The organism is Eisenbergiella sp. OF01-20, from assembly GCF_003478085.1.
GTDB lineage: Bacteria > Bacillota > Clostridia > Lachnospirales > Lachnospiraceae > Eisenbergiella.
Genome location: NZ_QUES01000025.1, coordinates 39,401 through 93,143 on the forward strand (window position 1 = coordinate 39,401; position 53,743 = coordinate 93,143).

Sequence of the window (53,743 nt, forward strand, 5' to 3'; positions counted from 1 at the left end):
TTTTTCTTGTAATTCTCAATGGACTCTAGTAAAATAGGAAAGTGACAGTGATTGTAAACCAATATTTAAAATAGGGTAACATATGGAAAAAGAGATGAAACAGGATATTATAAAAGCGCAGGATCTTACCTTTGACTATATCAGGCATGATGAAGAAGGGAACGAGGAAGGCGCTATACGGGCCGTGGATGGTGTGGACCTGGAGGTGAAGCAGGGGGATTTCATTGCGATCCTGGGCCATAACGGTTCCGGGAAGTCCACGCTTGCCAAGCACATCAACGCACTTTTGGTTCCCACCTCCGGCACGATATGGGTGGACGGGAAAATCACCTCGGAAGAAAGCAACGTATGGGATATCAGACAGGCTGCGGGGATGGTGTTCCAGAATCCGGACAACCAGATTATCGGGCAGGTGGTGGAAGAGGATGTGGGCTTTGGGCCGGAGAATATGGGGGTGCCCTCCGCGGAAATCTGGGAACGTGTGGAGGAAAGCCTGAAAGCGGTGGGTATGTATGAATACCGGAAATATTCGCCCAATAAGCTTTCGGGAGGCCAGAAGCAGCGGGTCTCCATAGCCGGCGTGCTGGCGATGCATCCCAAATGCATCGTGCTGGACGAGCCTACGGCGATGCTGGATCCCAGCGGACGCAAGGAAGTTATCCGGGCTGCCAGGGCGCTTAATGATGTGGAGAATGTTACGGTTATCCTTATAACCCATTACATGGAAGAGGTGATCCATGCGGATCAGGTGGTGGTGATGGATGAAGGCAGAGTGGTTATGAAAGGAACGCCCAGAGAGGTATTTTCCTGTGTGGATGAGCTGAAGGCCCTCCGGCTGGACGTACCCCAGGTGACTCTTCTTAGCTATGAGCTGAAGAAAGCCGGACTTCCTCTGCCTGACGGGATACTTACCACGGAAGAGCTGAAAGAGGAGCTGCTGAAAGTCAGATACCCTGCAGCAATCAGGGATTCTGCGGATATAACAGGGAGTAAGGAAAATGGCAATTAAACTGGAGCATGTGAATTATATTTACGGTGCGGACACGGAACTGTCCGTGGCTGCTTTGAAGGATGTGAGCCTTTCTATTGATGACGGGCAGTTTATCGGCCTTATCGGCCATACCGGTTCCGGGAAGTCCACCCTGGTACAGCATTTAAACGGCCTGCTGAAGGCTACGAGCGGTGCTATATATTATAATGGAAAGAATATTTATGAAAAAGATTATAATATGAAGGAACTGCGAAGCCGGGTCGGGCTTGTCTTCCAGTATCCGGAGCATCAGCTGTTTGAAATTGACGTTTTTTCCGACGTATGCTTCGGACCGAAGAACCTGGGGCTGTCCGGGGATGAGGTGGAAGCCCGCGCGGTGGAAGCCCTGGAGCTGGTGGGGATTGGGGAGGACTATTACAGACAGTCTCCTTTTGATCTGTCCGGGGGACAGAAAAGGAGGGTTGCCATCGCCGGCGTCCTTGCCATGAAGCCGGATATGCTGGTGCTGGACGAGCCTACGGCCGGCCTGGATCCCAGGGGAAGGGATGAAATATTGGGGGAAATTTCCCTGCTGCGTGAGAAAACCGGAATGACCATTGTACTGGTTTCCCACAGTATGGAGGATGTGGCGAACTATGTGAACCGCATCATTGTGATGAATAAGGGAAGCGTGATGTTTGACGAGGAACCGAAGAAGGTATTCGCGCACGTGAAGGAGTTGGAGGAAGTGGGGCTGGCCGCTCCCCAGGTTACCTATATTATGCATACGCTGAAGGAAGCGGGATTTGCAGTGGAGACGGACGCCACGACTTTGACGGAAGCCAGGGACGCTATTCTGGCAGCCTGCGGGCGCGGGAAGGAAAGAAAGCAATGTTAAGAGACATTACATTAGGACAATATTACCAGACGGAATCGGTAATCCACCGCCTGGATCCGAGAGTCAAGCTGATTGCAACGGTGGTATTTATCATTTCCCTGTTTGTTGTGACTGATTTCTGGGGATATCTGCTGGCGGCGTTGTTTCTGGCAGGAATGATCCGGCTATCCCATGTGCCTTTTAAATTTATGGTAAAAGGGATGAAGGCTATTTTGCTGCTTTTGATCCTCACGGTGGTATTCAACCTGTTTCTCACTCCCGGCGAACCTCTGCTTTCCCTGTGGAAGCTTACCATTACCAAAGAGGGCCTGCGTACGGCGGTGTTCATGGCGGTGCGCCTGAGCTTTCTGATTATCGGTTCTTCCGTAATGACGCTCACCACCACTCCCAATAATCTGACGGACGGCATGGAGAGCCTGCTGCGCCCTTTGAAAAAAATACATGTGCCGGTGCATGAAATATCCATGATGATGTCAATCGCCCTGCGTTTTATCCCTATCCTTCTGGAGGAGACGGATAAAATCATGAAAGCACAGATAGCCAGGGGAGCGGATTTTGAAAGCGGGAATCTCATCAATAAGGCGAAAAGTATGGTTCCTCTGCTGGTGCCGCTGTTTATTTCCGCATTCCGGCGGGCCAATGATCTGGCTATGGCAATGGAAGCCCGCTGTTACCGGGGCGGGGAAGGCAGAACGAAGATGAAGCCCCTTGTGTATAAAAAAAGGGATTATGCCGGCTTTGTAGTGCTGGGGCTGTATCTGGCTGCCGCTGTGCTGACCGTGCTGCTCCCATAGGGGAACGGTTCGGGCAGTTCGGAATGGTTATCCCATAGGGACAGGAAGGGAAGTTGTATGAAAAGAGTGATGCTGACAGTGGCCTATGACGGCACAAATTATCATGGCTGGCAGCTGCAGCCGAATGGAATCAGCATAGAGGAGGTCCTGAACGGATGCCTCACGGAGCTTTTGAAGGAACCGGTGCAGGTAATCGGAGCCAGCCGGACGGATTCCGGGGTGCATGCATACGGGAATATAGCTGTATTTGATACGCAGGCCCGTATGCCGGGGGATAAATTTTCCTATGCCCTGAACCAGCGTCTGCCGGAGGATATCCGGATCCGGGCTTCCAGGGAGGTGCCGCTCTCCTTTCATCCCAGAAAGACGGACAGTATAAAGACCTATGAATACCGGATATTAAATGAGGAGTTCCCCAATCCGGTGAAACGGCTGTACAGTCATTTCACCTATCTTCCTCTGGATGAAAAGAAGATGAATGAAGGGGCAAAGTTTCTTATAGGAGAACATGACTTCAAAAGCTTCTGCAGTGTAAATGCTCAGGTGGAATCCACCGTGCGCACCATTTACAGATGTGAGGTGCAAAGAGTAGGGACAGAGCTGGTCATCCGGATCAGCGGAGGAGGCTTTCTTTATAATATGGTACGTATTATCGCGGGGACTTTGATGGAGGTGGGAAACGGAAAATATCCGCCCGAAGCAATGGCTGATATCCTGAAGGCGAAGGAACGCACGGCAGCAGGGCCTACCGCTCCGGCCAGTGGACTTACCTTGATTTCTTATGAATTCCCTGAACTGAAGGAATCACCTGAACAGCAGGAAATATTGTAAATGGAAACGTACGTATCTGTACTTCTGGCTATGAAAAGGAGTGGACTATGAGGATAATGGTGGTAAACGATGATGGAATTGAGTCAGACGGGATCCGCAGGCTTGCCGGAATGGCGGCAGAGCTGGGTGAGGTATGGGTGGTGGCTCCCAGACATCAGTGCAGCGCCATGTCCCATTGTATAACCGTTTGGGGAAGCCTGCATGTGAAAGAAGAAAGCTTCCCTGTCCCCGGAGTGAAGGCATACAGTGTGGACGGAACTCCCGCCGATTGTGTGAAGGTGGGGATAAAGTATCTTCTGCCACAAAAGCCGGATATTGTATTTTCCGGGATAAACTGCGGCTATAATGTGGGAGCGGATATATTGTATTCCGGTACGGTGGGAGCCGCGATGGAAGCTTTGCTTAATGAAATTCCGGCAATTGCTTTTTCTGAGGAAAGAGGAGGAAGCGGCGCGGCTGCGGATACCCATCTGCTGCCGGTTGTCAGAAAGCTTTTGGCAAAGGAAATAGGAAAAGATGAAATATGGAATGTAAACTTCCCCGGCTGCCCTCCGGAAGAACTGCGGGGAATCTGCGAAAACCGTATTCCGGACAGGATCCCTTTTTTCCTGGATGATTACCGGGTGGAAGAGTGGGAAGATAAAAGCTTCTGCCTTTTTGTTTCCGGCAAAGCAGCACAGACGGCAGGAAAAGGAACGGATATGGAAGCGGTTCTGGAACGGTACATTTCCATTGGAAAAATCCGAAATGAGGTCCTCGGAAGCCGCAGGTTTCATGCAGCTTATCCGTGATTTCATCCCTCCAATATAAAGGCATATACCCCTGCTCCTCTGCGGATGCAAAATTGACTCCCCTGAGGGTCTTTAGAATTTTTTCACAAGGATACTTTCCTCCGGATTCCCGCTCCAATAGACGGTAGGAAAGAAGGGATAAAAACATATGAGAAAGTGGGCTTTAGTTTTTCTGTATCCGGATAATAGTGGATGACTGCCTCTTCCCCGGAAAACTTTCTGCCTGCCATAATCCAGCGGCCTGTCTGCATGAAAAGGGATCTGGACAGGCTTACTTTCTTTTTCCTCTTTAAAAGTCAGGTTTTCTTTTTTTACTTCTTCTTTTGCCCAGGCGATGACATCCCCACAGGAGCGGCCATGTTCGGTTAATCAATCGGACAGAGTACCCGGCTTGCGTACAATAACGGAGGTACTGCCCCCTTGTCATTGATAACGGATTTGGAGATGTAAAAGGATTCTGCATTTTTTGATTTGGGGATGGTCAGCTCCTTGGGCATTACTGCCTGATCCTCATTACACCAAATATTGCATTAAATACTGTATAATAAAACAAAATATTTGACAAAAAAGACCGGCGTTATGCGGTCTGCCAGTGTTTCTTGAAATTTTAACGGTCAAACTCCCGGGGCGGCACAGACGTTGTAATAAGGCGAAACTGTTACAATTATCTAATTCTACAAATTTAGAGTAGAAACAAGTCAAAAAATAATGTATAATTAAAAAAATGTCTATATGAGGAAGGAAGAGAGTTATGCCATTACTTAAATGCCCTAAATGTGGAAAAGAATTATCGGAAAAAGATGATTTATGTCCGGCCTGCGGTTATCCGATTAATAAGGAACCGCTTACAACCGATTCTCAGGAAACAAAGGTTACTGAAAGGAATGAACCACAAACGAAAACAATCAATAAAAAAAATAAGGCTAAGCTGATTATTCCGGTGGCTTTAGTTGTGGTGGTCATAGGTGTATTGGCGGGAGTTATTTATAACATTAAAGTATTGCAGCCACGAAAAATAGAAGCGGAAAACAGAGCTATTTATGAAGAAGCAATGGAACTTCTTGAAAGCGGGAAATATAGTAAAAGTGCAGAATTATTTCAATATATAGCAGGGTATGAAGATGTTGATGAAATGCTTGAGAATATAGAGAAAATATTGCATGTTGTTGGAAAGTGGACGGGTGTGGCAATCTATATGAATGATCAAGTTGCTAAGATTGAAAATGGCTCTACAGAGGCCATCATTAATGAGGATAATACGTTTACGTTTACAGTTAATGAAGACACTGTTACGGGTGTATGGGTTGAAGCGGATTCCAGTAAGCTTGAGAACGGAGATACGGCATATAATTTTATTACCGATGAGGCTGAAAAATTAGGTACGGGTATACTGCAAAATACCGAAGGCAATACCTTCCAATTATTAATAGCCTATGATGATGCAAACATATGGATAATATATGAAAAGTAGAAAATAAAATAATGAAAAGGCTTCTCAACCGGGAAGCTTTTTTATTATGAAAATTGTATATGGGTCTCCGTTCTGTCTTCTGTTGTTGCCCGGCTGTCCTTAGATACCTATGAGGTTCCGTACCTGCAGACGGGCAGCGGCAGAAGGCAGAACCGTTACGAATATCGGACTTAATACGATTGTACAAAAAAGGGCGTCTGGTTTATAATCCTGTCTTTGACAGCCGCTGAGACAATAAACCGCCGTAATCCCTGAATCTTCAAGGCTTACAGCGGTTTTTTTTGTTTTACAAAGTATAGTAATTTATTCCCTTCCTTTGCTTTTTTCTGGATCGTATTCATTAGACTTCTGGTCAGATATTGGAATTGAGTCCTCTGAGGATCGTTAGATTCTCTTCACAAGAATAAATCCCCCTAATTTTCGCTCCAACAGACGGTAGGAAAGAAGGCCCGGTAGTCATCATGAAGTTCTTAGGAAGGCGGTTCGAGGAATTTCTGGGCGGCCAGAAAAGAAAAGTGTTTACTGGTAGCTTTCAGGATTGTTTTAAAATTTAACTGTCAAACTCCCAGGGTCCTCGGAAGCCGTTCGGGGGGACAAATAATCTGATAGGCTGGGTTTCGGTGTGAAAAGGCCGATTTTATGCGAATTTTCTTAAGAAAAGATATTGACACGCGCGGATGCGTATAATATAATAACTCAATGTGACGATGTTGAAAAATGTCTTACCAAAGCCCCGGAAAGACATTTTGATATAAATAATATGTGGAAAACCCCAATTCCCAGGGTGAGTACATGTGAGCCAGTCATGCGGATCAGAGGATCCAAATCCGTACAAATCGATGGAGGTACACTATGAAGACATTTATGGCTAATCCGGCTAAGATTGATAGAAAATGGTATGTTGTTGATGCAGAAGGCCAGACACTGGGCCGCCTGGCATCCGAGATTGCCAAGGTTTTAAGAGGAAAGAACAAACCGGAGTTCACTCCTCATATTGACACAGGCGATTACGTAATCGTAATCAATGCAGAGAAAATTCAGGTAACCGGAAAGAAAATGGATCAGAAGATCTATTATCATCACTCCGATTACGTTGGAGGTATGAAAGAAGTTACCCTGAAAGAAAAAATGGCTAAGAAACCGGAACAGGTTATTGAACTGGCTGTTAAGGGTATGCTCCCCAAGGGACCTTTAGGAAGACAGATGTACACCAAGCTTCACGTGTATGCAGGACCGGAGCACAAGCATGAAGCTCAGAAACCTGAAGTACTGACATTTTAATCCAAAGGAATCTATTAAGGAGGAAATAGAAAATGGCTAACGCAGCAAAATATTACGGAACTGGCAGAAGAAAAAAATCTATCGCAAGAGTATATCTGGTACCTGGAAAAGGTGACATTACTATTAATAAAAGACCCATCGATGAGTACTTCGGACTGGAAACTCTGAAGGTTATCGTTCGTCAGCCTATGGCAGCAACCGACACAGACGGCAAGTTTGATGTTCTGGTTAATGTAAAGGGCGGCGGATATACAGGACAGGCAGGCGCTATCAGACATGGTATCGCAAGAGCCCTTCTGGAAGCAGACGCTGAGTTCAGACCCACCCTCAAAAAGGCTGGTTATCTGACACGTGACCCTCGTATGAAAGAAAGAAAGAAATACGGCCTCAAAGCAGCACGTCGTGCGCCTCAGTTCTCAAAGAGATAATCAAACGCATATTTACAATGCATGGAAACCCACAAACTCAATGTTTGTGGGTTTTTTTCAAATATAAATTATAGTATACTTACAATGATAAGTTACATGGGTAGGGATGATATTGTACAAGATAGAAAACATCAAGGAAATGAATGCATTTAAGAAAATAGCGGTTACCAAGCTGCTTGTTGGGAGAGTTGTCTGGTGATTGTCATAAATGTTTTCTGTTATAAATGCACGGAATGCAGTAATAAAAGGGGCTTTATCATCAAGAGAATTGGGAATTATCGAGAGACCGAAAGGCGGAAGACCAATAAATAGAATTAACCCATTAATTTAGTAAGATGCAGTAAGCTGTTTCCCAAATGGGTACCCATTCGAATGTGCAGTCAAGTTTGCAAGTATGTGGTAAAATAAATTTGTTCAGATACGATTGTTGTTAGTTATGACAGGAACCTAATTTATAAAATCGGAGGATCATTCACATGACCGAAAAACAACAAAATGCATTAAATACCATTCTAACGGCTTTGCCGGAAGATTGCCGAGAAAGTTATCAGGAGATTGCTGAGTATGCTATTTCATTAGGTTATATGCCTGTTCTTAAAGGTAGCCGCAGGGATTACGCGGATTTTATTAACTCTAAGTTAAAAAGAACAATATTAAAAATAAACACAAACCCGGATTACCGTTGGATAGCAATAAAGTTTTATGCTCTTTCGGAATATAAGGGCATTTTTCAAGATGCCATTGATGAAAGACTTAGCTATTGGAACAAGTTGGGATATGAGGCTAAATGCTTTGGGTGCGGCAAATGTGATGGTACGCATGGCTATAAATGTATCACGCAAAGTGGTGCACAAGGCTTTCTGTGCGGTTTTGGAGTAGTTCCAATTCCTACATTTAAAGCCGAAAACATAGAAGAAGTAAAAGAAGCCATTAAAATACAGGACGAGTTTTTTAATAGGTAAACAACCTCGCATCATGGACAAATAGCGTAAGCAGGAGCAGCAGAGCCGGCCAGTTCTGTCAACGATAAAATAAACGGCTGCGGCTATGCGGCATTCAGCGTGCGTTTGATGGGGCTTGGGATTTATTTATGTATACTGATAATATGCGTTTTGACAGCGTAACAAAGCATTTTGTTGTTTTTGAATTCAGATAAGGCGGAAACAAAAGGACAGAAAGGAATCAGGGTATGGATGTGAATCATATCAAACAGGTAAAGCTGGAAATATATACACCTGCAGAATATATAGGAGAGCTGAGGGATTCCCTTACGGCACTGGGTGCTTGTAAAATCGGCAGCTATGATCACGTGATATCCTGGCAGGAAACAAAGGGCTGCTGGAGGCCGTTAGAGGACAGCAATCCGTTTCAGGGAGAAAAAGGCCGTATCTGTACCGGGGAAGAAGTGAAACTGGAAGCACTCTGCCCGATTGCACTCGTCCCCGGGGCGTTGAAAATTATCCGATCCATCCATCCTTATGAGGAACCTGTTATACATATAATCCCTCTTATAAATGACTGGTTTGAGTGAAAGAGCGGGTAACGGTTCAGACTCGTCAGAACGGTTACAGGAACGGAATTTATTCTTCAAGAAAGGATACCCAGCGTGTATCGATGCGTTTGGACACCCGGAGATTGGTATTGAACTTTGTCCGGGAACAGGCGTTGCGGTATTCGCTTGGTGTTATCCCCTCATTTTGTTTAAACAGCCTCATCAGGTACTTTTCGTCATCAAAGGAAACGTACCGGGCAATTTCTTTAATTGATTTATCTGACGATACAAGAACTTCTTTTACAATTTCCAATTTAACCTGAATAATATAGTGCTTCAGGGAGATACCCAGCTTTTCGTGGAAGAGATGGGAAAGATAATCCGGATTATAGTTAAAACGGTCTGCAATTTCTGATACTGTTATTTTCATGCAGGCATTTACCCGGATCCACTGGAGGATTTCCTGAAGGCGCTGGTGGTTTTTCCCCGCAGAATAGGAGGAAAAATTATCTGCGGCCTGGGTGGACAGTTCAAGCAAAAGGCAGCCCATCAGGTTATGCAGGATCGCTTTGGGGTATTCCGGGCAGCATCGGTAGTTGAGAAGCTGCTGGCTGAAAATAATGGCCCTGGAGGAATTCACAAGATGGAAAGCCTGTGGGATAAGCAGTGTGTCTGTCTCTGTCCCCGGCTGAAGCATCAGCTGATAACGGCTGAGAGCTTCGGGCTGCGAAAGCAGCCTGCAGGCACCAGTCATGTCAAAATGGCACCAGAAGTACGTCAGATTCCTGGAAGGGATAAGCCCGGATATGGGGACACCGGGAAGAATGAGCATGGTATCCCTGGGCTTTATGGTACATGCTGCTTCCCCCACCCTGATATGAAGGGAACCCTCCATTCCAATCAGAAGGAGATATTCCTCATTTGTACGGTTGGCATGCAGAAAAGGAAGGGTTGATACCAATTTTCCGCAGTCTGTAAATTGCGGGATGCCATTCAATTCTAAAAACATAATATACCTCGGAAAAATCCACCTATTATAGGAATTTATTCGTTTGTTTTTTCTTCTTAATCTATTATATTGTAGATAGCATATAAAATATTTTATAGAAAACTGCAGCAACTGTCACATATCTATTGTATGTATTGCATGAAAATATGTCAATGGATTTTATCTGGCCAGGTGGATAAATATGTTGATTTTGCACAACGGTTCAGGCTTGTCTGAACGGTTACGATTGCGCGCAGCATTTGTTTTGTGTAGCGATGTGGAGGCTATTTACAATGGGAGAAAGGAAATCTTTATGAAAAAAGCAGGGATCATAACGGTGATTTTGTTAACGGCAGGACTTCTGGGATGTGGAAATGCAACGGCGGATCCGGCAGGGAGCAGCGGTGCCATGGCTTCGGAAACGGCAAACGGCGGGAGCGGGACGGGAAAGGTGCAGGTGGAATTCCTGCAGGGAAAACCGGAAAGCGTGGATGCCTATGAGGAAGTAATCCGTCTGTTTGAACAGGAAAACGATGAAATTGATGTGGAGCAGGTCAACCTGCCGGATACTTATACGGTATTGACCACCCGTCTTAGCAGTGAAGAATATCCGGATTTGTTCAATCATTTTCCGCTCCGGCCTGATTTTGAGGTGCTCGCACAAAGCGGACAGGTGCTGGAACTTACAGGAGACGGATATTTGAAGCATGTGAATCCGAGTATTCTTGAAATGTCAAAAACGGAAGAGGGAAAGGTATATGCCCTTCCGTTAACCATCAATACTATGGGACTTTACATAAACAAGGAATTACTGGATGCATACGGCCTCTCCGTACCTTCGACCTATGAGGAACTGATTGCAATGCTGGAAACGGCAGCAGATAAAGAAAACGGCAGGTTCCTGTTTGCATGTAAAGATACATGGACTCTGTGGCAGATGATGGATCGTCTGCTGGGACAGCTGTATATGAATTCAGGAAACGATTTTGCCGCAGATTTTGCTGCAATAGGAAGAGGAGACAAGAAAGCGGAGGATATTCCGGAAATAGTCAGAGCCGCACAGCAGATGCTGGAGTTGTTTTCTTTTTCCCAGGAGGATCCTTTCGGTACCAGTTTCCCTCAGATGTGCGATGACTTTGCCAATGGAAGGGGGATTGCGTTTTTCCAGGGTACCTGGGCCTACCCGAATATCAAAAAGGTGAATCCGGATCTGGATTTTATATTCGTTCCGTTACCGGCGGAAGAGGGCCAGAAGGCTTATCTTTCCATGAATATTGATATTGGCCTTTGTATACCGGAGGGGAGTAAAAACATAGATGGAGCCAAGAAATTTCTTGCGTTCATATCCACGCCGGAAAATGCCCAGGTATTCAATGATGCAGACGGCTCCATGTCCTGTATTACAGGGGTCAAAAATAATATTGCGGAGTTTACGGATGCCTACCGAATGATTGATCAGGGGGACGTGTACGAAATGATGTCTAATATGTGGCCTGTCAACTATAATACAACATTGATGGATTATATCTCAGCCATGCTTTTGAACCGGGACCTGGAAGGTTATTTAAAGGATGTGGATATGATAACACCCGATTTCTATCAGTAATATTACATAGTATTCCTCATGGAATAGAAAATGGGATAATCACAAGTTTTTGTGGGATTATCCCGAGGCTAAGGAGAATTATTATGCGAAAAAGAGAAAAAGAAGCCACTTTCTTTTTGTTTTCCCTTCCGGCTGTATTATGCTATGGAGTCTTTTTCATATTACCGCTGATTCTGGGACTTTATTACAGCCTTACAGACTGGAACGGTATTGACAGGGGCTTTCAGTTTATCGGCATGGAAAATTATTGGAAGATACTGACGGACAGGAAATCCTATTCTTCCATTTTGTTTACGATAAAGTATGCGGTTTTGCTAAGTGCTTTGATATTGCTGATTTCTTTGGTTTTGGGACTGCTGCTGAATCAAAAGGTAAAGGGAATAAAATTTATAAAAACGGTGTATTTTTTTCCTGCGGTAATGAGTCCAATCATCATAGGACTGATATTCAATGAGATTTATTACAGGGCACTGCCGGCACTGGGAAAGGCGGCAGGTATCGGTATATTAAGTAAAAGCCTTGTTTCGGATACCAAAACGGCAATATGGGCAATTCTGATAGCCAATATATGGCAGGCAGTGGCGATCCCTACTGTTATAATAATCGCGGGGCTTCAGTCCATTTCCCAGGAACTGTATGAGGTGGCGGCAATTGACGGGGCAGGATGGGGGAGACGGTTTTTAAGTATAACCCTGCCGTTCCTGGCACCTACGCTTACCATAGTCCTGGTTCTTGCAGTAAAAGATGGCTTTCTTGTATTTGATTATATTCTGGCTATAACCGGAGGCGGGCCGGCGGGCTCGACAAATTCCATCGGTACCTTTATTTATCAGACCGCATTTGAGAGCTTTAATTACAGCTATGCTGTAGCAAATTCAGTAGTACTGTTTATCCTGATAGCCCTGTTTGGTTTTCTGCAGATACGGGTTATGGGCTTTGTAGAGGCAAAGGAATCATGACAGAGGCGGAAAGGGAAGGATTATTATGAAGAGCAATAGAAATAAAGCAGGGAAAAATCTGCTGATCCTGCTGGCTTTGCTTCCGGGTATTTTACTTATTATTTTTCCAATGTATATTACAGTGGTTACGGCTTTAAAGACGCCTCAGGAATCTGGGAGCAGCTTCTTTGCCCTGCCCTCTGCATGGTATTGGGGGAATTTTGTATCGGTACTGAACAAAAGCTATTATTTCCGGTACATATGGAATACGGCAGTCATATTGGTCTGTTCAGTAACTGTTGAATTATTGATTGTTCCTATGGCAGCCTACAGCATACAGCGGAATAACAGAAAGTATTACCGTTTTTTATATACCTTTATTGTATGCGGGCTTTTTGTTCCTTTTCAGGTCCGGATGGTATCCCTGGTTCAAATGATGAGCCAGCTTCATCTGATGTCAAAGCTGGGAATGGTCTTTTTATATCTGGCAGCTACCACACCTCCGGGGGTGTTTCTGATAACAGGCTATCTTAAGTCGGTACCTGCCGAAATTGAAGAGGCGGCATATATGGATGGAAGCAGTTATGGGGCGACCTATTTCCGTGTGGTTTTCCCTCTTTTGAAACCTATTTTATCCACCTTGCTGATTAAGGATTCCCTGTTCATATGGAATGATTTCCAGCTTCCGTTAATTATTCTGAACGGAAGCACCAAAAGCTGGACGCTGCAGCTGTTTCAGTATAATTTTAAGTCACAGTATTCCTTTGATTATAACCTTGCTTTTGCCTCATTCGTAATGACAATGCTTCCAATATTGGTGCTTTATGTCTTGATACAAAAGAATATAGTGGCCGGTTTGTCGGCAGGGGCCGTAAAGGGCTAGGTGTGGCGGGCGGACATGTGCATGCACCATGTGCATACACCATGTTTTACCCCGTATGCTTAGGGAATAACGGCGTGAAATTGAGAATAACAGAAGGGAAAAACAATGAACATTTTATATTTACTCACAGATCAACTGCGGTATGATGCATTGTCCTGCAATGGGGCGCCTGTATGCAGAACACCGGCAATTGACGGGCTGGCGGAGAGAGGGACGAATTTTACCAGTGCCTATTCTGCAAATGCACTCTGCACGCCGGCAAGGGCCAGTATCCTGACAGGGGTATATCCACATATGCACGGCCAGCTGGCTAATATGGGGAATTTTAACGGTGTGTTTGACCGTCAGGTATTGAACTGGAAGGGATATTCCTGTTATCTGAAAAGGAGAGGATATCAAACCGGATACATTGGTAAGTGGCATCTGCCGGAGGAAGGAAATAAGGAAATATGGAGCTTTGATGCCTGGGATACGGAGAGGGATTATGATCAGTACCTGCAAGAGAAAGGAATTTCTTACGATATGGGAGTCAGTGAGGTGCAGCATCTGGAATGGGGAGAGGAAGCGCCTTTCTGCGGGCCCTCGGTGCTCGGTGCACAGGATCATCACGACGGCTGGGTGGCGGAGAGAGCCTGCCGGATGCTGGAAACCTTTGCCGGGGAGCAGGAGCCTTTTATGCTGTGCGCTGCGTTTCATGGGCCGCACTTCCCTTATGCAGTTCCCGAACCCTTCTGCGGCATGTATAGGCCGGAGGATGTGCCCAAATGGGTCAATTTTGGAGAGACTTTCCAGGATAAGCCTGTTGTCCAGCAGAAAGAGCTGATGCGGTGGAATACGGCCCAGCTGACGTGGAAGGACTGGCAGAAGGTTATTGCTGCCTATTGGGGCTATTGCAGCTATCTGGACAGCCTGACGGGACAGATACTGGGAAAACTGGAGGAACTGGGACTGACGGAGAACACTATGGTTGTTTTTTCCACCGATCACGGGGATATGCTGGGATCCCACCGGTTGTTTAATAAAGGATTTAATATGTATGAAGAGGATCATCACATTCCGCTGATCATTTCCTGTCCGGGAAAGGCGGAAGGGATTTCCATGGATCCTTTTGTGAATACGGTGGATTTGATGCCTACGTTCCTGGATGCGGCGGGGTGTGAGATACCAAGCGGAGTGCAGGGAAAATCACTGATGCCTTTGCTGGAAGGAAGGGTACCCCAGGGCTGGAGACAGGAGTCCTTCAGTGAGTTCAACGGCTATGAATCCACCCTCCTCACAAGCAGAATGGTACGTACCAGAAAGTGGAAGTATGTGTATAATCCCTTCGGACAGGATGAGCTTTATGATATGGAAAGCGATCCGGGAGAACTGCAAAATCTGGCAGAATTGCAGGGGTTTGTCCATGTGCTGCGCAGGATGCGGAAAAAAATGCTGGGCTGTCTGCGGGAATACAAAGACAGCATTGCAGAGGTTACTTCATGGCAGAGCAACTCCTATGGACTGTTTATATCAGACAGGGAGGAGTAACAGAATAAGGGGAAAGGAAACAGGCTTTCAGGCGGACAAAAGGATATCCGTCCGGGGGCCTGTTTTGTAACAATCCAAATCTGTCTGAACCTTTACTGTTCACTCCGCGGCCGGTAAAGGTTCCCCTTACAGCAGAAAAGCTTCCGCAAAAGTGTATTGCATAATGACAAAGAGGTGTGTTATGTTAGGAAAAGAAAATGGACAGGAGGTATGTATTATGCTGGAAACAGGAAAGAAGGCGCCGGAGTTCACGTTGAAGAATCAGGAGGGGGAGGATGTGTCCCTGAAGGATTTCCTGGGGAAAAAGGTGATTCTCTATTTTTATCCGAAGGATAACACCCCGGGCTGTACCACCCAGGCCTGCTCGTTCGGGGATATGTATCCCCAGATACAGGAAAAAGGTGCGGTGGTGCTTGGAGTCAGTAAGGACAGTGTGGCATCCCATAAAAAATTTGCGTTAAAATACAGTCTTCCCTTTACGCTTCTTTCGGATCCGGAACTGGAGGTCATACAGAAATACGACGTATGGCAGGAAAAGAATATGTACGGTAAGAAGGTCATGGGGGTGGTGCGTACCACGTATCTGATTGATGAACAGGGGATTATCAGGGAAGCTTTTACGAAGGTTAAGGCCGGTGAAAATGCGGCCCAGATGTTGGGAACGCTGTAGAGGGTATTTGAACATTTATTCCCGCAATCGGTGTGTCCCGCTTCGCGCGGAAAGTGATTTTTAAACACATGCTGGTGCGGCGGGAAGGGAGAATTTGGCATACCGGACACCGCGAAGATTCTCGGGAAGATCTTTCAAGATCGGTAAGAACGCTAAAAAAGCCTTGTTCTTTACTCCATATATGTTAAAATATAACGAGAAGTAGTTTTGCCACGCAGCATATGGGAGGTAAGCATAATGGCTATTATTGATGTCGTAAAATTCGATGGTCTGCGTTCGAGAGACTGGCTTGTTTACAAGTTTCCGTCCGATTCGTTGGTTTTTGGCACCAGGCTGATTGTTAATGAAGGGCAGGTTGCCGTGTTCGTAAAGGGCGGCCAGGTCTGTGATTTGTTCTATCCGGGTTCCTATATTCTGGATACGGAAAATCTTCCTGTTTTATATCATATTTTTAATCTTCCCTATGGAGGGGAAACACCTTTTACGGCAGAGGTTTATTTTATCAATACCAAAACCAAGCTGGATATCGCCTGGGGGACATCCGACCCGATCCAGCTGATTGATCCGAAATATTTTGTGAAGCTGCGGATCCGGGCCTTTGGGCAGATGGGACTGAAGCTTATGGATTACAGTGTGTTTTTCCGGGAGCTGATCGGTTCCATGAACCAGAATGATATCGTCAGTTTTGATAAAATCAAGCTGTTTTACCGGGGTATGGTGGTAACCAAAGTGAAATCCATTATTTCGGAGATGATTCTGGCTGAGAAAATATCCGCTTTGGAGATATCCGCCCACCTGGATGATATTTCCGATAAATGCAAGGAAGAGATTTCCGAAGAATTCCTGAAATATGGGTTTAATGTGGTTAACTTTTTCGTGCAGTCCATTAATTTCCCGGACGATGATTTTGCCACAATCAATAAGATCTTAGAGGACAAGGCAGCCTTTGAAATTATGGGGGACGGCCGTTATGTGACCAAGAGAAGCTTCGATGTATATGAAGGCGCTGCCAATAACAATAACGGGGTGGCGGGTGCGTTTGCGGCCGGAGGAATCGGCGCAGGGGTAGGAATGAATGTGGCCCAGGCAGCAGGCGGCATGGCTCCTGCCATGAATGCGGGGCAGATGATGATCTGTCCGAAATGCGGAGATAAATCTGTACTGGGGAGCAAGTTCTGCAATAGCTGCGGAGCGCCGCTTCAGGTGGAAAAAAAGCGCTGCCCCAGCTGCGGGAAAGAAAATGACGGAGATGCCAAGTTCTGTGATGAGTGCGGCTTCAGCCTGCAGGAACGTATCTGTGAATGCGGGGCAAAGCTTCCTCCGGGAGCGAAATTCTGCAATGAATGCGGAAGGAAAATACAGTAAATAATTCCTGTAATTGGAATGGGAAAACAGGATAAAGCGTAGTAAAATAAGAAGAACGGAGGATTTTATTATGAATGAGTTAAAATGTCCCCAATGCGGGGCACCCGTAGATCCGGGCGCAACAGAATGCAGATACTGCGGAGAAAGGCTTTCCATGCAACAGTCGGAACAGCCTGATTTCGGGGCGCAGCAGGAAAATTACCAGGCAGGCCCCGCCTATGGCGATGGTTACCAGCAGGGACCGGCGTATGGAGATACTTTCCAGGGAGGACCACAGCCGAATTCCTATCAGGGGCAGCCTCAGGTTTACCAGGTACCGCCCCAGTCCCAGGGCTATCAGCAGCCTATGCCGGGCTATTACAACAATCCGGCCATCGATCCGTCCTGGCCGGTAAAGAGTAAGGTATGTGCGGGACTTCTCGGGCTTTTTCTGGGAGGAATCGGAATACATAAGTTTTATCTGGGCAAGGTAGGAATGGGGATCCTGTATTTGTGCTTCTGCTGGACCTATATTCCTGCTATTGTTGGTTTTATTGAGGGGATTATTTATCTTTGCTCCTCTGACGAGAACTTTATGCTGAAGCACCGCGTAAGGGTAAAATAATGTGCGTAAGATAATGAAAAGAAGCTACCGTCTGCTTATGTCAGGGTTATTCCTTTTTGCTTTCATACGGGCGTATCGATGGGAGCGGTATGTATCCGGGCTGCAAGAGTACCGGAAGGAATGAGACGGAATAGAAACAAAGGAGCATTCGTCAAGGAAAAGGGTTTTTACTCTTCGTTTGGCGGATGCTCTTTTCAGTTGTTTTTATTCCAGCGGGGTTATTGTTCACGGCCTTGTGCCTGCTGTCCGGTGGTTATGCCTGCCCGTCCATTTACCTTTGCGGAGAGGAATGCTTATGGATGCCTGCAAAAAAGGATTGACAGTTTGGCATTGATAAAGTATCATAATTATATTCTTATTATCAGAACATGGAAGAACACTTTTTGGAAGGAATCTGTTACTCGAACTTTTTACAGATTCGGAATGAGTGGAATTGCCTGAGGTTCTGAATCAGATTTCTTTTTTTAATTCAGGCTGTATCAGCCAACCATTTTCTTTTTTTATATCCAAAAGAATTGCTTTTTAATCGGGATATCTCTATAATGTTCTATATAAAGCACATATCTTTTGGATTTAACAACATACCAAAAGGAGGACATGTGCTTATATGTCAAACGAAAAGGATCTGGCAGTAACGAAATTTCTGGAAAGACCGGAGAATTTCAGTGATTTGTTTAATGGTTCCCTTTTTCAGGGGAAGCAGGTAATAAAAGCGGACAGGCTTGAAAACCTGCCGGGAGAGTCCGCCCTTTCTTTTACGGATAAGAAGGGAAAAAAGGTATCGGTCAGAAGATACCGGGATGTGATTCGTAAAGCATCCGGCGACACCGCCTATGCTGTTTTTGCGGTGGAAGGGCAGGGGGAAACCCATTATGCCATGCCGGTGCGGGAGATGCTTTATGATGCCATGAATTATGCAGGACAGGTAAAAGAGCTTTCAGAGAGGCACCGCAGGGAAAGGGATTACCGGGACAGTGCGGAATTCCTGTCCGGCCTGCTGCGGGAAGACAGACTGATGCCGGTTATTACCATTTGTCTTTATTACGGGACGAAGGAATGGGAGGGGCCTCTGGATCTTTTTAATATGCTGAATATTCCGGAAGAATATGAGGATATGAAGCCGTTCATGACAAATTACAAGGTGAATCTGGTACAGGCATCCAATGTGGATCCGGAAAATTTCAGGACGGATTTGAAAATTATTTTCACCCTTCTGTCGATGGCGGGAGATGGGAAGAAAATGAAAAAATATATCCGGGAGCGCCCGGAAGAGTTCGGGCATATCCCGTATGAAACATATGATTGCCTGAGAGAGCTTCTGCACGTTGATAAGTGGCGGAAAGCGGATCAGGAAAACGGGAAAGGGGAAGTGGATATGTGTAAAGCACTGGAAGAGATTGCAGAGATGGCAAAGCAGGAAGGCGTCCAGCAGGGGATCCTTCTGGCGAAAAAAGTAATCCGTTATGCCCAGGAAGGCAGGAGTGCGGAGGAAATAGCGGGAATCTGCGGGATTCCTGTTGATGAGGTGCGTGAAATTACGGAGTAGTGTAACAGTTCAGACAGGTCTGTACTGTTATGGAGGCGTAACACATTATCTGAAAACCGAAAACACATTTTCTGAAAACCAAAATGGGGTTGACAAATCAAGAAAGAAGTGTACAATGAAGTGGCACAAATAAATAAGGCTGCTACCCGATAGGTGAGGCTACTACAGGGATACGGACTGCTGCCGCGAAATTGTGGAGACACAATGAGTTGGTTTGAACAGGTCATATCGAACACAAGGTATGACATAACGCAGTTACATCGCCCTGTAAAGCTAAAGCTCAGGCGGTTATTTGGGAACAAAATGTCCTCATCCGATCACCGGATTGCTTTATCACCTTGCAGGTGGATATCCGTGATTGGATGGGGATTTTTTAGCCTTAAGACAAAATTAGCGACAGGAAAGAGGTGAGAAAAATGGAACCCGGAGGTAGTAAGGGCATAAAACCGAAACGAAAAAGGGAAAAGGCTTATGGACGGGTTCTGTTTTTTTTACCCGTTTAAAAGCGGTTTATCCCGCGGAAACCCGGCGGGGCACAGGCTGTCTTGCGGGAGGCCGCATGATAGAAATATTTGAACAGGCGTCTAAACAACGTCTTTCGGTTTGTGTCTTACTTCCAGTAACAGTTGGGTGCAGCTACAGGCATCCGGACATTATAGAAATGGAGGTACAGGCCAATGAGAAGTATCAGAAAATTTGTTTTTTTCCGTATCATCGGAGAAAAGGAGGATAGCAGAAGAAGTGTAAGAGAACAATCCGCAGCGAGGCTGCTGTATGGCGACGGCCATACGCAGGAGGAGATATGCTCCTTTCTGGAAAGCTCGGTAGAGGGGATGGAAACCGGCAGGGTGGAAAATTCCCGCAGGAAATATGGCCGGAATGTGGTGTCCGGGGGAACGGAAAATTCACTGGCACACCGTATTTTCCATGCTTTTATAAATCCGTTTACTGCCATTCTTCTTGTCCTTGCGGGGGTATCCGCATATACGGATATTATTCTGGCGCAGCAGGGGGAAAAGAATGGGGTTACGGTAGGCATTATCGCGGCGATGGTATTGATTTCCGGACTGCTCCGTTTTGCACAGGAAACAAAAAGCGGTAATGCTGCGGAAAAGTTATCGGAAATGATACGTTCCACTGCCGCCGTTACACGTATCGGGGAAAAGGGGAGGCCTATTACGGAGGAAATCCCCATGGAGGAACTGGTAGTAGGGGATGTGGTACAGGTTTCGGCGGGGGATATGCTTCCTGCTGACATCGTATTGCTTGCCGCCAAGGACTTATTTATCAGCCAGTCCGCGCTTACCGGAGAGAGCGAGCCGGTGGAAAAACGGGCAGGAGCGGACCGGAAGGAACGGGCTTTGACGGAATATGCAAATCTGGCTTTTATGGGGAGTAATGTAATCAGCGGAAGCGGCAGAGGGATTGTTGCCGCAACAGGGGACGGTACCCTGCTGGGAAGTATGGCAGGTGCGCTGACGGAACAAAGCGGAAAAACTTCGTTTGAAAAAGGGGTGAATTCGGTATCCCTGATTTTAATCCGTTTTATGTTATGTATGGTTCCTGTTGTGCTTTTCCTGAATGGGTTTACTAAAGGGAACTGGATGAATGCGGCGTTATTCGCCATTTCCATCGCCGTTGGGCTTACCCCGGAAATGCTCCCCATGATAGTGACCACCTGTCTTGCCAAGGGTGCGGCGGCTATGTCGTCCAAAAAAGTGGTCATCCGTAATTTGAACGCCATTCAGAATATGGGAGCCATGGATATACTCTGCACGGATAAAACCGGTACGTTGACCCGGGATAAGGTGGTGCTGGAATATCACCGGAACCTTGCGGGGCAGGAGGACGAAAGAGTACTGCGTCATGCCTTTTTGAACAGCTATTACCAGACGGGCTTAAAAAACCTGATGGATATCGCAATTATGGAAAAAGCCGGGGAGCTGGCCGGAGGAAACGGCTCACCGGAAGAATTGGAAAAAGAGTATACCAAAACGGATGAGATTCCTTTTGATTTTGAACGCCGCAGGATGAGCGTGGTAGTCACGGATAAAAAGGGGAAAACCCAGATGATAACCAAAGGGGCGGTGGAAGAAATGCTGGAAATCTCTGCTTATGTGGATTACCGGGGGGAAATCCTTCCTTTGACGGCGCAGAGAAAGGCCGGGATCTTACGGCAGGCCGCGGAGTACAATGCCAAGGGACTCCGGGTGATTGCTGTGGCACAGAAAACGAATCCGGCACCTGCAGGGGCTTTTTCCGTGCAGGATGAAGCGGATATGGTGTTGATGGGATATCTGGCGTTTCTGGATCCGCCCAAGGAAACAACGGCTGCCGCGCTGAAGGCGCTGCGTGATCGCGGCGTGGGGGTAAAAATCCTGACAGGGGATAACGAGAGGGTAACCTGTTCGGTATGCGCCCAGGTGGGGATGGATACGGCACATATTCTCACCGGTACGGATTTGGAGGCCATGACGGATGAGCAGCTGGGCGGGGAAGCTGAAAAAACAGCGGTATTTGCAAAGCTGTCTCCGGAGCAGAAGGCGAGGGTCGTGAAGGTACTCCGGGGAAACGGCCACGTGGTGGGATATATGGGAGACGGGATCAACGACGCGGCTGCTATGAAAGTGTCGGATGCCGGGATATCCGTGGATACGGCGGTGGATATTGCCAGGGAAAGCGCCGATGTGGTGCTTTTGAATAAAGATTTGCTGGTTCTGGAGGACGGCATCCGGGAAGGCAGAAAAATCTATGGAAATATGATTAAGTATATCAAGATGACGGCATCTTCCAATTTTGGAAATATGTTTTCCGTTTTGGCGGCCAGTGCGTTTCTTCCGTTCCTTCCCATGGCTTCCATCCAGCTGATTCTGCTGAACCTGATCTATGATATCTCCTGTACGGCTATCCCTTGGGACAACGTGGATGAGGAATTCCTGAAAAGACCCCGCGCCTGGGATGCTTCTGACCTGGGGAGGTTCATGCTGATCATAGGGCCGGTGAGTTCCGTCTTTGATATCCTGACTTTCCTGCTGATGTATTTTGTTATCTGCCCGGCGGTGAGCGGCGGGCTGTATTATCATCAGATTACGGATCCCGCCGCACGGATGCTGTTTACCGCCGTATTCCAGGCGGGCTGGTTCGTGGAATCCATGTGGAGCCAGACGCTTGTGATTCATATGATACGGACGCAGAAAATTCCGTTCCTCCAGAGCCGGGCATCCCTGCCGGTTACGCTTCTCACTTTTGCGGGTATCGCAGGGCTTACGGCGATTCCGTTCACACCGTTCGGAAAAGCTATTGGGCTGGCGGCCCTGCCTGCCGTGTATTTCGTCTTGCTGGGAGCGATTGTGATATGCTATATGCTCCTGGCAACGGCGGCCAAGAAATTCTATGTGAGACGGTATGGGGAACTTTTATGATACAGAGAAGTTGATCTATGGTATCATTGATAAAATGGATATTCCTTCTTTCGGAATACCTGTTGACTCTGCCTTTGGGACATAGTTTATACTATTTTCAAAGGGAGATGAGCCAATGCATATACTCGCACAATTGTTAAAAAAGCATGATCTTCTGACACTTACTGCGCTCGCCGTAAGCGGATTCGCTGCGGCTGTTACATTAGGATGGAATTTACTGCTGGGTGATATTATAAACATAATAAGCAAAGGGAAGAACGTATCGCCGGATGTTATTGTAGGTGCAGTTGTTATTATGCTTGTACTGTGTGCTGCTAATTATATAAAAACATATGTTACCGGATTAACTTGTGAAATTCTGATCCATGATTTGCGGATGGGTTATGCCAGGTACTTTTCATCACTGCCTTTGTCTCAAATGGAGCGCCTGAACACAGGGGAGCAGCTATCAAAACTGCAAAATGAGATTTCTGACGTTTCGGGATATATAAGCGGTAATTTATTTCAGTTGGTAAACGATGGCATAACTTTCCTTTTCTCGTTCGCGTGGCTGTTAATCCTAAACGTAAGACTGACATTGGCGGTAAATCTGCCGGTCATTGCCATTATGATTTATGTTTTTTATACAAGCAGGATTATCAGCAATGCTGCCTTGCGCAGCCAACAGGCCAAAGGGAGGATGAATAAATACGCGGATACCTTATTAACGTTGTTTCCCATAATACGTCTCTATGACGCAGCGGATATGATGCTTGTAAAATACAACAGGGAAGTCCTGAAATGGGAACAGCAGACGGTAAAAGTTGAAAAATTACGGGCGCGTCTTATGTCATTATCCGGCCTGTTAAGCAGCATACCGCTTATGCTCATGTTATTTATCGGGGGCGGTATGGTGATGGAAGGCACATTGGCCCTTGGTACATTGTATGTTTTCCTGAACCTGTCAGGGAACGTGTCGGGCGTGATGATGAATATGCCGGGGATTATTGCATCATTCCGGCAATTTTCGGTTCATATGAAACTCTTATCCCCGAAAATTCTTCTGGACGGGAGGGGAGGGCGCCATGAAAATAGTTATCGATAATCTAAAGTTTTCATATGGTAGGAAACGAGTGCTTGACAACATAAACCTGACAATAAAATCCGGGGAAACCGTGGGTATTGTCGGCGTGAGCGGAGGCGGCAAAAGCACTTTGTTAAAACTAATAAGCGGACTGTATGAAGTACAAAATGGCAGTATTGACATCGGCGGCTCACAATCCTCGGCCGGGCGGCGTAGAAATGTTGCCATGGTAATGCAGAATGCAATGCTTTTTCCGGCCAGTATCCGGGATAATATCTCATGCGGCCATGCGATGGAGGATGCCGTATTATATCATGCCTGCGAGTTGGCGCAGCTCTCCGGCTGGATTTCGGGTTTGCCGGATGGGCTTGATACATCGGTGGGTGAACGGGGAAGTCAGGTATCCGGCGGTCAGGCACAGCGTATTGCCATTGCCCGGGCCATTGCCAAAAATGCGCCTGTAGTTCTGCTGGATGAACCTACCTCCGCACTTGACGGGGGCACGGGCACAGCCGTGATGAATGCATTAACCGGCTTAACAAAGGGCAGAACCGTTCTGCACGTTTCCCACCAAATGGAGAGGCTTTCCGATTGCAGCCGTATTCTGCGGCTTGAAGGAGGGCATCTGCATGTGGTATGAACTGAAAAAGCTGCTGAAAATCACTGGCGGCGGTAAAAGGTTTGCCATCCTGCTTATCCTGCGTTCACCGGTTGATTTATGTATGACCGTGATACAGGCGGCTTATTTGCAGAATGCATTCAATGCGGTTGAACAAAACGACGCAGGGCGATTGCATGTTGTATGCCTTACTTTTATGGCCGCCGGTCTTTGTATTTTTCTGTACAATGGAATTGTCTGGGGTATTTATTCGTCTTTTGTTGTACGGATGGAAAGCCGGTTAAGAGTTAAGTTATTTCAGAAAATTACCAATCTTCCGTATGAGCGTATGGAAGAGGAAACGCAGGGGGAGTGGCTGACACGGCTGAACACTGATGTGCAAATGCCATTTTCCCAACCGATTCATCTGCCTCATGCAGTCAACGCGATTTTGCGGATATTGGTATCGGCTGTTATTCTGTGGATTATCAATCCCTGCGTGTTCGGATGGGTCCTGGTATTTGCAGTTCCTCACGTTTATATCAGCCAGCTTTTTGTTGGAAGTGCTATGACGGGACTTAACAAAAAGGCTCTGGAGGCTGCTGCCCGGAACACAGAGGAACTGTCTGCCCTGATTACCTGCAATGCTATTGCCCTTATTTATGACGGACAGGATTACCTGATGAAAAGATTTGAAAAAAGCAGCCTGGAATTGCTGCGTACAAAAATGAAATTATGGAAACGGCACGCTTTGAATGCCGCCCTTGCTATTCTGCCTTTCGGGCTGAGCGGGTATTTAGTCTTGCTCCTGGTCAGCGGCAGCAAGATTGCGGCAGGACATTTGACATTTGGTGATTTGACTGCCGCTTTTCAATATCGTCTCGGTGTCATAACAGGGGCTAATATGCTGATAAATTGTCTGATTTCCATACAGACAAGCATGGTGGGTATACACCGTATCAATCAAACAATGTACGAAAAAACGGAGGATTCAGATGGATGACAATTTATTGCGTATTGGTGAAATTGCGGGATTTTTTAATGTGTCGGTGAAGGCTATACGCATTTATGAAAAAATGGGAATTATCAAGCCTGTAAAAGTTGATCCAAAGACAAAATACCGTTATTATTCTGCCGATCAGGTACAGCAATTAGATGCAGTTCTTGAACTCAAGCAACTTGGGTTTTCATTGGCAGAGATTAAAAGGTTATTGGATGGCGGTATGGAGAATGAAAAATTTATGGAAGCTCTTGTCCATAAAAAAATGTCATGGCAGAATATCGTTTTTTCTGCTGAAAATAAAATCAGTGCCATCGATACCATTATTACCCGTATGTCCGCTTCCCGGCCGGTAACCAAGCTTGACGAATTAAGCAGAGAGGAACGTGCGTGGATGTTGGTAAAAATGGTATGTGTAGAAGATTTACAGGCACAAAGTGTGCTAAGTGAAGCGGTCTGGTTATAAATGATCCAGGAATAAAAAAGAAAGGATATCATTGATATGGCTGAAGGAAGAGGAAACCTGAAGTTTGTGGAAATGGTTCCATATATAGGCGCAGACCGCGGATATGAACGGGCAGAAGCGCTGGTGGTTGCGGAAAACAACGGGGCATATATCCACCATATAAATGACAAAGAATATTATACACGGATAAAACTGCAGCCAGGTATGCAGTAAAATAGATAGCTGGACGGAGTTTAAAGAGGCGGTACTGCCAGACTCCTCTTTGGGGGAAACAGTTACGTGCAATGTAGTTTAGAAGGATGCAGATAAAAGAGTGGGTGCTGCCAGGGTGGGAACCTTTGCCCTGGCGGCACCACTCTTCTTATCTGCACCCATTTAGGTATTATGCAGGAAAGCAACTCATCCTTTCCTGTTTGTTACCGGATTGTAAGAAGCATATGCTAAGGTATATCTGAGTAAGGCTACTACTCTGCCATTATCTGGTTTCAGCTGCGGCGGGGAAGCCGAAAAGAAAGGATACAGGACAAATGGAAATCGTAAGAGCGGAAAATCTGGTAAAATACTACGGCAGCGGTGACAATCTGGTAAAAGCGGTGGATCATGTTGAGCTCTCGGTAAATAAGGGAGAGTTTGTAGCGGTGGTGGGGACCTCCGGTTCCGGCAAAACCACACTTCTCAACCTGCTTGGCGGCTTGGATTACGCCGATGAGGGGACGGTCATTGTGGACGGGCAGGATATTACCCGCATGAAGGATGAAGAACTGACAATATTCCGCAGAAGGAATATCGGTTTTGTTTTCCAGAATTATAATCTGGTGACGGTACTGAATGTGGAAAAAAACATTACTCTCCCCATACGGCTGGACGGAAACCGTGTGGATGAGGAATATATCAGGGGGATTACCTCGGCTCTGGGAATTGCGGACAAAAGAAAGGTATTCCCTAACCAGCTGTCCGGAGGACAGCAGCAGCGGGTTGCCATAGCCAGGGCGATTGCCAGCAAGCCGTCCGTGATTCTGGCCGATGAACCTACCGGCAACCTGGATTCCCGTACCAGCGCGGAGGTTATGGGACTTCTGAAAATGACAAGCACCAAATTCCATCAGACGATCCTTATGATTACCCATAATGAAACGGTGGCCCAGCTGGCGGACAGGACCATCCATATGGAAGACGGCAGAATTGTGGGAGGGACGGCCAATGTTTAAAAATTCCAACAAGGAAGTCGTAAAGGAAATTGCCAGGGAGAGTATGAAGGCCCATAAGCTCAGGAACCTGACAGCCGTTTTGGGCATCATGCTCACCACGCTTCTGATTACTATGGTATGTACGGTGGGAATCAGTTTTTACGATACGATAGACAGGGGCACAGATATTACCCCCGGCCCCCTTGCCGACGGGGAAATCAAAGTGGATCTGGATAAATATGGGGAAATCAGGGATATGCCTCAGGTGGATTGGGCGGCATATGTGATTTATTGTAATGTGGGAAGTCTGCATAACCGGGAAATGGCCGGTATCAAGACAGCCCTTCTGGCACCCCAGCAGGAATATTATGAAAGAAATAAAGTGGAGCTTCTGGAAGGCCGCTTTCCGCAGGAAGCGGATGAAATCGTGATATCCGATACCTTGGCAGAACGGCTGGGCCAGGCTGTGCATACCGGGGACAGTCTGGTGCTTCATCCCGTCATTCGGGAGGACGGGGAGCAGGTAGAAAAGGAAATTCCGGTGACTATTACAGGAATTGTAACCTCTCCCATCAGGGGGCTGGCCCACACATATGAAGAAATATATACTTCTGAGGCTTTTCCCGCAGCGTATGCGCCCCAGATGCTGCAGGAGCCGGCCGGTATCTATGTGAAGTTCAAAGAGGGGGAAATCAGGGACACCGTTCCCGGGGAATTATATGATATTGCAGAAAAAGTGGGTGCTTCGGGCGTGCAGTATCGGATGGATAATGGTTTTACCACACTGTATCTTCTGGTGGTGCTGTTGTTTGTCATTATGATCATGTTCTGCGGCTATTTGCTTATTTATAATATATTCTATATTTCAGTGGTAAATGACATCCGCTTTTTCGGGATGTTAAAGACAATCGGCACCACCGGAAAGCAAATCCGTTCCCTTCTCACCTGGCAGGTGGCGCAGCTGACAGCAGCGGGAATATCGGCAGGGCTTATTTTAGGTTATCTGGTGGGGCTGCTGGCTGCGCCGGCGGTTCTTGCCGGTACGAATTACAGAGATTTTTATCAGAATACGGCAAATCCTATGTTTTTTGTTTCCGCAGCCTTTTTCTCCCTGCTTACCGTGTACATCAGCGGGAGGAAAGCATACCGCCTTGCCATGCGGATTTCGCCGGTGGAGGCGGCTAAGTACCGGGAAAAAAGAGCGGGAAGGAAAAAGCTGTGGTCCGCCGTTTCCTTTGCCTTAAGCGGGATTATTTTCCTGGTTGCTTTTACCCTCCCTATGGGCTACAATGTGGAAAATATGGTGAAGCGTTACCACACCGCCGACATCCGGGTACGGCAGGACGCCATGATCTGGGGCAGTGAAGAGCCTTATCAGCCTGTGAAGCAGGAAATGATAGAGGAGCTGCAAAGCCTGCCGTTTATTAAAGAAACGGCGCTGTATTATCGGGCCAGGGACTGGGATATCAACGAACAGGGCGGCTGCAGTGCCGGGTATGGGCAGATAAAAATGACGGATGAACTGCGCGGGGAGTTTATTCGATGTCAAGATTTGGGGAACGGCTGGATGAGTGAAGCCGAAAATGGTGATATCCGACTTTCCATCTGGGGATTTCCTGCGGATAAGCTTCATCTGGAGGAGGAAAATATCCGTATCCTGGAAGGCAGCCTGGATGAGGAGAAATTTGCCACCGGAAGATATGTGATATATAACCAGGGAACAAACCAGAACCGGAGAGAACAAGGGATGATTCATGCAGGGCAGGTGCTGCATTTATCTGTATATGATCCGGACATGGAGCAGTATGTGGATAAAGAAGCCGAAGTCCTGGCGGTGGTGGAGCGGGTTAATCCGTTTCCTACGGGTCTGCTGGCAAGCGCTGCGCTGTCTTTTCCGGACATGGTATTTAAAGAAATATATTCCGGATATCCGGATATGGTGAGTGTTCTTGAAGCAAACGGGATACAGGAGCTGACAAAAGCAGAATATAAGCAGGTGGAGGAAGCGGTGCAGGGCAGCTTTAATTATCAGCTGACGATAGAATCCAAGGTCATAAGAAGAGAAGAGACAAAGTCGGAAAAGGCTTCCATGATCCTTCTGGGACTGTTTTTATCCGGTGTGTTCGGCATGATCGGGATCTGCAACGTGGTTAATACCCTGGTAACCGGCGTGCTGTCGCGTAAAATTGAATTTGCCGCCATGCAGTCTGTGGGAATGACCAGGAAGCAGATGAGGTGGATGCTGTGCAGGGAAGGGCTGCTGCTGAGCGGGGCCAGTGTGCTTGCGGCCATACCGCTGGGGGCTTTTTTCTGTTCGGTGCTGGGAAAAGCTATCCTGTTTGTTTCCGGTTTCTCAAAGGGGATTTTTGCCGCCGGCTGTATGATACTTCTGGCGGTCATGTGCCTGGTTTCCCTTGCGGTGGCGGTGCTGCTCACCCGATTCCTCACACGCAGGCCGGTGGTGGAAAGGCTGCGGGAGGCAGAATAAGGAGGGATTATGTATGGCCCGGATACTTGTTGTGGAGGATGATGCTGTCTTACGGGACGGTATTGTGTTTGCCCTTACCAGAGAAGGCCATCAGGTCAGAGCGGCGGAAAGCCTTGCCGGAATGATGGAAAAGCTGGCGGAACCGGTGGAGCTGGTAATTCTGGATGTGAGCCTGCCCGACGGGGACAGCAGGGATTTTCTGCCCGGTTTTCGGAAAGGGAACGGAGTGCCGGTTATCTTTTTGACAGCAAGGAATACGGAAAAAGATATGATTGCGGGCTTCGATGCCGGAGCGGACGATTATATAACAAAGCCTTTCTCCGTCCCCCTCCTTCTGCGCAGAATACAGGCCGTACTGAACAGAAGCCTGCGGCAGAACAGCTGTATGTATTACAGCGGTGAGCTGCGCTACGATTTTGCCGCAAAGGAACTGGTTATAGGGGAAAAACAGATTTTACTCACTCCTACGGAAATACGGCTGCTGGAGGTTTTCCTGAATAACCGCAGACAGGTCCTGACCCGGGAAATGCTTCTGGCCCGTGTATGGGATGACAGGGAAAGTTATGTGGACGAAAAAGCGCTGGCGGTAAACATCCGGCGACTTCGGGAAAAAATAGAAGAGGATCCGGGAAATCCGTCCCGGATCAGGACGGTATTCGGAATCGGCTATAAATGGGAGGAGTTATGAATAAAAGGGCAGACGGAAAACGGCTGTGGGGAGGAAGCAGAACAGGAGGGAAAAACGGGCCGGAGGAGGGCATAAGGACAGAGGGGATTGATACGGTCATCCGGCTGATCCTGGCCGGACAGGTACTGATATCTGCGCTGTTCCTGTTTCTTCTTTCCCTGTTTCCGGCAGGTGTATGGTGGCTGGCAGGCGGATACGCCGTCCTGGAATGCATTCTTGTATTCCGGGGCTTTTTGTGGCTGTCCGGTTATGTGAACAAAAGCCTGTGCCTGGCGAATGATTGTGTACAGGAATTAATTGACGGGCATTGGGAAGAAGGGAACGTCCGGCTTTTTTTTGATCCCCGGGAGGATACCCTGACCGGAAAGCTGCAAAACCAGATATATAAGCTGTATGAAATCATGAAAAGCCATGAGGAACAGGAGCAGGAGCTTAAAATGAAGTTAAGCGGCCTGGTGGCGGATTTGGTGCATCAGATGAATACGCCTCTTACCAATATCCGGATGTATTGTGATTTTCTGCTGATGCCGGATCTGGAGGAATACAACAGGAAGCGGTTTCTTGACAATATAGCCAAGCAGGCGGAAAAACTGGGATGGTTTGGGGAAGGCTTTGAAAAGGCAGCCCGGCTGGAGACGGATATGATAACGGTTCAGCCCAGAAACCAGCCGCTTTTTCCGATTCTCCTGGAAGCGATAGGACAGGCGGCACCCAAAGCGGAACGGAGGGGGAAGGAAATCCGTCTGGAGGGAGAGCGGGATATCCGGGCCAGGGTGGATGGGAAATGGACGCTGGAGGCCGTGTTTAACCTGCTGGACAATGCCATAAAGTACGGGGAGGAGGGCAGGGAAATCCTGGTTCGCATGAGCGTTTATGATTTGTATGCCTGTATAGAGGTGTGCAGTGAAGGCAGCCGGATTCCCGAGGAAGAAAGAAATGCGGTATTCCAGAGATTCTACAGAGGAAAACAGGCAGCCATGCTTCAGGAAGGCGTCGGCCTGGGACTTTTTCTTACGAGGAAAATCATTACGGATCAGGGAGGCTATGTATCCGTAAGCAATTACGGGGAGAACGGGAACTGCTTCCGGATTTATGTAAGACGGGAAGAAGTTCCGTGAGAAGAGACGGGAAGCTCCGGTTTTTCCACGGAACTTCTTGTTTCCATGGAACACTTCGTTTCCATGGAACGCTGTGCGTCTGTCTCCAGAGCATTATATTCGATGGCAAGGGCATCATATATTTTGTCAAAGGTGGCAAAAAACTGTTCCAGCTCGTCATCCGCAATACGGGATAAGGCACGTTCCACAAAAGCGCTGAGTGTGTGGAAGGCTTCTTCATATATTTCGGTTCCTCCGGGAGTCAGGCAGACGTACGTATTGCGGCGGTCGTTTGTCTGGCTGTTTTTTTGTATCAGTCCCTTTTCTTCCAGCTTGCGCAGACATCTGGACATAGTGGGCACGGATACATGGAGTTTTTCCGCCAGGCCGGAAATCAGGGTATTTTCCACGCCTTCCCAGCGGTTGGATTCGTAAATGGTGGACAGCGTAATCAACTCGCTCTCCGGCAGGGGCATGGGAAGGGCGCTCAGCTTAAAACGATGGAATTTGCAGATTAATTCAAAGGGTATTCTTTTCGATTCGGACATAGTTTCCTCTTTTCAACAGGGAACCGGCAGGCCTTGAAAACACTGCGGGCTGACGGCATGTAAACTGTAACAAGTATAGCACGTTTACCGCTGATTTTATAGTTTTTTAATTGACTTCTCTCAGTGAGAAAGCTAGAATGAGAAAGCAAATAGTTAGCAAGGCTAAGTAATCAGGATAAAGAGGTACAGTTATGAAAAGAAATTACCGGATGAGAAGTCTGGCGGTTCTGCTTACGGCAGCCCTGGTTTTGGGCGGCTGCCAGAGCAGCGCGGATACGGAGGAAACAGAAGCTGCGGATACATCCCTTGCTGTGGAGGCTGCAGCTGTGGAGGTGGGTGATCTTGCGGTATCCAGTACATTTATCGGTACGGTAAGCCCCCAGGAACAGGTCAGCATCATTCCCCTTGTTTCAGGGGAGGTGTCGGCCGTCCATTTTGAGGTGGGGGATCAGGTCCGGGCCGGGGATGTGCTGCTTCAGATCGATGACGAAGCGGCCCGGCTGCAGCTGGAATCAGCCAGGCTTACCAAGGAGGGTGCGGAGCTTTCCGCCCAGAGGACCCTGGGGTCCAGCCAGGTTATGAGCAATCTGTCCATGGAAAGCAATATTAAGAACATACAGTATCAGATTGATATGGCAAAAAAACAATATGATACGGCAGGTACGTCGATAGACGACACCCGGCAGAAAAAAGAAGATATGAAAAGCGCCCTGGATAAAATCAACGACAGCATCGATGATATGGAATCCAATTATAACAGCATGAAGAGTATGGCTGTTACCGCCAAGCAGTATGTCTATCAGGATGGAAACGGTGTCTGGAGATGGATAACGGAGCCGGAACCCAACTGGGGAGAAGAATATGAGACGGAGCCGTCCACGCAAAGCCCATCCACAGGGGACACATCCCAGGGAAGTACGCCTGCGGACAGTTCGTCGGACGGAAGCGGAACAGGAGCCGCAGGGACCAACGGCGGTCTGAATGGGCAGGGATCGGCCTCTTCTGATAACGGCGGTGCCGATTCTTCCACGCAGAATCCGGGGGAAGAGAAGCCGGAAGAGGAGGAACGGGAAGAAGCAGGCAGTACAGGTGACGGCAATACCGATAGTACAGGAGAGACCGGAAGCGGTGAAACAGGAAGCGGAACCGCCGGATCCGGAGATAATGGAAGCCATGCGGGCAAACAGGAAAACGGGACGGCGGAGAGCACGGCAGTACAAGAAAACTTGTCGGTTTCCGAAATCCCGTCGGTTTCCGAAAGCCCCTCTCTTCCGGAAGGCGCCTCCGGGGAAGGCCCGAAAGCCAGGGGCGTGGCTTTTTATACAGGAAAGGCAGCTTCTCTAGGGAAAGGTGGAAGGCAGGAAGCGCGGGGGGAGGAACCGGAGTTTATGCCGGCTGTTGCAGGCACAGGCAGGGCGGGGGAATACCGGGTAATCCTGGTAACGGCAGGAACGGACAGCGGAAAGCCCCACAAAGGCAGCTATGAAGATTATCTGAAAGCAAAAGAAAAATACCAGAGGAATCTGGCGGTGGTTTCCCAATTCAAATCCGCCGGCTATACGGCGGCGGATGTGGGAGAGGGCAGGCTTGACAGCAGCCTTGCCACGTATGCATCCCAGATTGCATCCATGAAATCCCAGGCATCCACGCTGGAGGGAAATATGTCATCCATAGACAGCAGCATTGATTCCGCGGAAACCTCGCGTTCCACAACAGGCGATACGATTGACTTCTATGAGGAAAACCTGAAGGATGCCCAGGTGCAGTATGGCATCCAGAATGGACAGGCCTATCAGGATACGGCGGCGGCTCTGCAGAACCAGATCGCATCCTCCGATGTGGGGATTAAGAGTGCCCAGATGCAGCTGGAGAATTACACGCTCACCGCCCCCATATCCGGCGTGATTGAACAGAAAAATGTGGATGACTTCGGTATGGTAAGTGCGGGGAATCCGGTCTATGTCATTTCCAACAAGGATTCCATGACGGTTACCTTTTATGTGAGCGAGGCGGTTAAGAACCAGTTTGTTACCGGGGAAAAAATTACCCTGGAGAGAAACGGGGAAACCTTTGAAGCTGTGATTACCCAAGTGGGGCAGTCTGTGGACTCCAGAACCGGCTTGTTTGAAATCAAGGCGGCAACAGAAAATACGGCTCTTTCCAATGGAGTAACGGTGAAAATCACCGCGGATACCTACCGAACCTCTTCGGCTATGCTGCTTCCCTACGATGCGGTTTATTATGAAGGGGAGCAGGCCTATGTATTTTGTGTGGAAGACGGGACCGCAAGAAAAACACCGGTGGAAACCGGACTTTACAATGAAGATAAAATAGAAATCCTGAACGGTCTGTCCTCTGACAGCATCGTGATACATACCTGGTCCTCCCAGCTGACGGATGGCGCGAAAGTACGTCTGGTAGAAGGGGAGGCCGGAAAATGAACCTGACTAAATTAGCACTGAAGCGGCCGGTTTCCGTTATCCTCATCATTTTGTCCCTGGCGGTTTTCGGGCTGGGATCTATCCCGGGCTTCAAGATGCAGCTGACACCGGATATGGATATGCCCATGCTCATCGTTATGACCACCTATCCCGGCGCGGATCCGGAAAGTGTGGATGAGCTGGTGACCAAGGTGGTGGAGGATTCCGGTTCCACCCTGAATGGGATTGATTCCGTGACCTCCCAGTCCGCGGAGAATGTATCCATGGTAATGTTCAGCTATGAATACGGCGTGGACATTGACGACTGCTATGCGGATCTGCGGACTGCCCTGGATACGGCCAGCCTGCAGCTTCCCGACGATGCCTCCTCTCCGGTAGTGATCGAGCTGAATATGTCCCAGTCCGCGGATATGATTCTGAATGTCCGGGCGGATGGGAATCTGGATCTGAAAAAGACGCTGGAGGAAACGCTGGTTCCCGATATAGAATCCATAACGGATGTGGCGCAGGTGGATGTTTCCGGCGGGACCCAGGATTATATCCGGGTTCTTCTCCGGGAGGATATGCTTAAGCAGTATGGGCTGAATATGGCGGCGGTAGCCAATTATCTGGGGGCCGTTGATTTTACCGTCCCTGCGGGCAGCGTGAAGCAGGGCAGCCAGGACATATCCGTCAGTGCGGCCATGGAATTTAATACGGTACAGAAGCTGGAACAGGTCCCGGTTATCACGGCTTCCGGCAGCGTTGTCCATTTGTCTGATATCGCGGAAGTATCCATGGCAAAGGAAAAGGCGGATACTGTCAGCAAAAGCGACGGAATGGAAAATATCAGTATTTCCATCCAGAAAAAGCAGAGCGCCAGCGTGGTGCAGGTGACGCGGAAGATTGAAACGCTGGTGGCTTCCTATATGGAAAAAAATCCCGGCATTGAGATAGGGATTGAATACAATTCCAGCGATATCATTACGTCCTCTCTCTGGTCCGTGGGAAAGACGCTGATAGCGGGCGTGCTGATTTCCATGGCGGTTCTTTTCCTCTTTTTCGGGGATTTCAAGGCCAGCCTTATTGTGGGAAGCTCCATGCCGGTATCCATTCTGGCGACGTTAATCCTGATGAGTATGATGGGATATTCCATGAACATCGTTACCATGGGATCTCTTGTTATCGCTATTGGTATGATTGTGGATAATTCCATTGTTGTTATCGAGAGCTGTTTCCGCAGGAAGGACAGTGAGGAAAGCTATTGGGAAGCGGCACTGAAGGGAACCAAAACGGTAACTATGTCCATCATTGCCTCCACTATCACGACCATCGTGGTTTACCTGCCCCTTGCAACGGTGGACGACCTGGCCGGGCAGCTATTCGGCCAGCTGGGATTTACGATAGTATTTGCCATGGTGTCATCCCTGATATCCGCTATGACCCTGGTTCCTTTGTTTTACCTCCTGTTTAAGCCCAGGGAAAAGAAGGACATTCCGGCAAACCGTATCCTGGAGAAATTCACACAGTTTTATAAGGGCTTTCTGCGGAAGCTTCTCCATAAAAAATGGCTTGTCCTGGGAGTGACCGCTGTTCTGGTAGCCGCGGCAGGACTTATGATGACCCAGGTTAATATGGAATTGATGCCGGCATCCGATGAAGGGATCGTGGAGGTGGCTGCGTCCTTCCGCCCGGGTACCACGTTGGAATCCAAAGAGTCCGCAATGGAGATGCTGGAAGCGCTGGCCAAGGCAGAGCCTGATGTGCGTTCCTACAGCGTCACGATAGAGAGCGGATCCACCGCCAGCATGCGGGCTTATCTGAAAAGTGACAGGGAACTTACCACGGCTGATGTGATAGAGAAATGGAACCGGGATACCAGGGATTATACGGATATGGAACTGGAAATTGCCTCCGGCGGAAGCAGTATGGGAAGCGGTATGATGTCGTCCTCCACCACAGAAATCGATCTGCGCGGGGCGGATATGCAGGTGCTGAAGGCGGCGGCCTTACAGGCCCAGGCGGCGATGGAGCAGGTGGACGGGGTTATCAAGGTTACCTCCTCCGCCCAGGACACCAGCACCGCGGCAAAGCTGGAAATCGATCCCATGATGGCTATGCATTACGGAATGACTCCGGTGCAGGTGGCAGGCAGCATCCGTAATATCCTCAGCGGGACGGATGTCCTTACGGTTACAAAGGACAGTACGGAATATGAGGTCAGACTGGAATATCCGGAAGGTCTCTATGACAGTATGAACAGCCTTATGGATGCCACACTCACGAACAGCCAGGGAATCCAGGTTCCCGTCCGGGAAATCGCCCGGGCGGTATATACGGATGCGCCCCAGACAATCATGAAGGTGGACGGACTTTACCAGATCAGCCTTACAGCCGCCACCACCCAGGAGGCCAGGTTTACGGCGCAGGATAAGCTGAATGAAACGGTGAGATCCCTTGCACTTCCCGGAGGCGTGGAGGTTGCCCAGGATATGGTGACGGAAATCATGAATGAAGAGTTCGGGGTTTTGTACCGTTCCATTCTGATAGCCGTATTCCTTGTATTTCTTGTCATGGCTATGCAGTTTGAATCTCCCCGGTTTTCCTTCATGGTCATGATGTGCATTCCTTTCAGCCTGGTAGGCTCTATTTTCCTGCTTTTTATTGTGGGAGCCACCATAAGTATGGTATCATTAATGGGATTCCTGATGCTTGTGGGAATTGTGGTAAATAACGGTATTCTTTATGTGGATACGGTAAACCAGCTGCGGCAGGAAATCCCATTGGAGGACGCCCTGGTTGACGCCGGTGCCATCCGGATCCGCCCTATCCTTATGACCACGCTCACCACCATTCTTTCCATGGTGCCTATGGGAATGGGAATCGGAAGCAACGGGGAAATGATGCAGGGTATGGCTCTGGTTATTATCGGCGGACTGGTGGCGTCCACGCTGCTTACGCTGCTGCTGATGCCGACCATTTACCTGATTATTGATAAGAAAAAACGGAGAAAGCTGCATGTGTATGAAGCGCAATGATATCCTTATCATTCATGGTACGGACTATAAGAACATGACGATACGTCTGCTGGAACAGGCAGGGCTGGCGGAACTCATCGGGGACAGAAATAAAAAAATTGGTATGAAACCCAATCTGGTGGTGGCAAAAGAGCCCTCCCGGGGGGCAACAACACACGCGGAGCTTCTGGAGGGCGTCATTTGTTATCTGCACGATAACGGCTTCCGGAATATAACCATAATGGAAGGTTCCTGGGTGGGAGACAGTACGCCCGCCGCCTTCCGGGCGGCAGGCTATGACCGTATTTCCCAAACGTATGGGGTTGCGTTCAAAGATCTGCAGACGGATACCTGGAAAACCTACAACGCCGCCGGCATGGACATCCGGATCTGCGACAGTGCCATGGAGGTTGATTATATGATCAATATGCCGGTACTGAAGGGCCATTGCCAGACTACGGTGACCTGTGCGCTGAAGAACAACAAGGGGATAATTCCCAATTCGGAAAAGCGGCATTTTCATACCATGGGACTGCATAAGCCTATCGCCCATCTGAATACCATCGCCAGAAATGATTTTATTCTGGCGGATAATATCTGCGGGGATCTGGATTTTGAAGAAGGAGGGAACCCGGTGGTGATGAACCGCATCCTGGCCTTCCGAGATCCGGTGCTCTGTGATTCCTTTGTATGCGAAAGCATGGGGTATTCCCCGGAAGAGGTGGAATATATCATGCGGGCCGGACAGCTGGGTGTGGGCAGTACGGATACAGCCTCGGCCAATGTGGTGTATCTGAATGAGGATTTATCGGACAAGTCCAGGTTCCATATGACCGGCAGGGTGAAAAAACTCGCCTCCTATACGGACAGCAGGGATGCCTGCAGCGCCTGCTTTGGTTCCCTGATCTATGCGCTGGACCGCCTTCAGGAGCGGGGAGAACTGAAAAAAGGCCTGCCTCCGCTTGCTATCGGACAGGGACATAAAGGGAAAAAGGGGGAAATCGGCGTTGGCCGGTGTACCGCCTGTTTCGCAAAATCCCTGAAGGGATGTCCGCCGAAAGCGGTGGATATGGTGGAATTTCTGGAAAAAGAATGGATATAAGACACAGCCCGGAACGGCCGGTGTACTCCCAAATGGGGGAATACCCGCTGTCCCGGGTTCTTTATTCCCGCGGGCCACGAGCCAAACGGAGACACTTGCAGAGAACCGGAGGTTCTCTTGTCCCCCTGACGGAAAAAATCCGCCTTTGTTTTGCTGAAAAAAATTTTTATTTTGTGTAACGAAATTTTTTCTGCAGGCTCTAATAAGTAGAAAGGAGGTACCGGATATGCAGGAACAAAATGAGATAGAAGGTCTGTACCGGAAATATTACGGAGACGTTTACCGGTATCTGCTGTCCTTGTGCCGTAATTGCCATGCGGCGGAGGATCTCAGCCAGAATACCTTTCTCAAGGTGATATCGGGAATCCGGGGCTTCCGCGGAAGCTGCTCCGTTAAGACATGGATTTTTACCATTGCCCGGCATGAGTATTATCACTGGCTGCGGGCGAATCCGCCTACGGAGGAGCTGACGGAAACAGCGGCCGGCAACGGGGATATTCCGGAACAATGCGAGAACAGGGAACAGGCGGCGGCTATTTTCAGTTATATTGATTCTCTGGAAGAACCGCACCGTTCCCTGCTGATACTGCGGCTTGTGAATGAATTTTCCTTCCGGGAAATCGGGATGATGCTGGAAAAAACAGAAAACTGGGCCAGAGTAACCTTTATGCGTGATAAATGCAGGTTAATTCGGTATCTGGAGGAAATGGAAAACAGGAGTCAGGGAAAGGAGAACGGGAACGTATGAGTGAAATTACATGCAGTGTAATACAAGATTTACTGCCTAATTATGCAGAAGGCCTTATCTCGCCGGAAACGGCGGCCATAATCAGGGATCATCTGGAAAACTGCCCGGAATGCAGAAGGCTTTATGAGGACTGCCAAAAACCGGTGGACCTGCCCCGGCCGGAAGAAATCAAAGCGGATAAAAAAATCATCCGTAAGATTTGGCTGCAGTCGCTGTGGTATCTGTTCTGGCCGTGCCTGTATGCCGTTTCCCTGAAGGCCGGGTGGGAAAAACAGATCCTGATTGCTTTCGGTATTTTTGCATCGGCCATATTTGCCGCGCTGTTTGAGTACCCGGCATATGATATCTATTTTGATGATGATAAGAAAAAAGAGTATTATGTTAAGGAAGGAAAGCAGCTGAAGCAGGGAAACGGAAACTGGCTGGTAAGAAATCTCGTATGGCTTCTGCCCATTATCGTACCTATGCTGGTGGAATTGGTATCCAGGCTGTTTGCCGTCTGATCTATTCCGTAATCCAAACTTTGCAGGTGCCAAATGGCCCGCTGTCCGTGCGGCGCTCCCGGGGCTGAAAAGGATTTTCGCAGATACCTTTCAGATTATGGAGATGAGACCAGTCAAGTGCGTCAGCCTCATCTGACACACTTGACGTCTTTGGGCTCATCGGAATGCCCAGTCTGATGGATCTGCGAAAATCCTTTTCAGCCCCGGGAGCGCCGCACGGACAGCGGGCCATTTGGCACCTGCAAAGTTTGGGTTACGGAACAAAAAAGAAAATCCCGGAAAACAAGGAAATGTTCTTTCTTTTTCAGAAGGAGTAAAGTAAAATGGAAAGAAAGACGTAACTGTGTAACAGTTCTGGCAGGTCTGCGCCTTTACTGCGCAGACCGTGAGAAAACGTGGTGGAAGCAGGCATCCGGCTCATCGCGAAGCGATTTCATTGGCCGGATGCGGTAACAGTTCAGACTTGTCTGAACTGTTACTAACTGTAAAGATATGGATCAGTTGCAGGAAAACAAACGGGAGGTATATTATGAAAAGGATCAATTTGGGACAGACCGGTTTACAGGTACCGGCGGTGGCGGTAGGATGTATGAGGCTGGGGGATTTGGAGCAGGCGGAAGCGGACAGATTCCTTGCGGCGGCTATAGATATGGATGCTGTTTTTTTCGACCATGCAGATATCTATGGGGCAGGTAAATGTGAGGAAATGTTCGGGAAATTCCTGCATGGGAATCCGGGCAAGAGGGATAAGCTTTTTTTGCAGTCCAAATGCAGCATTATTCCCGGCGTGATGTTTGATTGTTCCAAAAAACATATCCTGGAGGCGGCGGACGGTATTCTGAAACGCCTGCAGACCGATTATCTGGATGTGCTCCTTCTGCACCGGCCGGATGCGATTGTGGAGCCGGAAGAGGTGGCTGAGGCTTTTGATACATTGGAGAAGTCAGGGAAAGTCCGCTATTTTGGCGTCTCCAACCATAAGCCTTCCCAGATCCGGCTTCTGAAAAAATATGTAAAACAGGAGATTGCGGTGGATCAGCTTCAGTTCAGCATCCCCAATTCCAATATGGTGGCAAATGGATTGGAAGTAAACATGCTTTCGGAAGGGGCTGTGGACCGGGACGGAAGTGTGCTGGATTACTGCCGCCTGAATGACATTACCATCCAGACCTGGTCTCCGTTCCAGTATGGATTTTTTGAAGGTGTATTTCTGGGAAGTGAAAAATATCCGGAGCTGAATAAGATCCTGACGGAGCTGGCTGAAAAATATAATACGACAGATACGGCTGTCGCAGCTGCCTGGATTATGCGTCATCCGGCAGGTATGCAGCTTGTGGCCGGGACTATGAAGACCTCCCGGCTTCTGGAAATATGCCAGGCCTCCGAGATCGTGCTCACCAGGGAGGAATGGTATCGGCTCTATCTGGCAGGAGGACATATTCTGCCTTAAAAAACAGAAGGAAGCAGTGTAACCGGAAACAGACGTATTTATCCAGTTTATGCGCCCTGACGGGAATGTATGTCAAATTTCGGAGACGGGAATATACTAAAATAAAAAGAGAAATCACTATGCTTCAGATTTTAGTATTATGTCTGGCTCTCTGCATGGATGAGTTTGTGGCCAGTATTGCCTATGGAGCGGGCGGTATAAGCATCAACTGGAAGGAAAACGGATGTCTTAACGGGATATGCAGCGCCTGCCTGGGCGCTGCCTTGTGTTTTGGAACCGTCCTTCAGGCCATGGTGCCTGAGGAGCTGACGAAAGCAGTATGCTTCACCAGCCTTTTTATTCTGGGGGCAATCCGGCTTGCGGATTCTTTAATTAAAAATTATATCAATCATCACTGTGAAGTGCGTAAGGATATTCATTTTTCTTTTTCACAGTTAAAATTCATTATTAGCATTTATGGGAACCCCACGGCGGCAGACAGCGATCATTCCCATACGCTTTCCATGAGGGAAACGGTTTTTCTGGCGTTTGCCATGTCGATTGACAGCCTGGTGGCAGGAACCTTCGCCGCATTTCTGCGGCTCAATATTCTGCTCACAATGCTGTCCGTCTTTCTCATAGGCATGTGCGCCATGTCGGTGGGACAGATGTTCGGGCGGAAGGTTGTTTCACGTCTGCGGTGGGATTTATCCTGGCTGAGCGGCGTACTTTTTATTATACTCGCTTTTTCCAAACTGAAGGGATAAGCAGCCGGGGGAAACCATAGCGGCACCGACTTTTTTCTATACCCAGTTGTACAGGAACACAGGAAAAGGATAATACTTCGGTAAGGCGGCAGATATGCCGCTTCACTGAAGTTATTTGTGTTATTTCGTAAATGTTTTGGCTTTCAGGCTGGATGGTACAAGTTCCCGCCTGGAACGGAAAGGCGGGAACTGTTGTGAAAATAATGATTACGGGGGCGGATGGCTTTGCCGCATCGAGAATGATAAGGGCATGGCAGGACAGGCATGAAATTACGGGCACGACACGCAGCATGCTGGATTTTACCGATGGGGACGGGACGTGCCGGAAGATAAGGGGACTATCGCCGGAACTTGTGATCCACTGCGGAGCGGTCTCCGATTTGGCGGTCTGCGACAGGGAGCCTGAAAGTTCCCGGAAGGTGAATGTGGAGGGTGCGGAGAATGTGGCGGCAGCCTGCCGGGAATCGGGCAGCCGTATGGTGCTTTTCAGCACCGATCAGGTATATTTCGGAGGCGGGGAACAGGGGCCGCACCGTGAGGAGGAGCCTCTGTCACCCCGGCGACTGTATGGAAAGCAGAAACTGGAGGCAGAGGAAAGGTGCCGGAAGGTGCTCCCGGATGTGGTGATACTCAGGATGAGCTGGATGTTTGATTATGATAAGAACCGTCCCGGGGAGCACGATACTCTGGTAACCAGCGTCAGACAGGCGCTGCGGGAGGGAAGCCGCCTACAGTATCCTGTTTATGATTTCCGAAGCATTACCTACGTGGGGGAAATGATCCGCCATCTGGAAAAAGCGATCCATCTTCCGGGCGGTATTTATAATTTCGGAAGCCCGAATGAAAAAAGTACCTATGAAGTGGCGGAGGAGCTTCTCCGGCTGCTGGGATATGATGCAGATCTGCTGGCACCCAATCAGGAGGCCTTCGCAGACAAACCCAGGGATCTGCGCCTGAGCCAGGATAAGCTGCTGTCCTACGGTATCCGGTTTGAGGATACACAAGAAGGGCTGAAGGAGTGCCTGCTGCATAAATCAAGTTTCGGTTCACTCCGTGATCAGTAATTAAATCGTAACGGTTCAGACGGCCCTTTGTGTCCTGCGGCATCCCCCCCCTCCTATTCCCTGGGGCGGCGGTGCTGCAAGGATTCCTGGAAGGGGCGTCTGAACCGTTACATTAAATCATACCAAAAACAATTTATATGCGGATTTTTGTTGAAGCCGGGAGGAGAGTGTATTATACTGTGAATAGCGCTGTCCGGACCGGGCACTTGCCGGGCGGCATCCGTGGGGAACGAATTGAAACCGGTGTTTCACATAATACAGAAAATTATATGCATGAGTTCACGTTTGTTTCACATTTATCAGGTATAATACCTGACAGAGATAAAAGGAGGAATTCTTATCATGTCTAACAACAAGCAGACAGAAGAAAAGAACGAAAAGGTCATGACCAAATATGACCGTAAAATGGAAAAGAGGAGAATCGAGGAGGAAAAGGAGCGAAAAGCGCAGAAGCGTTTGAAGATAGGGAGTATTGCGATTCTCGCGGCAATCGCTGCGGCGATTGTAATCTCCATCGGTTTATCCGCCTATAATAAGTACAGTGCCCTGCACAATGCTTATATTAAAATAGGCGATCATGAGATTACCAGGGTGGAATATGATTATTATTACAATAATTCGGTAAACAGTTACGTTTCCATGTATGGTTCCCTGCTGTCCTATATGGGGCTGGATACCACCTCTGATTTTTCCAAGCAGCAGTATACGGATAATATGACCTGGAAGGATTATTTTGATCAAATGGCGGTCAGCCAGATAACCCAGGTTAAGGCGCTTGTGGATGATGCGGCGGCGCAGGGCTTTACCTATGATGCGGCGAAAGATATGTCAGCATTTGATACCCAGATCGCGGCGCAGGCGGAAACCGAATCCATTAGCCAGGGAGAGGTTTATACCACTCTTTACGGCCAGTACGCTACGGAAGAAAGAATCCGGCCTTTTGCAGAGGAAAATATGCTTGCCACCGCTTACTTTGAACATCTGACGGAAATCAACAAGCCCGGGGATGATGAAGTGCAGGAATATTACGAAGCGAATAAGAACAGCTATGATAAAGTGGACTACAGAAGCTTCCCGTTCAGAGGGGAAGCAGCGGAGGATGCTTCGGAAGAAGATATCGCCAAGGTTATGGACGAGCTGAAGGGGAAAGCCGAAGCTATGGAAAAGGCGGTAAAGGCCGGTGATGATTTTGAAGCCCTCTGTGTGGAAAATGCTATCGAAGATCAGAAAGCGCTCTATGGCGGAGAGGACGGGGAAGGAAGCCTGACGGAGGGCGGATCCTACTCCGCAGCGCCGGCGGCTATTGCAGACTGGCTGTTTGAGGAAGCGCGTAAGGAAGGGGATACCACAATTCTTCCGGATGAAGCCAATACCAATTATTATGTGGTGGAATTCATCAAAAGAAGCAACGATGAAGCGGCTACCAACAGCTCCATTTCCAGTACGCTTGCCAACGAGAAGGCCGGTGAATATATGAACGGGCTGACGGAGAAATACGAAGTGACGGATGTGGCAGGGGACCTGAAATATCTGACGATACCGGAAACCAGCACCGAGACGGCAGAGGGTACGGAACAAGCCGGTGATGAAACGGGTGCCGCGGCAGAAGAAAGCACGCAGACTACAGAGACGGAAAGCGGCACTGCGGCGGAATAAGCATCAGGACGGAATAGGAAGAAGAATAAAAACTGCGGCTGCGCCTTACATGGCGGGAACCGCAGTTTTTTTACGGGATTTACTCTTTATCCGGGACGAAGGATCCTCCATTCAGTACGGGATAAGGCGTACCCTGGCTTTCTGTTGCTACTTTTATGGTACCGTGGATAACCTTGTTGTTTGTGATATCGTATAAGGTGCAGCCAATTTCCTGTCCTTTCATGGATTCTGTAATTTTTGTGGAATCGGTAAGGAAAAGATTGTAGGTGCCGCCTTTTTTGTCAAGTCTCCAGCTGCGGCCCGTCATATTGATGCCCTGTTCTTTCAGCTTTCCTTCGATCACTTTGGCAAAGGAACTATACTCACCATAGCCCCCTGTTGAAATCGCTTCCGAATTAATGGAGGTTCTGCTGCCGTTAAAATACTCGTCGAGACTTTTATAGTTGCAGCCGCTGATATCATCAAAGGAGAGATTGCCCAAAACATCCGCAAGCTTCTTCACCTCTATCTGTTCTTCGTCATGTTCGCTGCAGGTTACGGTAACGGTTTTATAATTTTGATCAAAGGTACAGGTATAAAACCCTTTAGAGGTGCACACACCGGAATAAACGCCGCCGTTAAAAATATCGGCCTGTTTATCCAGAGTTCCATTATGTTCCTTGATAATAGCCTCCAGAAGCTCACGGGCTTCCTCCGCATGACCGGGTTCCTTTTCCATCGCTTCTATCTGGTATTCCTTCATAATATAGCTTACATCCACCCGGCACTGGACTGCCTTGGCTTTATAAATATATTTCGTCACCTGGGGAACTATGATTGCCAGCAGAATTCCAAGGATTACAATCACCACAATCATTTCCACCAGGGTAAAGCCCAACTTATTACCGAAAGCTTTTCTTTTGTCCATTGTTACATCCTCTCATTATTTCCACCATTATAATTCATTATTGAAACTTTTCCTGGTTTTGTCAAGGAAGGAAAGGGATTTTGTCTTAAAGAAAAAATAAGAAATCCTTTCCGCCTCTCCCCTGTTCCCCCATAGAAGGAAATAGTATAATAAAAGAAATGACATATCCGGGAGGTTCTAAAGGTGAGAAAGGAAAAGAGCATTAAGAAAATACCCGATTCGTTTTCAGATCCGGACCATGCGGAACGCTGGCTGGAAGAAAATGCGGCCCGGGGATATCTGCTTATGCGTATATGGGGAAAAAAAGCGGTTTTTATAAAAGAAAAACCGGTAAAAACATCATATATGCTGGTCCCTATGGATCCAGACGGCGTAAAGGCACCTGCAGATCAGGGCGAAGAATATAAAGAATTCGGCTGGGAATACGTGACACAGCTCGGACGTATGGTGCTGGTGCTGCGGGGCGTGCCGGGAACGTGCGAGCGGGTGCAGCTGTTTGCAGGGGAAACGATGTTCCGGAAACTGAAAAAGAGGCAGCGCGGCAGGGTATGGGGAGCTTTTTCGCCCTTCCTGTTCTGGCTTGTCTGGTTCCTGTTTTCGTATTATATCCAGGGATATGGGTTCCTTCTGCTCTTTGTAAAAGGGGCAGCCTGGGTGATTTTTCTGGCAATGGGTCTATGCGGCCTTCTGCAGCTGCAAAGCGGAGAGGAAGCCCGGATAGCAGAACAGCTTCTGGAAGGGATCCGCGGCCGGTCCGGTACCGGAGCGGAATCGGGCAGGACGGTATACAAAGTCCTTCTGACAGTCTTTTCCTTCAGTCTGGTGCTTGGGATTGCAGGAGGTATCCATTACTGGGGCGGCCGGATGAAAACCGTTTATACCGGCAGGGTATCGGAGAGCGCATGGGAGGAAGACACCCCCCGGACGCAGTCCTTTCTGAAAAAGAATCCATCCTGGAAGGAACTGTCACCAATGCTGCTGCCGCTTTCCCTGCTGGAGGGGGAACCGGACATGGAATACCAGACCCGGGATTATAAAGGGGAGGAGCTGGAAAGCTACTCTTGCGTCAACCGCTTCCTTTTAGCGCCGGTGCAGGCGGAGACGATGCAGTATGGCGTGTGGGAGCCGCAGGGGGCTGCCCGGGAGAGTACCCTGAAACTGGAGTATTACCGTCTGGCTTCCCCAAAGCTGGCCGCGCCTCTGATGCGGGAGCTGGGACGGTATTATATGAAGTGGAATAAAGGCTGGGTGCCCGAAAGGGTGGAAAGCAGTTATTTTGATGAACTGGTTATCCATGACAGAGGGCTGCATTATCTGTTTGCCCGGAAAGGAAATCAGGTGATTATGGCTTATTATATCGGCGAAGAGAACCTGGCGGATCATCTGCCGGAATTGGAACAGCTGGCGGAGAAGCTTGCCGGCGGATGAGGACGGGCTGACCGCATAGGAAAAAAAGAAGGAGAAATAAGAAAATGTGCCGCATATTACTTGTAGAGGATGAAGAGACGATTCTATTTGCCCTGCGCGCAGGTCTTTTTCGGGAAGGCTATGATATTCTCACAGCAGGCAGCCTGGCGGAAGCGGGGATCCTGGCAGAAGAAAACCCCGATCTTATCGTGCTGGATTTGGGGCTGCCTGACGGGGAAGGGCTGGAATTCCTGAAGAGATGCAGAAAAATGGACGGGCCTCCTGTGATTATCCTTACCGCAAGAGATGAGGAAGCGGATATCATCCGCGGGCTGGATATGGGAGCGGATGATTATGTCACCAAACCATTTAAGCTGGGAATCCTCCTGTCTCGGATTCGTGCGGCCCTGCGCCGTTCCCGGCCGGATAGCGGGGAGGATAGCGCGGGGCAGCGGCTGGTATGCGGGGATGTGGTTCTGGATAAAATAGAAACCCGGGTATGTGCGGGCGGAAAGGAAGTCCTGCTGACTGCAGGAGAATACCGGCTTCTGGAAATCCTTCTGGAGAATAAGAAACGTACTTTAACCCGCACCCTTCTTCTGGAACAGCTTTGGGATATCGACGGCAATTTTGTGAACAGCAATACCCTCACCGTACTGATAAAACGGCTGCGGGAGAAGCTGGGCGGGGATCCCCAGAGAATTATTAAAACGGTGAGAGGGATTGGCTATAAAGCGGAGGATGGGGATGAAATATAGCGGAAAAAAGACGGTTTTTCTTTTTCTGTGGCTTGGTGTCTGTTTGCTGGCGGGCTTCGGGACAGCATTGCTGGCTGTCCGGCGCAGCGAGGCCTTTTTTTATAAAAAGGCGGCGCTCATGGCAGCCGGGGCGCCGGAAAGGGCAGGGGAAATGATGCGATCCCTGAAGCGGGAAGAGCCGGCAGAAGAGGCCGCAGGGGAAATCCTGCTGAAGCGGTTCGGCTATGAAGAAGGGGGATTCACCCGTGAGGCTTTCGGCGGCCTGACAGGGTGGCTGCTCCTTTTTTACTGTCTGGCGGCAGGAGGCGGAATGCTTTGGTACACCATGGGAGCAATACGGCGGAGAAGGCGGATCCTTGAACTGGAAGAATATCTGGTACGAATCAATAACGGAGAATACGATACGGGTATCGGTAACCGGGAAGATGAATATTCCCGGCTTCAGGACGAAATCTATAAAACAGTGGTAAATATCCGGGAGAGCCGGGAGGAAGCCCATAAAGGAAGGGAGAATCTGGCGGTGAGTCTGACGGATATATCCCATCAGCTGAAAACACCCCTCACATCCCTTTCGCTGCTCCAGGAGCTGTTGGAAGAGCAGGTAAAAGGAGAGGAGGGGAGACAGCTGCTTGCCAGGATGGAACAGCAGACCGGCCATATCCGCAGTCTTACGGCGGCCCTTCTGACTTTGTCCAGGCTGGATGCGGGAGTCCTCCCTCTGGTCAAAAAGGAGGAGGATTTGCAGGAAGTCCTCTCCTTTGCGGCGGAAACGGTCCGTTCCCTGACGGAAGATAAAAAACAGGAGGTGCGTATCACGGGCGGGGAAGGGAAACTCCTGTGCTGTGATTTGGGCTGGACGGGGGAGGCTGTGGCCAATATTCTGAAAAACTGCAGCGAGCATACGCCGGAAGGCGGATGTATCCGTATCCATGTGACTCAGAATACCATATATACCCGTATCCTGATCGATGATGAAGGGCCAGGGCTTACTTCCGAGGAATGCAGACGGATATTTGAACGCTTTTACAAAGGAACGGGCGGAGACAGAGACAGCGCGGGGGTGGGTCTGGCTTTGGCAAAATCTCTGACAGAGAGCCAGAACGGGGAGCTGCGGGCTGAAAACCGAAAGGAAGGCGGGGCGCGGTTCCTTATGACCTTTTACCAGTAATCATATTTTTCAAGGCATAAGGACGGCTCGCGGAGCGCGGCAAACGTTGTTTGTCACCGGATTGTCACACAGGCCTTTTACAATGCGGAGTGAATGAGCAGCAGGGCGCTGACAGAAAAGGAGGATTTTATGAACATTCTGCGATGTGAAAAAGTGACAAAGACCTATGAACTGGGACAGGGGACGGTAACAGCTCTGGACGGGGTGGATCTGACGGTGGAAAAAGGAGAATTTACTGCGATTGTAGGGGCTTCCGGTTCCGGGAAATCGACTTTGCTCCATATGCTGGGAGGGGTGGACCGGCCTACTTCGGGGAAAATATGGATTGAAGAAACGGATATTTCCACGTTGTCCGAAAAGCAGCTTTCTATTTTCAGAAGGCGCAAGGTGGGATTGATTTATCAGTTCTATAATCTGATCCCCACTCTGGATGTGCGGCAGAATATTCTTCTGCCTCTGCTGCTGGACGGACGGAAGCCGGAAGAGGAAAGCTTCCGGGAGCTGGTGGATACCCTGGGGCTGGGCGACCGGCTTTCCCATCTGCCGTCCCAGCTTTCCGGCGGACAGCAGCAGCGGGCGGCCATTGGGAGGGCGCTTATTTACCGTCCCGCCGTGCTTCTGGCCGACGAGCCTACCGGAAACCTGGATCGCAGGAACTCAGAGGAGATTCTGGCACTGCTGAAGCTTTCCAATAAACGCTACCATCAGACGGTAGTGCTCATTACCCATGATGAAAAGATCGCGCTGGAAGCGGGTCGCATCATCACCATAGAGGACGGACGTGTGCTGCGGGACAGCAAAGCGGACGGCGGGAAGGGGAGGGTGCAATGAAGGTTCTGATATCATATACGCTCCGAAGCATAATAAATAACCGGCGGACCACGCTGGCTTCCATGATAGCGGTTCTTATTGCCTCCACACTTCTGTATTCCCTTTGCAGTGCTTTTTATAACCAGAATGCCTGGCAGACCGATATCGAAATCCATGACAGCGGGGACTGGCATGCGGAGGTGGGCGGCCTGCTTACCAAAAAGGATCTGGAACAGATAGACAATAACCTGAACATTCGGCAGACAATGGTAAAGGGGCCGTTTCTTTCCGTTAAACTGCCGGAGGGGAGCGGACTCCCCTATCTGCTGCTCCGGGATGCGGATGAAGGCTACTGGGACGGCATGGGGGAAAAAAATCTGATTATTGAGGGACATATCCCTTCCAAACAGGGAGAGATAGCGGTATCCAAATCCTTTTTTGATGATAATCCCGGGTTCCGTCTGGGAGACACGGTAACTCTCCCGGCAGGGCATCGGATGATACAAGGAGAAATACAGGATACGGGAATCCGGCAGGAAGGCGAAGTGTTTGAGAAAACCGGGGAAAGAACCCTGACCATAGTCGGAAAAATGGATATGACCACACCCACCACGACACCCGGCTATTATGCCATGGGGTATCTGGATCGGGATGCGCTGGAGCCTTCGGAAGAGCTGGTGGTTTATGTGCAGCTGAACCGGGTAAAAGACACCTACCGGGTGATGCCAAAGCTTATGGAACAGCTGGGCTTTCAGACAAATGAATACGGCAGTTATGAAAACCATTTCCGCTATCATGGGCGGCTGCTGGCCCTGTATGGTGTATTCCCTCCTATGGACGCATCTCTGTCGGAAATATGGGATCGTTATGTAACCCTGTTCATATATGGAAGCATGGTGGTGCTTGCGGCACTGGCTTTTGTCCTGATTATACACAGCGCCTTTGCCATGTCGGCGGAAACCCGGATCAAACAGCTTGGCCTGTTCCGGTCCGCAGGAGCCACACCCGGCCAGATAAGAGCTGCTGTTTTGTTTGAGGGGCTTGCGGTATCCCTGCTTCCCATCGCTGCGGGCATTGCCCTGGGACAGCTTTTTACTGCACTGGCGGTACAGGTATATACGGAAATTCTGGGGGATCTCATCTATTATCCGATCCAGCTGCGTTTTCCGCCCCGGATAGCCCTGGGAGCTGTGGTTATATCCCTGGCAACCGTACTGGTATCCGCGGCGATACCGGCTTCAAGGATGGCGGGACTCACCCCGGTGGATGCCATACGGATGCAGTCAGGTACAGGAGGAAATAAGAAAAGGAAGAACAGAAGCTGTCTGTCCGGGAAAAAAGAACGACGCCGTACGGCAGGCGCCCTCCTGGGAATAGAGGGGATTCTGGGGGCAGCCTCCCAAAAGGCTCATAAAAAAGCCTTTCGGGCAGGGCTTGCGGCGCTTGCCATGTGTTTTGTGATGGTTACCGGTTTTTACTGTACGCTTACCCTGAATACTCTGGTGACCGAACGGAATGAAGGCGTAAATTATTATAATATCCAGATGAGATACAGCCTGACGGCAAGGCCGGAAAAAGAAATGACGGATGAGATTTTCCGTATTCCTGCCATGAAGGAGGGCACCTGGTATTACCGTACCCGTGTTTCCCTCTGGGTTGACAAGACTGCGGAATCAGATGAATTTGCGGCCCGCGGAGGCTTTGGGGCGGTGAACCCAAACCAGTTCAGCGTGCTGGAACGGGAAGGCAGCTATCGGATAAGAGCGGACATACTGGGGCTGGAAAAAGATTTCTTTGATTCATACTGCCGTTCCCTGGGAGAGGATCCGCAAGATTATTACGGACAGGATCTCCCACGGGCTATTATGGTAAGTAATATTTCTTATTACCCCAATGTCAAAAACAATATGCAAAAACACAGCCAGGAATACCAGATGCTGCGCACGCAGGCCGGCGCGATCCTTTCCCTGGAAGAAAAACTCCGGGATTCCGATGATACGGATTACCGGTTTGATGTTGCGATAGGGGCTAAAACGGAGCAAAGGCCTGTCTTGGACGAGTATACAAGCGATTACAGCATCCAGCTTTATGTGCCTATGGAAGAATATCTCAAGATAGTATCCCGGTTCCGGCCGGAACAGGCTGCCCAATATTACCAGGTCAGAGGTGTCGCACGTACCTCCCCCGAAGAGGATTTGCAAACAGCGGAAAAAATCCGGGAAATCAGCGGCAGATATCTGGCGGAGGAGGATTTTATCATACGCAGCCGTATGGAAGAAGAGCGGGACGGGGAAGTGGCAGGAAGAGCCATGGAAGCGGTGATAAATCTCATAGGCGGACTGCTTTCCCTGATAGGTATCTCCAATGCGGTTTCCGCCGCGGCAGGTTCGCTGCGCATGCGCAGAAGGGAATTTGCGGTACTGCGTTCCGTCGGAATGGATGAAGGGCAGCTTAAAAAAATGCTTTTCCTGGAAGGGCTGCGTATGGCAGCCGCCCCTATCCTTACCGGGATCCCCATTCTCCTCCTCCTCTGTATCTATTTGATGCAGGTTACGGGAATATCCCCGGGAACCCTGTTTCCGGTATTCCCATGGAGTAAGGTGCTTGGCAATATGGGGCTGGTGATGGCCGCTGTCGGAATTGCCTATCTGCTGGCTTTCCTGAGTATACGGAAGGAACCGATTGCCGATGCGGTGAGGGATGAAACGGTATAAGAGCCTGTTAGTTACTGTTTACGGCCCCCTGTGCCGCTGCCCGGTGGGTCGTAAACAGTAATGCCTGTTACGCGTATTTTACCGGATTTTGAGAATAAGGTGCTTTTTCCCGGAAAGTGTGTTATAATACCTTTATAACTGCTGCATCGGTAACTGACCTGTGTTTTCGTTGCAGTTTTTTTAGTTGTAAAGGAATAGGTGTAAAATGTATAATGTGAATGATGTGGTAGTGCATGAAAACGGTGGTGTGTACAGAGTTGCAGCGATTGGAAAGCCTGATTTTGTTAACGGGCCGGAGACGTATTATACTTTGCGTTCCGTAGGGAATGAGGAAAGTACGATATATGTGAAGCTGAATAATGACAAGGTATACATGCGGCCGGTCATGTCCCGGAAGGAAGCGAAGGAATATCTGGAACAGCTTCCGGAAATGACGGCTGAGTACGAAGCCAATAACAAGGAACGGGAACGGCTGAGCAGGCAGATTCTGAAATCCTGCGAAGTCAGCCAGTATCTGAAGCTGATGAAAGCAATTCTTCTGGAACAGGACCGGAAAAAGAAAAACGGCAAAAAGCTGAATTGTTCCGATGAAAAGAATCTGCAGAGAGCGGAAAAGATGCTTATTTCCGAATTTGCCGTTGTTTTCAACATCACGGTGGAGAAGGCAAGAAGCTCTGTTTTTGAGGCGGTTTTTGACAAGGAAATGGATGCGTGACCGCCGGAGACAGGAGTTTAAAAAGATAGCAAAACGATACTACAGAGTAAATATATCATAAAAATAAAAAATGTTTGACAATTTTTCAAATGTATGTTATAGTCAGACAGTAATCAATTTGAATTTAGAGCTGGCCTTCGTTATGAGTCATTCCTTTTTTCTTAATGACTGATACGCAGGCCAGCTTTTTTGTAAGGAAAATTCTGCAGGGATACGTGAAAAACAGGCATCAGGAATTCTTCCCGCCGGTTTAAATTGATATAAATATTATAATGGAGGTACTGAAAATGAATAACGGTACAGTGAAATGGTTCAACGCAGAAAAAGGATATGGATTTATTACCAATGACGCAAGCGGTGAGGATGTGTTCGTACACTATTCTTCCATCGTTTCTGAAGGCTATAAGAGCCTGAACGAAGGCCAGAAGGTTACTTTCGATATGGAAAGTGATCCCAGAGACAGCAGAAAACTGAGAGCGGTTAACGTCTGCGCAGCATAAGCAGAAGAAGAAGTATTCTGTCGTCCGTAGTACCATCGCATTTTGGGTTCGGCCATTAGAATATTTATATCGTACTTGGGAAACGGGGGAGAAGAGATTCTCCTCTGTTTTTTTGGCGTGAGGGCGCCGTCCGCCTATTGGTTCGTCCTGCCAAGGCCATTGCCTGCCGCCCGGCCCCATGTCCCTGCGCCTCCGGCTCCCCCGTATGTTGGCTCCCTGCCCTGCCGGCTCCGATCCGCCCCGGGGCTATGATGTCCGGCAGATACTGCTATACCGGGCATTCCGATGAGCCCAAAGCATCAAAATCGGCAGATGGGCTGCCGATTTTGATTGGTCTCCTCTTCATGGTATAGAAAGTATCTGCGGGACATCATAGCCCCGGGGCGGATCGGAGCCGGCAGGGCAGGGAGCCAACATA

Annotated in this window: 47 protein-coding genes, 1 pseudogene and 1 riboswitch; of the genes and pseudogenes, 44 read left to right on the plus strand and 4 right to left on the minus strand. The window is 48.7% G+C overall.

What is annotated here, in order from left to right; genetic code table 11:
* Positions 1-82: 82 nt before the first annotated feature.
* The 5 genes from DXA36_RS22830 to surE are packed head-to-tail and all read left to right on the plus strand — an operon-like array spanning position 83 to position 4,284.
* The gene (locus tag DXA36_RS22830) at positions 83-1,009 is read left to right on the plus strand and encodes an energy-coupling factor transporter ATPase (protein WP_118681742.1); all 927 of its coding nucleotides are present in this window, start codon (positions 83-85) and stop codon (positions 1,007-1,009) included.
* Positions 999-1,868 carry an energy-coupling factor transporter ATPase gene (locus DXA36_RS22835; protein ID WP_118681743.1) on the plus strand — a complete coding sequence of 290 codons (870 nt, stop codon included), beginning with the start codon at positions 999-1,001 and terminating at the stop codon, positions 1,866-1,868. Before DXA36_RS22830 ends, DXA36_RS22835 begins: the two co-directional genes overlap by 11 nt.
* Entirely contained in the window at positions 1,862-2,662 is an 801-nt protein-coding gene (locus tag DXA36_RS22840; protein WP_118681744.1) for an energy-coupling factor transporter transmembrane component T family protein, read from the plus strand. Before DXA36_RS22835 ends, DXA36_RS22840 begins: the two co-directional genes overlap by 7 nt.
* A 57-nt stretch (positions 2,663-2,719) precedes the next feature.
* Positions 2,720-3,493: a tRNA pseudouridine(38-40) synthase TruA gene (truA, locus tag DXA36_RS22845; RefSeq protein ID WP_118681745.1), complete on the plus strand. Its 774-nt coding sequence runs from the start codon at positions 2,720-2,722 to the stop codon at positions 3,491-3,493.
* Between the two features lie 47 nt (positions 3,494-3,540).
* Entirely contained in the window at positions 3,541-4,284 is a 744-nt protein-coding gene (surE, locus tag DXA36_RS22850) for a 5'/3'-nucleotidase SurE (protein WP_118681746.1), read from the plus strand.
* A gap of 204 nt (positions 4,285-4,488) precedes the next feature.
* Here surE and DXA36_RS34450 read toward each other — a convergent pair.
* Positions 4,489-4,781: pseudogene (locus tag DXA36_RS34450) on the minus strand (IS1634 family transposase); the annotation flags it as partial.
* A gap of 254 nt (positions 4,782-5,035) precedes the next feature.
* On the opposite strand from DXA36_RS34450, the gene DXA36_RS22855 reads away from it, so the two are divergent.
* From DXA36_RS22855 to DXA36_RS22875, 5 genes are all read left to right on the plus strand, one after another.
* A complete protein-coding gene (locus tag DXA36_RS22855; RefSeq protein ID WP_118681747.1) occupies positions 5,036-5,755 on the plus strand; it encodes a zinc ribbon domain-containing protein in 720 nt (239 codons plus the stop codon).
* A gap of 852 nt (positions 5,756-6,607) precedes the next feature.
* Positions 6,608-7,036, plus strand: coding sequence for a 50S ribosomal protein L13 (rplM, locus tag DXA36_RS22860; protein WP_118681748.1), 429 nt, complete (start codon positions 6,608-6,610; stop codon positions 7,034-7,036).
* A 32-nt stretch (positions 7,037-7,068) separates the two neighbouring features.
* A complete protein-coding gene (gene rpsI, locus DXA36_RS22865) occupies positions 7,069-7,464 on the plus strand; it encodes a 30S ribosomal protein S9 (protein ID WP_118681749.1) in 396 nt (131 codons plus the stop codon).
* Between the two features lie 476 nt (positions 7,465-7,940).
* Positions 7,941-8,426 (plus strand): hypothetical protein, encoded by a 486-nt coding sequence (locus DXA36_RS22870; RefSeq protein ID WP_118681750.1) that lies wholly within the window; start codon positions 7,941-7,943, stop codon positions 8,424-8,426.
* Between the two features lie 227 nt (positions 8,427-8,653).
* Positions 8,654-8,995, plus strand: coding sequence for a cytochrome C biogenesis protein (locus DXA36_RS22875; RefSeq protein WP_118681751.1), 342 nt, complete (start codon positions 8,654-8,656; stop codon positions 8,993-8,995).
* 49 nt (positions 8,996-9,044) lie between these two features.
* Here the strand turns inward: DXA36_RS22875 and DXA36_RS22880 are convergent, their stop codons facing one another.
* Positions 9,045-9,965 carry a helix-turn-helix transcriptional regulator gene (locus DXA36_RS22880; RefSeq protein WP_118681752.1) on the minus strand — a complete coding sequence of 307 codons (921 nt, stop codon included), beginning with the start codon at positions 9,963-9,965 and terminating at the stop codon, positions 9,045-9,047.
* Positions 9,966-10,257: 292 nt separating this feature from the next.
* Here DXA36_RS22880 and DXA36_RS22885 point away from each other — a divergent pair, with 292 nt between their 5' ends.
* The 18 genes from DXA36_RS22885 (at position 10,258) to DXA36_RS22970 (ending at position 31,113) form a co-directional block, all read left to right on the plus strand.
* Entirely contained in the window at positions 10,258-11,550 is a 1,293-nt protein-coding gene (locus DXA36_RS22885) for an ABC transporter substrate-binding protein (RefSeq protein WP_182479220.1), read from the plus strand.
* An 83-nt stretch (positions 11,551-11,633) separates the two neighbouring features.
* Positions 11,634-12,509 carry a carbohydrate ABC transporter permease gene (locus tag DXA36_RS22890; protein ID WP_118681754.1) on the plus strand — a complete coding sequence of 292 codons (876 nt, stop codon included), beginning with the start codon at positions 11,634-11,636 and terminating at the stop codon, positions 12,507-12,509.
* A 25-nt stretch (positions 12,510-12,534) separates the two neighbouring features.
* Complete coding sequence (locus tag DXA36_RS22895; protein WP_118681755.1) at positions 12,535-13,371, plus strand: carbohydrate ABC transporter permease; 837 nt, start codon at positions 12,535-12,537, stop codon at positions 13,369-13,371.
* A gap of 105 nt (positions 13,372-13,476) precedes the next feature.
* Positions 13,477-14,898, plus strand: coding sequence for a sulfatase-like hydrolase/transferase (locus DXA36_RS22900; RefSeq protein ID WP_118681756.1), 1,422 nt, complete (start codon positions 13,477-13,479; stop codon positions 14,896-14,898).
* Between the two features lie 217 nt (positions 14,899-15,115).
* Positions 15,116-15,568 (plus strand): thioredoxin-dependent thiol peroxidase, encoded by a 453-nt coding sequence (gene bcp / locus DXA36_RS22905; RefSeq protein WP_118681788.1) that lies wholly within the window; start codon positions 15,116-15,118, stop codon positions 15,566-15,568.
* Between the two features lie 237 nt (positions 15,569-15,805).
* Positions 15,806-16,933, plus strand: coding sequence for an SPFH domain-containing protein (locus DXA36_RS22910; RefSeq protein WP_118681757.1), 1,128 nt, complete (start codon positions 15,806-15,808; stop codon positions 16,931-16,933).
* A gap of 70 nt (positions 16,934-17,003) precedes the next feature.
* A complete protein-coding gene (locus DXA36_RS22915; protein WP_118681758.1) occupies positions 17,004-17,537 on the plus strand; it encodes an NINE protein in 534 nt (177 codons plus the stop codon).
* A 607-nt stretch (positions 17,538-18,144) separates the two neighbouring features.
* A complete protein-coding gene (locus tag DXA36_RS22925) occupies positions 18,145-19,083 on the plus strand; it encodes a hypothetical protein (RefSeq protein ID WP_118681760.1) in 939 nt (312 codons plus the stop codon).
* Positions 19,084-19,221: 138 nt separating this feature from the next.
* Positions 19,222-19,379, plus strand: a riboswitch (M-box (ykoK) riboswitch).
* A gap of 381 nt (positions 19,380-19,760) precedes the next feature.
* A complete protein-coding gene (mgtA, locus tag DXA36_RS22930) occupies positions 19,761-22,505 on the plus strand; it encodes a magnesium-translocating P-type ATPase (protein ID WP_118681761.1) in 2,745 nt (914 codons plus the stop codon).
* 115 nt (positions 22,506-22,620) lie between these two features.
* The gene (locus tag DXA36_RS22935; protein WP_118681762.1) at positions 22,621-23,589 is read left to right on the plus strand and encodes an ABC transporter transmembrane domain-containing protein; all 969 of its coding nucleotides are present in this window, start codon (positions 22,621-22,623) and stop codon (positions 23,587-23,589) included.
* Positions 23,570-24,208, plus strand: a complete 639-nt coding sequence (locus tag DXA36_RS22940; RefSeq protein ID WP_118681763.1) for an ATP-binding cassette domain-containing protein — start codon at positions 23,570-23,572, stop codon at positions 24,206-24,208. Before DXA36_RS22935 ends, DXA36_RS22940 begins: the two co-directional genes overlap by 20 nt.
* A complete protein-coding gene (locus DXA36_RS22945) occupies positions 24,198-25,169 on the plus strand; it encodes an ABC transporter transmembrane domain-containing protein (protein ID WP_118681764.1) in 972 nt (323 codons plus the stop codon). The genes DXA36_RS22940 and DXA36_RS22945 overlap by 11 nt, the downstream gene beginning before the upstream one ends.
* Positions 25,162-25,632, plus strand: a complete 471-nt coding sequence (locus DXA36_RS22950; RefSeq protein WP_118681765.1) for a MerR family transcriptional regulator — start codon at positions 25,162-25,164, stop codon at positions 25,630-25,632. The genes DXA36_RS22945 and DXA36_RS22950 overlap by 8 nt, the downstream gene beginning before the upstream one ends.
* Positions 25,633-25,668: 36 nt before the next feature.
* A complete protein-coding gene (locus tag DXA36_RS33105; RefSeq protein ID WP_182479221.1) occupies positions 25,669-25,845 on the plus strand; it encodes a hypothetical protein in 177 nt (58 codons plus the stop codon).
* A gap of 314 nt (positions 25,846-26,159) precedes the next feature.
* Complete coding sequence (locus DXA36_RS22955; RefSeq protein WP_118681766.1) at positions 26,160-26,840, plus strand: ABC transporter ATP-binding protein; 681 nt, start codon at positions 26,160-26,162, stop codon at positions 26,838-26,840.
* Positions 26,833-29,307 carry an ABC transporter permease gene (locus DXA36_RS22960; RefSeq protein ID WP_182479222.1) on the plus strand — a complete coding sequence of 825 codons (2,475 nt, stop codon included), beginning with the start codon at positions 26,833-26,835 and terminating at the stop codon, positions 29,305-29,307. The genes DXA36_RS22955 and DXA36_RS22960 overlap by 8 nt, the downstream gene beginning before the upstream one ends.
* A gap of 13 nt (positions 29,308-29,320) precedes the next feature.
* A complete protein-coding gene (locus DXA36_RS22965) occupies positions 29,321-29,995 on the plus strand; it encodes a response regulator transcription factor (RefSeq protein WP_118681768.1) in 675 nt (224 codons plus the stop codon).
* Complete coding sequence (locus DXA36_RS22970) at positions 29,992-31,113, plus strand: sensor histidine kinase (RefSeq protein WP_182479223.1); 1,122 nt, start codon at positions 29,992-29,994, stop codon at positions 31,111-31,113. The genes DXA36_RS22965 and DXA36_RS22970 overlap by 4 nt, the downstream gene beginning before the upstream one ends.
* Here the strand turns inward: DXA36_RS22970 and DXA36_RS22975 are convergent.
* Complete coding sequence (locus tag DXA36_RS22975) at positions 31,086-31,640, minus strand: MarR family winged helix-turn-helix transcriptional regulator (protein ID WP_118681770.1); 555 nt, start codon at positions 31,638-31,640, stop codon at positions 31,086-31,088. The two genes, DXA36_RS22970 and DXA36_RS22975, sit on opposite strands and share 28 nt — an antisense overlap.
* 191 nt (positions 31,641-31,831) lie before the next feature.
* Between DXA36_RS22975 and DXA36_RS22980 the strand changes: the two genes are divergently transcribed.
* From DXA36_RS22980 to DXA36_RS23025, 9 genes are all read left to right on the plus strand, one after another.
* The gene (locus DXA36_RS22980) at positions 31,832-34,081 is read left to right on the plus strand and encodes an efflux RND transporter periplasmic adaptor subunit (protein ID WP_118681771.1); all 2,250 of its coding nucleotides are present in this window, start codon (positions 31,832-31,834) and stop codon (positions 34,079-34,081) included.
* Complete coding sequence (locus DXA36_RS22985; RefSeq protein WP_118681772.1) at positions 34,078-37,098, plus strand: efflux RND transporter permease subunit; 3,021 nt, start codon at positions 34,078-34,080, stop codon at positions 37,096-37,098. Before DXA36_RS22980 ends, DXA36_RS22985 begins: the two co-directional genes overlap by 4 nt.
* A complete protein-coding gene (locus DXA36_RS22990; RefSeq protein WP_118681789.1) occupies positions 37,085-38,179 on the plus strand; it encodes a DUF362 domain-containing protein in 1,095 nt (364 codons plus the stop codon). Before DXA36_RS22985 ends, DXA36_RS22990 begins: the two co-directional genes overlap by 14 nt.
* A gap of 226 nt (positions 38,180-38,405) precedes the next feature.
* Positions 38,406-38,927: an RNA polymerase sigma factor gene (locus tag DXA36_RS23000; protein WP_118681774.1), complete on the plus strand. Its 522-nt coding sequence runs from the start codon at positions 38,406-38,408 to the stop codon at positions 38,925-38,927.
* Positions 38,924-39,430 carry a zf-HC2 domain-containing protein gene (locus tag DXA36_RS23005; protein ID WP_182479224.1) on the plus strand — a complete coding sequence of 169 codons (507 nt, stop codon included), beginning with the start codon at positions 38,924-38,926 and terminating at the stop codon, positions 39,428-39,430. Before DXA36_RS23000 ends, DXA36_RS23005 begins: the two co-directional genes overlap by 4 nt.
* 529 nt (positions 39,431-39,959) lie before the next feature.
* Complete coding sequence (locus DXA36_RS23010; protein WP_118681776.1) at positions 39,960-40,880, plus strand: aldo/keto reductase; 921 nt, start codon at positions 39,960-39,962, stop codon at positions 40,878-40,880.
* 119 nt (positions 40,881-40,999) lie between these two features.
* Positions 41,000-41,626, plus strand: coding sequence for a manganese efflux pump (locus DXA36_RS23015; RefSeq protein ID WP_118681790.1), 627 nt, complete (start codon positions 41,000-41,002; stop codon positions 41,624-41,626).
* 203 nt (positions 41,627-41,829) lie between these two features.
* On the plus strand, positions 41,830-42,690 hold the full coding sequence (locus tag DXA36_RS23020; RefSeq protein ID WP_243114722.1) for an SDR family oxidoreductase: 861 nt from the start codon (positions 41,830-41,832) through the stop codon (positions 42,688-42,690).
* Positions 42,691-43,032: 342 nt separating this feature from the next.
* A complete protein-coding gene (locus DXA36_RS23025; RefSeq protein ID WP_118681778.1) occupies positions 43,033-44,346 on the plus strand; it encodes a peptidylprolyl isomerase in 1,314 nt (437 codons plus the stop codon).
* Positions 44,347-44,425: 79 nt separating this feature from the next.
* On the opposite strand, the gene DXA36_RS23030 is transcribed toward DXA36_RS23025, so the two are convergent.
* Positions 44,426-45,253, minus strand: a complete 828-nt coding sequence (locus DXA36_RS23030) for a prepilin-type N-terminal cleavage/methylation domain-containing protein (protein WP_118681779.1) — start codon at positions 45,251-45,253, stop codon at positions 44,426-44,428.
* A gap of 183 nt (positions 45,254-45,436) precedes the next feature.
* On the opposite strand from DXA36_RS23030, the gene DXA36_RS23035 reads away from it, so the two are divergent.
* The 7 genes from DXA36_RS23035 to DXA36_RS23065 all read left to right on the plus strand — a co-directional run bounded on the left by DXA36_RS23035 (position 45,437) and on the right by DXA36_RS23065 (position 53,325).
* Positions 45,437-46,681 (plus strand): DUF2812 domain-containing protein, encoded by a 1,245-nt coding sequence (locus tag DXA36_RS23035; protein ID WP_182479226.1) that lies wholly within the window; start codon positions 45,437-45,439, stop codon positions 46,679-46,681.
* Positions 46,682-46,725: 44 nt separating this feature from the next.
* The gene (locus tag DXA36_RS23040) at positions 46,726-47,418 is read left to right on the plus strand and encodes a response regulator transcription factor (RefSeq protein ID WP_118681781.1); all 693 of its coding nucleotides are present in this window, start codon (positions 46,726-46,728) and stop codon (positions 47,416-47,418) included.
* Complete coding sequence (locus tag DXA36_RS23045; RefSeq protein WP_182479227.1) at positions 47,408-48,586, plus strand: sensor histidine kinase; 1,179 nt, start codon at positions 47,408-47,410, stop codon at positions 48,584-48,586. The genes DXA36_RS23040 and DXA36_RS23045 overlap by 11 nt, the downstream gene beginning before the upstream one ends.
* A 129-nt stretch (positions 48,587-48,715) precedes the next feature.
* Positions 48,716-49,417 carry an ABC transporter ATP-binding protein gene (locus tag DXA36_RS23050; protein WP_118681791.1) on the plus strand — a complete coding sequence of 234 codons (702 nt, stop codon included), beginning with the start codon at positions 48,716-48,718 and terminating at the stop codon, positions 49,415-49,417.
* The gene (locus DXA36_RS23055; protein ID WP_118681783.1) at positions 49,414-52,110 is read left to right on the plus strand and encodes an ABC transporter permease; all 2,697 of its coding nucleotides are present in this window, start codon (positions 49,414-49,416) and stop codon (positions 52,108-52,110) included. The genes DXA36_RS23050 and DXA36_RS23055 overlap by 4 nt, the downstream gene beginning before the upstream one ends.
* Before the next feature lie 205 nt (positions 52,111-52,315).
* Complete coding sequence (locus DXA36_RS23060) at positions 52,316-52,825, plus strand: CarD family transcriptional regulator (protein ID WP_118681784.1); 510 nt, start codon at positions 52,316-52,318, stop codon at positions 52,823-52,825.
* 287 nt (positions 52,826-53,112) lie between these two features.
* Positions 53,113-53,325, plus strand: coding sequence for a cold-shock protein (locus DXA36_RS23065; protein ID WP_118681785.1), 213 nt, complete (start codon positions 53,113-53,115; stop codon positions 53,323-53,325).
* The last annotated feature ends 418 nt before the right edge of the window (positions 53,326-53,743 follow it).

Bases quoted from the DNA above. Each gene is read 5' to 3' on its own strand.
- DXA36_RS22830 (WP_118681742.1), top strand. From the start codon at position 83: ATGGAAAAAGAGATGAAACAGGATATTATAAAAGCGCAGGATCTTACC.
- DXA36_RS22835 (WP_118681743.1), top strand. From the start codon at position 999: ATGGCAATTAAACTGGAGCATGTGAATTATATTTACGGTGCGGACACG.
- DXA36_RS22840 (WP_118681744.1), top strand. From the start codon at position 1,862: ATGTTAAGAGACATTACATTAGGACAATATTACCAGACGGAATCGGTA.
- truA (WP_118681745.1), top strand. From the start codon at position 2,720: ATGAAAAGAGTGATGCTGACAGTGGCCTATGACGGCACAAATTATCAT.
- surE (WP_118681746.1), top strand. From the start codon at position 3,541: ATGAGGATAATGGTGGTAAACGATGATGGAATTGAGTCAGACGGGATC.
- DXA36_RS22855 (WP_118681747.1), top strand. From the start codon at position 5,036: ATGCCATTACTTAAATGCCCTAAATGTGGAAAAGAATTATCGGAAAAA.
- rplM (WP_118681748.1), top strand. From the start codon at position 6,608: ATGAAGACATTTATGGCTAATCCGGCTAAGATTGATAGAAAATGGTAT.
- rpsI (WP_118681749.1), top strand. From the start codon at position 7,069: ATGGCTAACGCAGCAAAATATTACGGAACTGGCAGAAGAAAAAAATCT.
- DXA36_RS22870 (WP_118681750.1), top strand. From the start codon at position 7,941: ATGACCGAAAAACAACAAAATGCATTAAATACCATTCTAACGGCTTTG.
- DXA36_RS22875 (WP_118681751.1), top strand. From the start codon at position 8,654: ATGGATGTGAATCATATCAAACAGGTAAAGCTGGAAATATATACACCT.
- DXA36_RS22880 (WP_118681752.1), bottom strand. From the start codon at position 9,965: ATGTTTTTAGAATTGAATGGCATCCCGCAATTTACAGACTGCGGAAAA.
- DXA36_RS22885 (WP_182479220.1), top strand. From the start codon at position 10,258: ATGAAAAAAGCAGGGATCATAACGGTGATTTTGTTAACGGCAGGACTT.
- DXA36_RS22890 (WP_118681754.1), top strand. From the start codon at position 11,634: ATGCGAAAAAGAGAAAAAGAAGCCACTTTCTTTTTGTTTTCCCTTCCG.
- DXA36_RS22895 (WP_118681755.1), top strand. From the start codon at position 12,535: ATGAAGAGCAATAGAAATAAAGCAGGGAAAAATCTGCTGATCCTGCTG.
- DXA36_RS22900 (WP_118681756.1), top strand. From the start codon at position 13,477: ATGAACATTTTATATTTACTCACAGATCAACTGCGGTATGATGCATTG.
- bcp (WP_118681788.1), top strand. From the start codon at position 15,116: ATGCTGGAAACAGGAAAGAAGGCGCCGGAGTTCACGTTGAAGAATCAG.
- DXA36_RS22910 (WP_118681757.1), top strand. From the start codon at position 15,806: ATGGCTATTATTGATGTCGTAAAATTCGATGGTCTGCGTTCGAGAGAC.
- DXA36_RS22915 (WP_118681758.1), top strand. From the start codon at position 17,004: ATGAATGAGTTAAAATGTCCCCAATGCGGGGCACCCGTAGATCCGGGC.
- DXA36_RS22925 (WP_118681760.1), top strand. From the start codon at position 18,145: ATGTCAAACGAAAAGGATCTGGCAGTAACGAAATTTCTGGAAAGACCG.
- mgtA (WP_118681761.1), top strand. From the start codon at position 19,761: ATGAGAAGTATCAGAAAATTTGTTTTTTTCCGTATCATCGGAGAAAAG.
- DXA36_RS22935 (WP_118681762.1), top strand. From the start codon at position 22,621: ATGCATATACTCGCACAATTGTTAAAAAAGCATGATCTTCTGACACTT.
- DXA36_RS22940 (WP_118681763.1), top strand. From the start codon at position 23,570: ATGAAAATAGTTATCGATAATCTAAAGTTTTCATATGGTAGGAAACGA.
- DXA36_RS22945 (WP_118681764.1), top strand. From the start codon at position 24,198: ATGTGGTATGAACTGAAAAAGCTGCTGAAAATCACTGGCGGCGGTAAA.
- DXA36_RS22950 (WP_118681765.1), top strand. From the start codon at position 25,162: ATGGATGACAATTTATTGCGTATTGGTGAAATTGCGGGATTTTTTAAT.
- DXA36_RS33105 (WP_182479221.1), top strand. From the start codon at position 25,669: ATGGCTGAAGGAAGAGGAAACCTGAAGTTTGTGGAAATGGTTCCATAT.
- DXA36_RS22955 (WP_118681766.1), top strand. From the start codon at position 26,160: ATGGAAATCGTAAGAGCGGAAAATCTGGTAAAATACTACGGCAGCGGT.
- DXA36_RS22960 (WP_182479222.1), top strand. From the start codon at position 26,833: ATGTTTAAAAATTCCAACAAGGAAGTCGTAAAGGAAATTGCCAGGGAG.
- DXA36_RS22965 (WP_118681768.1), top strand. From the start codon at position 29,321: ATGGCCCGGATACTTGTTGTGGAGGATGATGCTGTCTTACGGGACGGT.
- DXA36_RS22970 (WP_182479223.1), top strand. From the start codon at position 29,992: ATGAATAAAAGGGCAGACGGAAAACGGCTGTGGGGAGGAAGCAGAACA.
- DXA36_RS22975 (WP_118681770.1), bottom strand. From the start codon at position 31,640: ATGTCCGAATCGAAAAGAATACCCTTTGAATTAATCTGCAAATTCCAT.
- DXA36_RS22980 (WP_118681771.1), top strand. From the start codon at position 31,832: ATGAAAAGAAATTACCGGATGAGAAGTCTGGCGGTTCTGCTTACGGCA.
- DXA36_RS22985 (WP_118681772.1), top strand. From the start codon at position 34,078: ATGAACCTGACTAAATTAGCACTGAAGCGGCCGGTTTCCGTTATCCTC.
- DXA36_RS22990 (WP_118681789.1), top strand. From the start codon at position 37,085: ATGAAGCGCAATGATATCCTTATCATTCATGGTACGGACTATAAGAAC.
- DXA36_RS23000 (WP_118681774.1), top strand. From the start codon at position 38,406: ATGCAGGAACAAAATGAGATAGAAGGTCTGTACCGGAAATATTACGGA.
- DXA36_RS23005 (WP_182479224.1), top strand. From the start codon at position 38,924: ATGAGTGAAATTACATGCAGTGTAATACAAGATTTACTGCCTAATTAT.
- DXA36_RS23010 (WP_118681776.1), top strand. From the start codon at position 39,960: ATGAAAAGGATCAATTTGGGACAGACCGGTTTACAGGTACCGGCGGTG.
- DXA36_RS23015 (WP_118681790.1), top strand. From the start codon at position 41,000: ATGCTTCAGATTTTAGTATTATGTCTGGCTCTCTGCATGGATGAGTTT.
- DXA36_RS23020 (WP_243114722.1), top strand. From the start codon at position 41,830: ATGATTACGGGGGCGGATGGCTTTGCCGCATCGAGAATGATAAGGGCA.
- DXA36_RS23025 (WP_118681778.1), top strand. From the start codon at position 43,033: ATGTCTAACAACAAGCAGACAGAAGAAAAGAACGAAAAGGTCATGACC.
- DXA36_RS23030 (WP_118681779.1), bottom strand. From the start codon at position 45,253: ATGGACAAAAGAAAAGCTTTCGGTAATAAGTTGGGCTTTACCCTGGTG.
- DXA36_RS23040 (WP_118681781.1), top strand. From the start codon at position 46,726: ATGTGCCGCATATTACTTGTAGAGGATGAAGAGACGATTCTATTTGCC.
- DXA36_RS23045 (WP_182479227.1), top strand. From the start codon at position 47,408: ATGAAATATAGCGGAAAAAAGACGGTTTTTCTTTTTCTGTGGCTTGGT.
- DXA36_RS23050 (WP_118681791.1), top strand. From the start codon at position 48,716: ATGAACATTCTGCGATGTGAAAAAGTGACAAAGACCTATGAACTGGGA.
- DXA36_RS23055 (WP_118681783.1), top strand. From the start codon at position 49,414: ATGAAGGTTCTGATATCATATACGCTCCGAAGCATAATAAATAACCGG.
- DXA36_RS23060 (WP_118681784.1), top strand. From the start codon at position 52,316: ATGTATAATGTGAATGATGTGGTAGTGCATGAAAACGGTGGTGTGTAC.
- DXA36_RS23065 (WP_118681785.1), top strand. From the start codon at position 53,113: ATGAATAACGGTACAGTGAAATGGTTCAACGCAGAAAAAGGATATGGA.